Source organism: Streptomyces reniochalinae, assembly GCF_003323735.1.
GTDB lineage: Bacteria > Actinomycetota > Actinomycetes > Streptomycetales > Streptomycetaceae > Streptomyces > Streptomyces reniochalinae.
This window is the reverse complement of sequence record NZ_QOIM01000017.1, coordinates 55748-112998: the sequence shown is the minus strand read 5'-3', so window position 1 is coordinate 112998 and position 57251 is coordinate 55748. Positions and strand designations below refer to the sequence as shown.

Genomic DNA, 57251 nt, shown 5'->3' with positions numbered 1-57251 from the left:
TTCTTGGTCTGCTGGTAGTGCTCCAGCATCATCTTGTGGTTCTCCCGGCCGATGCCCGACTGCTTGTAGCCGCCGAAGGCGGCGTGCGCCGGGTACTGGTGGTAGCAGTTGGTCCACACCCGCCCGGCCTGGATGGCGCGCCCCGCTCGGTAGGCGCGGGAGCCGTCGCGGGTCCACACGCCCGCGCCGAGCCCGTAGAGGGTGTCGTTGGCGATGCGGATGGCGTCGTCGAAGTCGTCGAAGCCGGTGACGGAGACGACCGGGCCGAAGATCTCCTCCTGGAAGACCCGCATGTCGTTGCTGCCCTCCAGGACGGTGGGCCGCACGTAGTAGCCGCCCTCCAACTCGCCGCCCAGCTCGGCGCGCCCGCCGCCGGTCAGCACGCGTGCGCCCTCCTGCCGGCCGATGTCGAGATAGGAGAGGATCTTCTCCAACTGGTCGTTGGAGGCCTGCGCGCCCACCATGGTCTCGGTGTCCAGCGGGTGCCCCTGCACCAGGGCCTGGGTGCGCTGGACGCCCGCGTCGAGGAAGGCACGGTAGTGACTGCGCTGGATGAGGGCGCGGGAGGGGCAGGTGCACACCTCGCCCTGGTTGAGGGCGAACATGGCGAAGCCTTCGAGGGCCTTGTCGTAGAAGTCGTCTCCGTCGTCGGAGACGTCCTCGAAGAAGATGTTGGGGCTCTTGCCGCCCAGCTCCAAAGTGACGGGCCTGAGGTTCTCCGAGGCGTACTGCATGATCAGCCGCCCCGTGGTCGTCTCTCCCGTGAAGGCGACCTTGGCCACCCGCGCGTTGCTCGCCAGCGGCTTGCCCGCCTCGGCGCCGAAGCCGTTGACGATGTTGACGACACCGGGCGGAAGCAGGTCCGCCACCAGGCTCATCCAGTAGTGGACGGACGCCGGGGTCTGCTCGGCGGGCTTGAGCACGACGGTGTTGCCCGCGGCCAGTGCGGGCGCCAGCTTCCAGGTCGCCATCAGGATCGGGAAGTTCCACGGGATGATCTGCGCGACGACGCCGAGCGGCTCGTGGAAGTGGTAGGCGACGGTGTCCTCGTCGATCTGGGAGAGCGACCCCTCCTGGGAGCGGATCGCCGCGGCGAAGTACCGGAAGTGGTCGATGGCCAGCGGGATGTCGGCGGCCAGCGTCTCGCGGACGGGCTTGCCGTTCTCCCAGCTCTCGGCGACCGCCAGTTCCTCCAGGTGCGCCTCCATGCGCTGCGCGATCTGGTTGAGCACCTGCGCGCGCTCGGCGGGTGAGGTGCGCGACCAGGCCGGGGCGGCCTCGTGGGCGGCGTCGATGGCACGCTCGACGTCCTCGGCGGTGCCGCGGGCGATCTCCGTGAAGGGCGCTCCGGTGACCGGGGTGGGGTTCTCGAAGTAGCCGCCCTGCTTGGGGGCGACATAGCTGCCGCCGATCCAGTGGTCGTAGCGCGACTGGTAGCTCATCAGCGCATCGTCGGTTCCGGGTGCGGCGTAGCGGCTCATGCTCTGCCTCCCTGTGCTGGCCGGCTCCTGTGCCGGCCGACTCGTACGGGCCCGCCCGGAGGTCGGCTCACGCGGGCCGGCGCGGCCGACCGGCGGGTGGTGCCGGGAGGCTAGTACCCGCAACGTTGCGGATACGTTGCGAGCGTAGACCGCGCCCGGCGTACCGCTCCCGCCCCGGCACACGCCGATGCCCCCGCTCCCCTGTCACCCGGGCGTCACGCTCGGCGTCCTGGCACTGGTCACGCTCTACGGGCGGTCCGTGCCGCGTCCGGGGACAGCCCGTAGAGCGCGCTCAGTTCGCGCACCCGGGCCGCCGTACGCGCGGACGGGCGCAGGCCGTGCAGCGCCTCCCACGCCTCCAGGTCGTCCTCCGCGCCCGCGGTGCACAGCCACCTCTCCAGCAGCGCGGGTTCGGCGCCGGACAGCAGGTGGCGCCGCAGGCGGTTCTCCAGCAGCCGGCGGAGCCGCACCACGCCGGGGGCCTCGGAGGCGGGCAGCAGCGGTCCCGTGTAGGCGTCGAGCGCCGCGGCGGGATCGTCCGCGGCCAGCGCCTCGCCCACGGTGTCGTAGTCGGTGTAGGGGCGGTGCCGTAACCGGTAGGGACGGGAGGCCAGCAGCGGTCCGAGCAGGTGCCGCAGCCGCGAGAGTTCGGCACGCAGGGTGACGGGGTTGACGTCGCGTTCCCCGTACAGCTCGCGGACGAGCGCCTCACCCGTCAGCCCGTCGGGGTGCGCGGCGAGCAGCAGCAGGATCTCGCTGTGCCGCCGGCCGAGCCGCAGGCTTCCCGCCCCCGGACGGTGGAGCCGGGCCTCGTCGCGGCCGAGAACGGCGAGCAGGCCGCCGTCGGGTGCCGTGCCGTCTCCAGGGCCCGGGCCCAGCGCGGCGAGGCGGGCCTCGGCGGCCCGCGCCGTGGCCTGGACGAGGGCGAGGCTGTGCGGAGAGGCGAGATGGTCGCCGCCCGTCAGATCGACGGCGCCGACGACGCGCCCGGTGCGCGGATCGTGCACAGGTGCTGCCGCGCAGGTCCATGCCTGTACGGGGCGGCAGTAGTGCTCGGCGGCGAAGATCTGCACGGCGTGGCCGACCGCGAGCGCCGTGCCGGGCGCGTTGGTGCCGCTGGCGTGCTCGGCCCACTGGGAGCCGGGGACGAAGTTCATCCGCTCGGCCCGGCGCAGCACTTGGGGGTGGCCCTCGACCCAGAGCATGGTGCCGCGCTCGTCGCAGACGGACAGCAGGTGGGCGCCGTCGTCGGCGATGGTGCCCAGCAGCTCGCGGAAGAGCGGCATCGCGCGGGCCAGGGGGTGCCGTGCGCGGCGCAGCGCGAGGCCCGCGTCGTCCACCTCGACACCGGCCATGCTCTCCGGGGCCAGCCGCGCCCCGGCGCAGCGCCGCCACGAGTCGGCCACCACCTCGCGTACGGGCGCGTCGACGGTACCGCCGGTCAGGAACGTCTCGTGGGCGCGGCGCAGGGCTCCGGCCCGCTGGGCCGCGTCCGCTCCCGCCTCGAGCGCCAGCCATGGATTGCGCACCCCGTCATCGTGCAGCGGGCGGAGGCGGCGGGCAACGCCCAGGACGAGTCGGGCCGGCACCCACAGGCGCGGTGCGCGTCCGGGGTGTCGTACGGGATGAGGGGGGCGCGCGGGGTGTCGGATCCGCCCCGGCCTGGTACCCATCCGGCATGCCGGAACACGAGCCCCTCACCGAGCGTGAGGCCGACGGGCTGGACGCGCACTGGCGCGCCCTGAACTACCTTTCGGCCTGCCAGCTCTACCTGCGCGCCAACCCACTGCTGAGCGAGCCGCTGCGCCCCGAGCACATCAAGCCCAGGCTGCTGGGCCACTGGGGCACCTGCCCGGGGCTGACCCTGCTCTACACCCACCTCAACCGGCTGATCCGCACCAGGGGCCGGCGCACGCTGGGGGTGTGGGGCCCGGGGCACGGGGCCGCGGCGGTGCTCTCGGGTGCCTGGCTGGAGGGCACCTACTCGCAGCTGCGCCCCGACGTCCCCCGCGACGAGGAGGGCATGCGCCGGCTGTTCGCGGAGTTCTCACAGCCGGGCGGCGTCCCCAGCCACACGGCGCCGAGCGTGCCCGGGTCGATCCAGGAGGGCGGGGAGCTCGGATACGCGCTGGCGCACGCCTTCGGCGCGGCGTTCGACGATCCCGGCCTGCTGGTGTGCGCGGTCGTGGGAGACGGCGAGGCGGAGACGGGCCCGCTGGCCGGCTCATGGCACGCGAACAAGTTCCTGGACCCGGTGCACGACGGCGCCGTGCTCCCCGTCCTGCATCTGAACGGGTACAAGATCGCCAACCCGACGGTGCTGGCCCGGCTGCCCGAGGACGAGCTGGCAGCCCTGATGCGCGGCTACGGCTACGACCCGCTGTTCGTCACCGCGGACCAGGACACCCCGCCTGTGGAGGCGCACCGCGCGCTGGCCGGCGCGCTCGACGTGGCCATGGAGCGGATCGACGCGATCCAGCGTGCGGCCCGCGAGGGCGGTGACGGCGCGCGGGCCAGGCCGCACTGGCCGATGCTGGTGCTGCGCACCCCCAAGGGCTGGACGGGGCCGCGGGAGCTGGACGGGGTCCCGGTGGAGGACACCTGGCGTGCGCACCAGGTGCCGCTGTCCGGGGTGCGGGACGACCCGGACCGGCTGCGCCAGCTGGAGCAGTGGCTCCGCTCCTACCGGCCCGAAGAACTGTTCGACGAGGCGGGCAGGCCGCACCCGCGTGTGCTGGAGTGGGTGCCCGAGGGCGACCTGCGCCTGGGTTCCGTCCCCGAGGCCAACGGCGGACGGCTGCTGCGTGAGCTTCCGCTGCCCGGCCTGGAGTCCTGCGCGGTGGCCGTCGAGCGCCCCGGCGCCTCCTCCCACGAGCCGACCCGTGAGCTGGGCTCCTTCCTGCGCGAGCTGCTGCGCCGCACCGAGGAGCGGCGCGACTTCCGCCTGTTCGGGCCCGACGAGACGGACTCCAACCACCTGAGCGCCGTCTTCGACGCCACCGACCGCGACTGGCAGGCGGAGCTGCTCCCCACCGACCAGCACCTGGGCCGCCACGGCCGCGTACTGGAGGTCCTCTCCGAACACCTGTGCCAGGGCTGGCTCGAGGGGTACGTACTCACCGGCAGGAACGGCGTGTTCGCCTCCTACGAGGCGTTCACCAACCTCGTCTCCAGCATGGCCTCGCAGCACGTGAAGTGGGTCCACAGCGCCCGCGAGGTCCCCTGGCGCCGCCCCGTCGCCTCCCTCAACTACCTGCTCACCTCGCACGCCTGGCGCCAGGACCACAACGGCTTCTCCCACCAGGACCCGGGCTTCATCGACCACGTGCTCAACAAGAGCCCCGACGTGGTGCGCGTCTACCTGCCGCCGGACACCAACACCCTGCTGTGCGTCACCGACCACGCGCTGCGCACCCGCGACACCGTCAACGTGATCGTCGCGGGCAAGCACCCCTGCTTCGACTGGCTCGACCTCGACTCGGCCCGCGACCACTGCGCGCGCGGCGTCGGCGTGTGGGAGTGGGCGGGGACCGAACACGGCGGCAACGGGCCCGACGTGGTCCTCGCCTGCGCCGGTGACATCCCCACCCAGGAGACGCTGGCGGCCGCCTCACTGCTGCGCGAGTGGCTGCCCGAGGTGGCCGTGCGGGTGGTCAACGTGGTGGACATGGCGCGGCTCATGCGCCACCGCGACCATCCGCACGGCATGGCCGACACCGAGTTCGACGCCCTCTTCACCCGGGACAGGCCGGTCATCTTCGCCTACCACGGCTACCCCTGGCTGGTGCACCGCCTGGTCTACGGGCGCACTGTCCACCCGCAGCTCGCCGTGCGCGGCTACCGCGAATCGGGGTCCACGACGACGCCGTTCGACATGGTGGTGCGCAACGAGATGGACCGCTACCACCTGGTCATGGACGTGATCGACCGGACGGAGGGGCTGGGCGCGCGGGCCGCGACCGTACGGCAGCGCGCGGCCGGCCTGCGCGAGCGGCACCACCGCTACATCCTCGAGCACGGTGAGGACATGCCCGAGGTCACCGAATGGCGCTGGCCGGGCCGGTGACCCGACGTCCTGCCGGGGGGCGGCCCGGCGCGGCCGGCCGCCCCCCGGACCCGGTGTTCAGACCTCGACGTCCTCCAGGATGCCGAGCGCGTCGGGAACCAGCACGGCGGCGGAGAAGTAGGCACTGACAAGGTAGGAGACCAGGGCCCGCTCGTCGACGCCCATGAAGCGGACGTTGAGCGAGGGCTGGATCTCGTCCGGCAGACCCGTCTGATGCAGGCCGATGACCCCCTGGTCCTCCAGCCCCGTGCGCATGGCCAGCACCGAGGTGGTGCCGTCCTCGCGCACCGGGATCTTGTCGCAGGGCAGGATCGGGATGCCCCTCCAGGCGCGCGTCTTGACGCCCTCCACCTCGACCTGGTCGGGATAGAGCCCGTGCCTGCTGCACTCGCGCCCGATCGCGGCGATCGCCTTGGGGTGCGCCAGGATGTAGCGGGTCTTGCGGCGGCGGGAGATCAGCTCGTCCATGTCGGCGGGCGTCGGCGGACCGCCGCGGGTGTGGATGCGCTGCGTCAGGTCGGCGTTGTGCAGCAGACCGAACTCCCGGCTGTTGACCAGCTCGTGCTCCTGGCGCTCGCGCAGCGCCTCCACGGTCAGCCGCAGCTGCTCTTGGACCTGGTTCATCGGGTCGTTGTAGACGTCGGCGACCCTGCTGTGCACCTTCAGCACCGTCTGCGCGACCGACAGCTCGTACTCGCGGGGGTTCAGCTCGTAGTCGACGAAGGTGCCGGGCAGCTCTGCTTCGCCCGCGTGGCCCGAGGAGAGGGCGATGTCGGCCTCTCCGCGCCGGTTCTGTGCGGGAACGGCGCGGGAGAGCACGGAGTCGAGGTGGCTTCGCAGCGGCGGGGAGTTGTCCGCGGTCCGCCGGAAGGTGTCGCGGGGCAGCGCGAGCACGATGCAGCGCGTCCGCGCCCGCAGCGTGTACTCCCAGGTGCCCGGGTCCGCGGTGAGGATCTGGCCGCCGGCGTGGTCACCGTCGGCGAGCACGCCCAGGTCGACCTCGTCGTCGTAGCGCCCCGCCGCGTGCTTGCCGACCCGGCCGTGCGCGATCAGCAGCAGTTCACCGGCAGGCTCGCCACGGGTGGTGAGCGTGTCGCCCGCCGCGTACTCGCGCTGGGTGAAGCCGTCGGCGAGGGCCCGCAGGGTCGCTTCGTCATCGAGCCCGCGCAGCAGGGGGATCTCCCGCAGCTCCGAGGGGATGACCTGGACGTCGGCGCCGGTGGTCACGAACTCGATACGCCCGTCGCCCAGGGTGTGGGTGAGGCGCCGGTTGACGCGATAGCTGCCGCCCGTGGTCTCGGTCCAGGGCAGGACGCGCAACAGCCAGCGCGGGGAGATCCCCTGCATCTGCGGGGGCGTCTTGGTGGTGCCGGCGAGATTGCGTGCCGCCGCCGTGGCGAGGCTGGAGGGGGTCCGCTGCCGGGTCTCTTCGGGGTGCGTGGTCATCTGTCCCCAGTTTCTGATGCTTCCTGGTGCCTGTTTCCGGATTTCCTGGCGGCTGTGTCAGCCGCCCGCCTCAGTGCCCGATTTCCACGTCCTCCAGCATTCCGAGCGCGTCGGGAACCAGCACGGCGGCGGAGTAGTAGGCGCTCACCAGATACGACATGACGGCCTTGTCGTTGATACCCATGAACCGAACCGAAAGGCTCGGGCTGTACTCGTCGGGAATTCCGGTCTGGTGGAGTCCCACGACGCCCTGGGCCTTTTCCCCGGTGCGCATGGCCAGGACGGAGGTGGTGCCCTGCGGGCTGACCGGGATCTTGTTGCAGGGCAGGATCGGCACGCCGCGCCAGGCGGGCACCGAGTGGCCCTCGTAGTCGATGGACTGGGGATAGACGCCGCGGGCGCTGGCCTCGCGGCCGATGGCGGCGATGGCCTTCGGGTGCGCCAGGATGACGCTGGGGTCCTTCCAGACGGTGGCCAGCAGTTCGTCGAGGTCGTCGGGGGTGGGCGGGCCCGAGCGGGTGTGGACGCGCTGCTTCATGTCCACGTTGTGCAGGAGGCCGACCCCGCTGTTGTTGACCAGCTCGTGCTCCTGACGCTCGCGCAGCGCCTCCACCGTCAGCCGCAGCTGCTCCTCGAGCTGGTTCATCGGGTGGTTGTACAGGTCGGCGACGCGGGTGTGGACCCGCAGCACGGTCTGGGCGACCTCCAGGTCGTACTCACGGGGCTTGAGCTCGTAGTCGACGAAGGTGCCGGGCAGTGCGTGCTCGCCGACGTGCCCGGAGGCCAGCGCGATCGCGGACTCGCCGTTCTCCGTGCGCTGGGAGGGGATCAGCGACCTGGAGGCGGTCAGGTGGGCGCGGAGCGAGTCGGAGTCGGCGAGGACGGAGTCGAAGGCGCCGCGCTCCAGGGTGAGCACCGTGCCGCTGGTCAGCGACGTCAGGGTGTGGTCCCAGGTGCCCGCCTCGCCGGTCAGCCGCTCGTCGCCGTCGAACTCGCCGTCGGCCAGGACACCCTGGGTGCTCTCCCCGTCGTACCGCCCGCGGGTGGACTTGCGCAGCTTGCCGTGGGCGATCAGCACCAGCCGGTCGGCGGGCTCGCCCTCGCGTACGATCACTTCGCCCGGGCCGAAGTCCCGCTGCTCGCAGCGGGCGGCGAGGGCTTCGAGGGTCGGCAGGTCGTCGTAGCCGCGCAGCATGGGCAGCTCGGACAGCTCCAGGGGGATCACCCGCACGTCGGACCCGGTGGAGACGAACTCCACGCGGCCGTCGCCCAGGGTGTGGCTGAGCCGCCTGTTGACCCGGAAGGTGCCGCCGGTGACCTGGACCCAGGGCAGGACCCGCAGCAGCCACCGGGAGCTGATGCCCTGCATCTGCGGGGGTGTCTTCGTGGTGGTCGCGAGATTCCGTGCCGCCGCCGTGGCAAGGCTCTGCTGCGCCGCTTCCGCGCTCTCGCTTCCGGAATTACGCTCCGCCGCAGTCGTCATCCGACACCGCCAATCTCAGTGATCATCTGGTAATTCACGCGCTGCGGCCATGAAGCTAAGTGAGGCGCGTGAGATGCGGCAATCACTCAAAAGATGCGCGAGCGCGTCGAATGTCACGACAACGACGGGGTATGACGGGCCGTCGGCGCGTAACCTTATTCACCGATTGTGACGAAAGTGCCACTGTGATCACTCTGCGCAATACGCGTGCCGGTGTCCGCCGCCCGCCCCGCCCCGCAAACTCACCAGGACGTGCGGGGGCGCCCAGGGGCGCGCGGACGGCGGATTCGCGCCCGCCGTCCGTCCGCGGCGGATCGCTCAGTAAACTCGGCGGATCACGAGGGGATCCGAGGGACTCACGGACCTCGGGCGAAGCGCGCCCCGGTCCGTCCCGGTGCGGCCGTCTCGACCAGGCGGCTGAGCGGACAAGCGGCCCCGGGATGTGCGGCCGCCCGGCCGCCGTACCCCGGCGCACGGGCGCGGACCGGCCGCGCGGAGCCCCGCGGTCCCTCTCGTGCGGGTACCGCGCCCGTCGAGAGGGCTGACGGACGGCGAGAAGGGGGTGTGCGGCGGTGCTGACGATCATCGGTCTGTGGCGCTGGCGTGGAAACGCACTGGCCCGCCGCAGCGACCGCCGCGAAGCCTGGCTGTCCCTGTGGGCGGCGGTGCTGATGGTCGTGGGGGTTCCGCTGGTGGGCTGGGCCGCGCAGGAGGCCGCCCACGACGCGATGCTGCGTACGGCGCACGAGCAGCAGCGCGACCGTCAGCGCACGTGGGCGACGGCCCAGCACGTCGTCGTCCGCCCTCCGTTGGACTCTGAGACGGAGACGGCGGCCGGTCAGCAGCCGAACCGCAACCAGGTCACCGCCCGCTGGGCGGGGCCCGACGGCTCCTCCCACACGGGCACCCTCGTGCTGCGCAGTCCGGTCAGGCCCGGCGGCCGCTTCCTGGTGTGGACCGACCGGCACGGCCGGCTCACCTCCCGCCCGATGAGCCCGCGCGGCGCCGCCTCGCACGCGCTCCTCGCGGGGCTGGGCGCCGCCGCGCTCACCGCTGCCGTACTGGAGGTCGGGCGGCGGGCCGCGATCCGGCTGGCGCTGCGACGCCGGTACGCGCGCTGGGACGAGGAGTGGGGCCGCATCGGTCCCGACTGGGGACGTACCGGCAACAGCAGTTGAGGCCCGCGCGCACCACGCGAGCGGCTCGCCGCAGGCGAGGGAACCGTCCGCACGAGTCACTCCCCCGTACCCGTCAACCCGGACCACCGGCGCACGCTACGGTGGTGCGACCAGCACGGACGGCGCACCGCGCGATCCGTGCAAGGGACAACGCATCTTGTATCGCACGAGGTTGGGGCACAGCACTCCATGGCACAGGGCTCGGTCCAGGTGACGCACGGCGGCACGTCGCGTTGGCGGCGGCGCACGGGCGAGTACGCGTCGTTGTCGGCGGCGCTGGAGGCCGCGGGTGACGGTGACGTGCTCACCGTGGCGCCCGGCACCTACCGGGAGAACCTGGTCATCGAGCGCACGGTGACCCTGCGCGGGCCCGAGAGGTCGGGCGGCGGCCCGGTCCGCATCGCGCCCGCCGACGGGGTGGCGCTGACCCTCCGCTCCGCCGCCCTCGTCCAGGACCTCCAGGTCGAGGGCCAGGACTCCGCCGTTCCTGCCGTACTGGTCGAGGACGCGGCGCCCGAGCTTGCAGGGCTGCGGGTGATGACCCGTTCGGCGGCCGGCATCGAGGTGCGCGGCGGCGCCCGTCCCACCGTGCGGCGCTGCACGGTGGACAATCCGGCGGGGCTCGGGCTCAGCATCATGGGCGGCGCGAGCGGCAGTTACGAGGAGTGCGAGGTGGTGGCGGCCGGGCAGTCCGGCGTACTCGTGCGCGACGGCGCGCGCCCGCGGCTGGCGCATTGCAGGGTGCACCTGGCGTCAGGCGCCGGCATCACGCTCCAGGGCGAGGGCAGCACGCTGGAGGCGGTCGGCTGCGAGGTGTACGAGATCAAGGGCAGCGGTGTGCGGGTGGCGGGACGCGCCAGCGGCCACTTCACCGACTGCCGGGTGCACCGCACCTCGGCGGACGGCGTCACCCTGGACACCGATGCCGTGGTCACCCTCGCCGACTGCGACATCCACGACATCCCCGAGAACGCCGTCGATCTGCGGTCCCGTTCGGTGCTGACGCTGACGCGTTCGACCGTGCGACGCTTCGGCCGCAACGGTCTGTCGGTGTGGGATCCGGGGACCCGCGTGGACGCCAACGGCTGCGAGATACACGAGAGCACCGGCGACTATCCGGCCGTGTGGGTCAGCGACGGCGCCACCGCCGTCCTGGACACCTGCCGGGTGCACACGGTGCCCGACGCGCTGTTCGTCCTCGACCGCGGCTCGCGCGCCGACGTGCTCGACAGCGATCTGTCCCAGGTACGCGGCACCGCCGTCTCGGTCAGCGACGGGGCCGTCGTCCAGCTGGACGACTCGCGCATCAGCAAGGCGGGCACCGGCGCCTGGTTCCGCGACCACGGCAGCGGCGGGGTGCTCAGCGGCTGCACGGTCGACGAGACCGCGACCGGCGTCATCGTCACCAAGGGCGCCGATCCGACGGTGGAGCGCTGCACGGTGAGCGGAGCGGCGGAAGCCGGTTTCTACGTCTCGGCGGAAGGGCGGGGCACCTTCCACAACTGCCGGGTGACCGGCTCGCGGGGCTACGGCTTCCACGTCATCGACGGCTGCCGCACGACGCTGCGGCGCTGCCGCACGGAGCGGTGCGCGCGCGGCGGTTACGAGTTCGCGGAGGAGGGCCCGACCGTCGAGGACTGCACCAGCGACGAAAGCGCGGCGCCCGTCGCACCGCTTGCCGCACCGGCCATCGGTGCCGCCTCCCCCTCCCCCGCGGAGGGCACACCGGGGCTGCTGACCGCCACGGCCACCGTGCCGCGGCAGCGCACGGCGAGCCCGCGGCCCGACACCGCAGCGGCCGGTGACCAGGCCCCCGCGGCCGAGGAGCCCGAGGGGGAGGCGCGCGCTCCCAAGGAGGTGCTGGGCGAACTCGACGCGCTGGTCGGCCTGGAGGGCGTCAAGCGCGAGGTCCGCGCGCTGACCGACATGATCGAGGTCGGCCGCAGGCGGCAGGCGGCGGGTCTGAAGGCGGCCTCCGCGCGGCGCCACCTGGTCTTCACCGGCTCGCCCGGCACCGGCAAGACGACGGTGGCCCGGCTCTACGGCGAGATCCTGCGCTCCCTCGGTGTGCTGCGGCGCGGCCATCTCAGGGAGGTCTCGCGCGTCGATCTGGTGGGCGAGCACATCGGTTCCACGGCGATCCGCACCCAGGAGGCGTTCGAGAAGGCCAAGGGCGGCGTGCTGTTCATCGACGAGGCATACGCTCTGGCGCCCCAGGACGCGGGCCGCGACTTCGGCAGGGAGGCCATCGACACGCTCGTGAAGCTGATGGAGGACCACCGGGACGACGTGGTGGTGATCGTCGCGGGCTACACCGCCGAGATGGAGCACTTCCTGGCCTCCAACCCGGGCGTGGCCTCCCGTTTCTCGCGCACGATCTCCTTCGGTGACTACACGCCCGAGGAGCTGTTGCTGATCGTCGAACAGCAGGCGGACGAGCACGAGTACGACCTGAGCGAGGGGGCACGCCAGTCGCTGCTGCGCTACTTCGCGCGGCTGCCCAAGGGGCCCTCGTTCGGCAACGGGCGCACCGCTCGGCAGACGTTCGAGGCGATGGTCGAGCGGCACGCGGGCCGGGTCGCGCAGCTGCCGGACCCGACCACCGAGGACCTGACTCTCCTCTACCCGGAGGACCTGCCCCGCTCCGCGTGAGCGCGCGGCCGCTCCGGCTCCGGGTCCGCCGCGGGATCGGGCTGGCGCGGTATGCCCGTACCGCGGGCGTATCCGGCGCCGTCGCTCGCCGTGCTCTTCGGCTCCTCGGCGGTGTGCCCGGAGCGCTCCTTGAGGCGGGCGAGCAGCCCGGCGCGCTCCTGTTCGAAGGCCGGGTCGGCCTGGTAGTCGCTGTGGGCCAGGATCGGCTCGGGAAGCGGCAGTGCGGGGGTGCGGCCGTAGGCGAGCGGGTCCAGCAGCGGGCCGCGGTCGACGCCCCGGCACCGCGCGGGCGGCCCGGACTCGGGGGTGCCGGCCCGCTCGGGCCGTACCGGGCCGCCGATCGGGTCGGTGAGCCGCCACAGGTTGCGCCAGCACTCCAGGTCGTCGTGGAGCGCACCGAGCCGCCCGGGTCCGAAGTAGGCGGGGAACCAGCGCCCGTAGAGGCGTTCGAGGGGGGAGCCGTAGGTGAGCAGGGCGATCTGGCGGCGCGTGCCCGGATCGAGTTGCCAGACAGCGGCCGCCGCCAGCACGCTGCCCTGCGAGTGGCCTGAGATCACCAGGCGCCGGGTGGGCTGCCGGTCCGTCCACAGCGCCATCCGCCAGGCCAGGTCGGGCACCGCGCGCTCCGCGTAGCACGGAGGCGCGAAGGGGTGGGCGCAGCGCGGCCAGAAGGTGCCCACGTCCCACAGGATGCCGACGGTGCGGCGCGCCGAGGGGTCCTTGTAGGCGCGGCGCCCCCAGGTGAGCAGGAGGACGAAGCCGAAGCCGATCAGCCAGGAGCCGAGCGCCTGGACGGTGTCGGCGAAACCGGCGACGACGGCGGGGGCGCCCTCGGTCGCCTCGCCCGGTACCTGGCCGGTCGCCAGCGTGCCGAGCACGGCGACGCCGCCGAGGACGAGGGTGGCCACGGCGACGGTCGCGGCGAGCCAGGCCGCCTCGTCGGTGAGGCCGGCCCGCGCGATGGCGGCGGCGATCCTGCCCGAGCGCGTCCGGTCGGGCACGCAGTCGGGGTAGCCGGCCGTGACGTCGTCGGTGAGCCGCCGCGCGTCGCGCCAGACGCGGAAGGCGAACCAGCAGACCAGCAGCAGCACGAGCGCGAGCAGCACGGGGATGACGGAGGCCTGCCAGGTGAGGATCGTGGGCGGGCCGCCGATGTGACCGTCGCCCTCACCGGGCGTGCCGGGCCCGTCCAGCCAGTCGCCGACCCGCTGGGAGACTCCGCCGGACAGCAGCCCGCCGAGCGCGCAGGCCAGCATGGCGACGGCCGCAGAGGCCAGTCCGGCCAGCGCGGTGCGCGGCAGCCGGGTGGTGCGGTGCAGCCGCAGGCTCAGCGCGCCGAGGGCGAGGACGAGCGTGCCCTGGAGCACCGCGAGGACGCTGAAGGTCTCGTCGCCCGGGAGGGTGCCGTCCGAGGTCCAGCCCGGGCGGCTCCAGCCGCTGTACACGACGGCGAGCAGCAGCACGCCCGCGGAGGCGCCGGGCAGCACGCGCACGGCGAGGCTGTCGATACGGTCGTCCGGCTCGCTCTCCTTGCGTCCCCTGCGGCTGACGACGAAGAGCACGCACAGGCCGCCTGCCACCACCAGGCTCTCCAGCGCCCAGCCCACCGCGTCCAGCGCCGCGCTGCCGCCCGGCCTGCGGTCGTACCGGGTGGCGGCGGCGGTCAGCGCGGCGGCGACGGTGAGGAAACCGGCCGCGGTGTGTGCGGCGCGCAGCCGGGCGACGAGCCGCTTGCCGTACCAGAATCCGGGCAAAGACAGCGGCGGGCGGCCGTCGGCGGCGGGGTCGTCCTCGGGCACCGGGCGCTCCAGCGGGGGCTGGGACTCGTACGCGCTCCACGTGCGGTGCGAGAGCCACCACAGCAGCACGGTGAGTCCCGCGGGCAGCACCGCGGCGAGAGCGAGCCGGCGTCCCGGCTGGCTCCACCAGCCGCCGTGGCCCGCGGACGCGTCGGGCGCCATGAAGGCGAGCCAGGAGCGGTCGCGGGCGCACGCGCTGCTTCCCGCGCACTGCCAGGCGATCAGGTCCAGCGCGACCTCGCAGGCGGCGGCGACCAGCAGCACGGTCAGCGAGAGCGCGGTCAGCCGCACCAGGAGTGCGTGGGCGCGCTCGGTGGTGCGGCGGCCCCGGGAGGCCGGCCTGGTCCAGTGTGCGAGGTTGACGACCATGAAGGGCAGCAGCATCAGCCACAGGGCCCGGGCTCCGTTGCCCGAGGTGAGGTTGGACCAGCAGTACGCCTCGCGGACCGGTTCGTCCGCGTAGTCCTCGGGGTGTGCTTCGGCGTCCTCGTCCTCGGCGCGGCGGTGGACGGCCGCCGTGCGGTCCCCGGTGACGCGTACGGTGCGTGGGTCGCCGAGCATCTCGGACGGCGTCGTTCCCCCGACGCCGTGGACCAGCAGTTCCAGCGAGAGGCCCGCCTGGTCAGCGGGCGGGTCTGTGTGGTGTGACGGCACTGTGCTTCTTCCCCCGGATCCCCCGAACGGTGTGTCAGCTGTGTGGACGTCCGCGCACAGGACAGCATCACCGCCGGGCGGCCCCTGTGCCACCCCCTCACGGGTGAAGGTGGCGTGCGGGGTGCCGCTTCCCGGCATGAGCGTGCCTGTCACGCACGTGGGAGGATGGCCCCCACCAGCGCTCCCCACAGCCTCGACGGTGCGGTCACACCAGGCGGGAAAGGAACGGAGAAGGGCAGTGAGCGACAACCAGAACCTCCTCGCCGAGCAGCGGCGTGCGCTGATCCTGGAGGAGGTACGGCGCAGGGGTGGGGCGCGGGTCAACGAGTTGACCAGAAAGCTGTCCGTCTCGGACATGACGGTGCGGCGGGATTTGGACGCGCTGGCACGGCAGGGCGCGCTGGAGAAGGTGCACGGGGGCGCGGTGCCGGTCGCCGAGGCGAGCACGCACGAGCCGGGGTTCGAGGCGAAGTCCTCGCTGGAGTTGAGCGCCAAGGAGGACATCGCCCGCGCGGCGGCCACCATGGCGCAGCCCGGCAGCGCGATCGCCCTGTCCGGGGGGACGACGACGTTCGCGCTGGCGCGGCACCTGCTGGACGTGCCGAATCTGACGGTCGTGACGAACTCGGTGCGGGTCGCCGATGTCTTCCACGCCGCGCAGCGCTCCGGCGGCCAGGGTCCGGGGAACCGTGCCGGCGCCGCCACGGTGGTGCTGACGGGCGGGGTGCGCACGCCATCCGACTCGCTGGTGGGGTCGGTGGCGGACGCGGCGATCCGCTCGCTCCACTTCGACGCGCTGTTCCTGGGCGTGCACGGGATATCGGCGGAGGCGGGGCTCTCGACGCCGAACCTGGCGGAGGCCGAGACCAACCGGCACTTCGTGGGCTCGGCGCGCCGGGTGATCGTCGTCGCCGACCACACCAAGTGGGGCACGGTGGGTTTGAGTTCGTTCGCCTCACTGGACCAGGTGGACACGCTGGTGACGGACGGCGGGCTGCCGTCCGAGGCGCGCGCGGAGATGCAGGAGCGGTTGCCCGAGTTGGTGGTGGCCGGCGAGCAGGAGGCGGGCGCGGAGGAGTCCGAGGAACTCTAGGGCTTTCCCCGCGGCCCTCGGGGGCGCCGCGGACCGTCCCCGTGGGCGGGTGGGGCCCACCGGGTGGGCGAAGGCCGCGGCTACGCTGGGGGTTCCGTACACCCGTTCGTGCATCGCTGGGGGTCCGCCCGTATGGCTCGTCGACTGCGCTTCGTCGAACTCGACTTCGCCGACACCGCGCCGCTGCGGCTCTCCTTCGTCGCCGACGTGGCGGCACCGGCCGAGACGGTGTACGCGGCGCTGGCCGAGGACGTGACGGAGTGGCCGTGCTGGTTCACGGCGGTCACCGAGGTACGCCCGACGCAGGACGGCTCCGGGCGCGCTGTCCGGCTGAAGGGCGGCGGCTTCTTCGACGAGACGATCGTGGCGGCCCACCCCGCCGAGCGCTACGCCTACCGCATCGACCGCACCAACGCACCCGGTATGCGGGCGATGATGGAGGACTGGGAGTTGCGGCTCTCCCCCGCGGGCAGCACGCGGGTGCGCTGGACGATGGCCGTGGACGGTACGCCGGTGCTGCACGCGGCGCTGCGCCTGGGCAGGCCGGGCATCAGGGCCTCGTTCAGGGACGCGATGCGGAAGCTGGAGGAACGGCTGCGCGCCTGAGGGAGGGATACGGTGCGCATTGGCCCGGGTGCGGGGGCGGACGTGCGGTTCGCCTGAAGTGGCGATCATGTCTCGGTCAAAGGTCTTCCCGCACCTCGCTTCCCGTCGGGCCCGTCGGCCGACGAGCCGCTGCACTCGGGGGGGCAGACGCAGTCCATGCCCAAGCACCACTTCCGCTATGACGTGCCGGGCAGGTCCGCGAAGTGGAAGGTCCTCGACAAGGGCACGGCCCCCTCCTACACGGGGAAGGACGGCAGGTGAGCGAGGCCGAGCCCTACAAGCACGGCGGCATCGAGGGCTGCACCGCGACCGCCGAGGTCACCGTCGCCCACCGGCCGAGTTCGTGCGTCCCGCCGAAGGCCGTCGTGCGTCAGATCCACTCACCCCTAATCAGATCCACTCCCCCGTGGTCAAGAAGCGCTCCAGGGTGCGGGTGTAGGGGGTGATGTCCAGCCCCTGCCCGGCCAGCCAGGCGTCGGAGTAGTACTTGTCGAGGTAGCGCTCGCCCGGATCGCACAACAGTGTGACCACGCTGCCGGTTTCGCCGCGGGCCAGCATCTCGGCCACGATGAGCAGGCTGCTCCACAGCCCGGTGCCGGTCGAGCCGCCCGCCTTGCGGCCCAGCGCCCTCTCCAGCATCCGCACGGCGGCCACGCTGGCGGCGTCCGGGACCTTCATCATCCGGTCGATGGCGCCGGGCACGAAGCTCGGCTCCATCCGGGGGCGGCCGATGCCCTCGATGCGGGAGCCCGCCTCGGTGGTGACGTCGGGGTCGCGGTGGGTCCAGCCGTCGAAGAAGCAGGAGTTCTCCGGGTCGGGGACGCACACCCGGGTGTCGTACTGCATGTAACGGATGTAGCGGGCGAAGGTGGCGGAGGTGCCTCCGGTGCCCGCCGTGGTCACGATCCAGGCGGGTTCGGGGTGCCGCTCCGTGCACAGTTGCTGGTAGACGGACATGGCGATGTTGTTGTTGCCGCGCCAGTCGGTGGCCCGTTCGGCGTAGGTGAACTGGTCCATGAAGTGGCCGCCGCTGTCGGCGGCGAGCCGGGCGGAGACCTCGTACACCGTCCGCGGGTCGTCCACCAGGTGGCACGTGCCGCCCTGGAACTCGATCAGCCGGGTCTTCTCGCGGCTGGTCGTGCGGGGCATCACCGCGATGAACGGCACCCCGATCAGCTTGGCGAAGTAGGCCTCGCTCACCGCCGTGGAGCCGCTGGAGGCCTCGATGACGGGCCGTCCGGGGCGGATCCAGCCGTTGCAGAGCGCGTAGAGGAACAGGGAGCGTGCCAGCCGGTGTTTGAGGCTGCCCGTGGGGTGGGTCGACTCGTCCTTGAGGTAGAGGTCGATGCCCCACTCCTCGGGGAGCGGGAAGGAGAGCAGGTGCGTGTCGGCGCTGCGGCCGCTCTCGGCCCGCACCTTGCGCACCGCTTCCTTGAGCCACGCGCGGTGGCCGGCGTCGCTGCGGTCCACGTCCTGGGTGGGGAGTCCGGGAACGGGAGGGGCGGGTTCGGTGGCGCTCACGGAGTCGATCATAGAGGCGGGCTGATAGACGGAGGCGGACCTGGGCATGCTCCTGGCAAGGGGCGGGCCTTCCGGGGGTGTGTGCGCACTGTTCGGGGGTACCTCCGCGGGATGGACCGGTGGGAGGCGGTGTGTCGTGGTGGAGCCGGAGTTCGACGCGACCGGCGTGGGGATACGCCGGATGCTTCGCTCACTCACCCGGGCCGGCCACGTGCTGGTGCGGGACGGTGAGCTGGTGCTGATGACCAGCTACGGGAGTGAGATCGACAGCGCCCCGGTGGACGAGGTACGCATCAGCGGCTACGGACTGCGCGATCAGGCGCTGGCGACGCTGCGCGGACGCGGCTATGTCCTGCGGCTGGGCCTCGGACACCGCGAGGGCCTGCTGACGGCGGTGCGGACGGCCCGGGCGAAGTCCGCCGCCGAGCGCGGCGTACTCGGCACCTGACGCGGCTCACCACCTGACGCGTACGGTAGTCGCTCCGTCGCTCCGCGTTGCGACACTGCTTTCGGGGCCGCATGCTGACCGTGTAACGCACGTCAACGCACGTCACATGTGGTGATCCGGCCTCGCCCCCTTCCGGGGCAGGTCTCAGCAGGCAGGGAGTCGCGTCGTGATCAGTCCACCGAGCAGCACGACCGAGCACGCCACCCCGGCCCCGGGGCGGCACTGCGCCGTGGAGTTCCAGGCGTTGCCCTCACGCATCGGCGAGGTGCGCGGCATCGTCTCCGCACAGCTGTGCCACTGGGGTCTGGACGCCCTCGTCGACACCGCGGGCCTCGGCCTGACCGAGTTGCTGACCAACGTCCTGAAACATGCGGCGGGCGGCGAGGCGGTGGGCGAGAACCCCGCACCGGCCGGCAAACACTGCACGGTCGAACTCTCCTTCGTCTGGAACCGCCTGACGGTCTCGGTGCGCGACCACGACCCGCGGCTGCCGCACGCCGCCCGCGGCGCCAGGGCGCGGCGGGAAGAGCTGTCCACGCACGGGCGGGGGCTCGCGCTGGTCGCGGCGATCAGCGAGAGCTGGGGCGTGCGCACCCAGCACGACGGCTCGGGGAAGACGGTCTGGTTCGCGCTGCCCGCACCCTCGCGGAAGGCGGCTGCCCGCCGCCGCTCGGGCGCGGGGTCGGAGGGGGCGGGCGAGTCCTCGGAGTCAGGGCCTCACGCGGCGCGGGCCGCCGCCCGGGTGGAGCGGCGGGCCCGCACCTCCCCCGCGCCGGCCGTGCCGCCCCCTGTGGAGGCGGAGACGGCCCCCATGGGGTGAGTCCCACAGGGTCGCGGGCCCCCCGGGCGGGGGCAGCGGCACCGTTCATCGCTTGCCGCCCCGGCCCTCACCGTTCCCCTCGCTGAGGCTCGCCCTGAGCACGGAGGTGCGGCGCCAGTACTCGTCCTCGTCGATCTCTCCTCGGGCGAAGCGCCGGCCGAGCAGTTCGAGCGGGGTCTCCTGGCCGTGCGGGGCTTGATGGCCGTGCGCTGTCCGCGGCTGCCAGAACACGCGGCGACCGCTCCATGCGGTGCGGCGCAGCAGGGTGATGCCGCCGGCGACGACGGCCGCCCAGAGCAGCGGGAAGAACAGGATCCAGGGGCCGGGGCCCCCGCCGTCGTGCCAGTGCGCCAGCAGGTCCATCTCTCTCAGCTCCTCGGTAGCGGGCCGTGGTGTGTTCTCGCTACCGAGGGTGCGCGCCGGAGGGGGGCTTGGTCGTCGTACGGCCGGCGGCAGCGGAGGTACCCCGCGGGGAGTACGGGCTCCCGGCCGGCGCGGGGTGCGCCGGGCTGCTCGTCTCGCGGCGCATGCAGACGCGGGGCCAGCGGTCGAGGCCCGCAGCGGCCTCGTCGGCGCGGATCTGCCGCAGTCCGGGGGTGAGTTCGCCTGCGGCGAGTGAGCGGAAGCCCAGGCGCGCGTAGTAGGGCGCGTTCCAGGGCACCTCGGCGAAGGTGGTGAGGGTGAGGGCGGGTACCCCATCGGCGGCTGCCCTGGCCGACAGCTCGTCGAGGAGGGCGCGGCCGACGCCGCGGCGCGCGCTGTCGGGGTGCACGGAGATCTGCTCGACGTGCAGGCAGCCGTCGACGGGTTCGGTCAGCGCGTAGGCGACGGGCTCGCTCCCGTGCTCGGGGGTGACGACCCACAGCCCGCCGGAGTGCGCGTAGCTCTCCAGCGACTCCAGCGTGGGCGGCTCGTCGTCGGCGATCTCGTCCATGCCGATGTCGCCAAACCAGCGCCCCGCCGCCCGTTCGATCTCCTGGAGTACGCCGAGTCCGCGGGCGCGTCCCGCTTCGATCCGCATGGGTTCATCCTCCCAGCGCACCGATCGGATCGTCGAGGACGGGCTGCCAGGCCAGTTCGGCGGCGCCGACCAGCGAGCTGTGCTCCAGCGCGCTGGGCAGTACGGGCACGCTGCCGCTGCGGCCCCACAGGCTGCGGTCGGCGACGACGCCGCGCAGCCGCTCCCCGTCGGCTTCCACGAGGGCGCGGTGCAGTCCGGCCAGCACGATGCGGTCGGGGTTGAGGATGTTGACCAGCCCCGCGAGGCCGAGGCCGAGCCGGTCCACGAGCCGCCCTGTCGCCGCGCGGACGCGGGCGTCGGTGGCGTACTCGGAGCGGATCAGCTCACCTGCCTGTGCCAGCAGTGAGTCGCGGTCGGACGGGGTGCGTCCGGCGGCGGAGAAGAGGGCGGCCGGGTCGGTCTCCACGTCCAGACAGCCGCGGCTGCCGCAGTGGCACGGGCGGCCGCCGGGGTCCACGGTCAGGTGGCCGACCTCCAGGGCGAGGCCCGAACTGCCGGTGTGCAGGCGGCCGTCGAGCACCAGGGCGCCGCCCACCCCGTGGTGTCCTGTGCCGACGACGAGCAGGTGTCCGGCTCCGCGTCCCGCGCCGTGCCGGTACTCGGCGAGGGCCGCCACGTTGAGGTCGTTGGCGGCGAAGCCGGTGACCGGCGAGCCGCCCGCCGCGTGGGTGATGCCCGCCTCGGCGAGGCAGGCGCGGAAGGTGTCGCGCACGGGGGCGCCTGCCTGCCAGGCGAGGTGCAGGGGGTTGAGCGCGGTCCCCTCGGGTTCGGCGACGGCGGAGGGAACCGCGAGTCCGGCGCCGACGCACCGGCGCCCGGTGTCCTTCAGCAACTGGGCTCCCGTCCGGACGACTTCGCTGATGACCTGCGCCGGGTCGGCGTCCACGGTGCCGCAGCCGGGCGCGGTGGCCACCAGGTGTCCGCCGAGGCCGACGAGGGCGGCGCGGTAGCCGTCCGCGTGGATCTGGGCGGCCAGCGCCACGGGGCCCCGCGGGTCGACGGCCAGCCGGTGGGAGGGGCGGCCCTGGGTGCCGACCGGTGCCGTCGGGTGGGGGTCGACGGTGATGAGCCCGAGGGTTTCGAGTTCGTTCGCGACGGCCCCCGCTGTCGCCCTGGTCACGCCGAGTTCGGCGGTGAGCACCGCGCGGGTGGGTGCCTGCCCCGTGTGGACCAGTTCCAGCGCGGGTCCGAGTGCCGAACGCCCTCGCTCCAGCCTTGTTGTACGCGTCTGGGTCACGCCTCTATTCTCTCTTTGTGCCGACACTGAACAAAATACGGTCGGCGCTCGCCGGTGCAACGGGGCACCGCGGTCGTCCACCCGCCGCCTCCCCTCGCCCGGACCTGCGCCGCTTCCGCATCACCCTGACAGTCTTCTTCGCCCTCGACGGCTTCCTCTTCGCCGGCTGGGTCGTCCGCATCCCCGCCGTCAAGGCACAGACCGGCGCGTCGTCCAGCGCGCTCGGCCTCGCCCTGCTCGGCGTCTCAGCGGGCGCCGTGGCCACCATGATGCTCACAGGAAGACTCTGCTCACGTCTGGGCAGCCAACCGGTCGTGCTGACCTGCGGGCTGCTGCTGCCGCTGAGCGTCGCCCTCCCGCCCCTCACCCGCTCGGCGCTCGCCCTCGGCCTGGTGCTGCTCGTCTTCGGCGCCGCGTACGGAGGTATGAGCGTCGCCCTCAACAGCGCGGCCGTCGACCTGATCGCCGCGCTGCGCCGCCCCGTGATGCCCGGCTTCCACGCCGCGTTCAGCCTCGGCGGCATGCTCGGCGCAGGTCTTGGCGGCCTGGTCGCGGGACGGCTGAGCCCGACCCGGCACCTGCTGCTGCTCGCCGCCGCGGGGCTGCTGCTCGCCCTCCTCTTCGCCCGGCCGCTGCTGCGCTTCCCCCTTGAGCCCGCACGGCGCGAGCGGGACGGCGCCGAGGCGTCGGGCGGCACCGCACGGGCCCCCGGGCGCGCGCGGTGGCTGGTCGCCGTACTGGGTCTGATCGCCCTGTGCACGGCGTACGGTGAGGGCGCTCTGGCCGACTGGAGCGCCCTCCACCTGGCCGACGACCTGGGAGCGGGCGCCGGGTCGGCCGCCGCCGGGTACTCGGTGTTCGCCGCGGCGATGACGCTGGGACGGCTGTCGGGGACGACCCTGGTCGAACGGCTCGGCCCCGACCGGGTGTTGATCGCGGGCGGCGCACTGGGCTGCTGCGGCATGCTGCTGGGCTCCCTGGCACCTTCGGTGTGGCTCGCCCTGGCCGGCTTCGTGCTGACCGGCCTCGGTCTCGCGAACGTCTTCCCCATCGCCATCGGGCGCGCCGGGGACCTCGCGGGCCCCGGCGGTGTCGCCGCCGCCTCCACCTTCGGCTACGGCGGAATCCTCGTCGGCCCCGTGGCCATCGGCTTCCTGGCGGACTGGTTCTCGCTCCCGACCGCGCTGCTGACGGTGGCCGTGCTGGCCGCGTTCGCCTCCCTCACGGCGTGGGCGACGCGGCGGGCGGTGCTCCCGCACGGCTGACCGACCGCCGCGCCCTCGCGACGACCACAGCAGGAGTGGCCAGATTCTTGCACTTGTCGTCCGTCCGGCCAGTGTTGTGCGGACTCACCGGCCAGCACAGTGATCCCCATGAACGAGACCTGGACACTGGATCGCACCTACGAGAGCCCCGCCGGCACCGTGCGCTGGACCGCGCTCGGCGACCCCGCCCTGCCACCCGTCGTCCTGCTGCACGGCACCCCGTGGTCCTCCTTCGTGTGGCGGAACACCGCCCGCGCGCTGGCGGAAGACCATCACGTGTTCGTGTGGGACATGCCCGGTTACGGCACCTCTGCCAAGTACGAGGGCCAGGACGTGTCACTGGGTGCGCAGGGCCGGCTGTTCGCCGCACTGCTGGAGCACTGGGGGCTGGAGCGGCCCGCCGTGGTGGGGCACGACTTCGGAGGCGCCGTCGCCCTGCGGGCCCACCTGCTGCACGGCGCGCGGTTCGCACGGCTCGCGCTGGTCGACGTGGTCGCGCTCGCACCCTGGGGTTCGGGCGCCTACCGGCTGCTGGGCGAGCACGCCGCAGTGTTCGCCCACCTCCCGCCCGCCCTGCACGGCGCGCTGGTGCGGGAGTACGTGGCCTCCGTCGGCGGCCCCGGGCTGCGCCAGGAGGTGATCGAGCGGCTGGCCGAGCCCTGGACGGGCGAGGAAGGGCAGCCGGCGCTCTACCGGCAGATGGCGCAGAACGGGCAGCGCTGGACCGACGAGATCGAGAAGCGCTACGGCGGCCTCGCGCTCCCCGTCCTCGTCTGCTGGGGCACCGAGGACGCCTGGATCCCCGCCGCGCGCGGACGGGCGCTGGCGGAGGCGATCCCCGGGGCCAGGCTGCACCTGCTGGAGGGCGCCGGGCACCTGGTCCAGGAGGACGCGCCCGCCGGACTGGCCGCGGCGCTGGGTGCCTTCCTGCGGGAGGAGCACACGGGAACCGCCGGGAACCGCACCGCCATTACTCGTGGGTAACGCGCGTGGTAGCTTCGCCGCCATGGCAAACGTGCTCCGCACACCCAGCGGCCTGCGGCGGGCCCTGAACTGGTATCCGCCCTACCGGTTCACCGGCGTCCGCGTACTGGAGGTCGCCGACGACTGGAGCAGGGCCCGGGTGCGGCTGCGCCTGACCCGGTTCAACCGCAACTACTTCGGCACCCAGTTCGGCGGCACTCTCTACTCGATGAGCGACCCCTTCTGGTGCCTGCTGGCGGTCAACAGGCTGGGGCGGGAGTACGTGGTGTGGGACAAGGCCGCCGAGATCGAGTTCGTCTCCCCCGGACGGGGCGACGTCTACGCCGACTTCGAGCTGACCGAGGACCGCGTGGAGGAGATCCGGGCGGCCACCGCGGACGGCTCCAAGGCACTGCCGTGGTTCGAGTCCACCGTCACGGCGGCGGACGGCACCGTTGTCGCACGCGTCCGCAAACAGCTCTACGTGCGCCGCAAACGGGACGCGTGACCGCCCGCCCGCCGGGCGGGGCTCAGCCCAGCCAGCCCGGGCGCACCAGGCCCGACTCGTAGGCGAGAACGACCAGTTGCGCGCGGTCGCGGGCGCCCAGCTTGACCATCGTGCGGCTCACGTGGGTCTTGGCCGTCAGCGGGGAGACGACCAGCCGGCGGGCGATCTCCTCGTTGGACAGCCCCAGGCCCACCAGCGCCATCACCTCCCGCTCCCGCTCGGTCAGCCGGGCCAGTTCCCCGGCCGCGGCGGGCTGCTTGGAGCGGGCGGCGAACTCCTCGATCAGGCGCCGGGTCACACCGGGCGAGAGCAGCGCGTCCCCGTCGACGACCGCGCGCACCGCCCGTACCAGTTCTTCGGGTTCGGTGTCCTTGACCAGGAACCCGGAGGCCCCCGAGCGCAGCGCCTCGAAGACGTACTCGTCCAGTTCGAACGTGGTCAGCATGACGACCTTCACCGCCGCGAGCCGCGGGTCGCCGGTGAGGCGGCGGGTCGCGGCCAGGCCGTCGAGCACGGGCATGCGGATGTCCATCAGCACCAGGTCAGGGGAGGTTTCCCGGACCAGCGCGACCGCCTCCTGGCCGTCGGCCGCCTCACCCGTGACCTCGATGCCGGGCTGTGCGTCCAGCAGCGCCCGGAACCCGGCGCGGACGAGGACCTGGTCGTCGGCGAGAAGGACGCGGATCACGGTGTCTCCCTGTGTTCTGCGGTGCGGAACGGCGGTCACTGTAGCGGCGCGCCGCCCTCGCCCGGCGGCAGCGGGATCGTCGCCAGGACGCGGAAGCCGCCGCCGGGGCGCGGGCCCGCCTCGAGCGTGCCCCCGAACGCCGCCGCCCGCTCACGCATGCCCACCAGCCCGTTGCCGCCGCCGGTCGGCCCCGTGCCGGTCGCCGGCCCCTCGTCGTCGACGAGCAGTTCCATGGCGGTGCTGCCGTAGCGGATCCGCACGAGCGCGGTACGGGATCCCGAGTGGCGCACCACGTTGGTGAGAGCCTCCTGCACGACGCGGAAAGCCGCCAGATCGGCGCCCGGTGGCAGCGGTACGGGCGCCCCCTCGGTCTCGGTGGTGACCCGGAGCCCGGCGCTCGCGGCCTGCTCGGCCAGTTCGGCGAGCCGGTCGAGCCCGGGCGCGGGGGCGCGGGGCGCGTCACCCGGCGCACGCAGCGTGTCCAGGACCTGGCGCACCTCGCCCAGCGCCTCCTTGCTCGCGGCCTTGATGGTGGTCAGCGCGGTCCGCGCCTGCGCCGGTTCCGAGTCGAGGAGGGCGAGGCCGACCCCTGCCTGGATGTTGATGACGGAGATGCTGTGGGCCAGCACGTCGTGCAGCTCGCGGGCGATGCGCAGCCGCTCCTCGTCCGCCCGCCGCTTCTCGGCCTCCTCCGCCTCGCGCTGCCTGCGCTCCCGCTCGGCGTGGCGCACCCGTGCCAGCTCACCCGCCGTGCACAGCGCCACCATCCACACCAGCATGAACAGGTCCGCGCCCCAGGACCCGGGCGGATCGTCACCGGGCGGCAGCAGGCGGTGGAAGGTGTGGGCCACCAGCAGGTTGCCCAGCCAGAGCATGCCGAGGGCGGACCAGGTCGCGTAGCGGTATCCCGCCACGAGCGCGGCGAAGCCCGCGACGACGACGCTGAGCAGGACAGGCCCGTAGGGATAGCCGGCCGCCAGGTACGCCAGCGTCACCGCCGACGTTCCGAACACCGCACAGCGCGGGTAGCGGTACCTGGCCGGCAGCAGGAGCGGCCCCAGCGTCAGCAGGAGGCGGGCGGTCCCGTCGAGACCGACGGAGTCGGCGGCCCGCTGGTCGTGCGCGGCGAACCCCGTGCCGACCTGCTGGAGGACGAAGACGGCGGCCGACGTCGCCCAGGGGACGCGCCGCCGCGCCCAGGACGGCGGAGCCGGGAGCCGGCCCGGCGGACGCCGCCACCGGGGACGCCGCGCCGGTCCCGCGCCGGCGCCGTCACCAGAGGCAGGAGCGCCGCCGTCAGCAGGGGCGGGCGTCGCGGCCCCGTGGGCATGCGCGGCGCCGTCCCCGGAAGCGGCGGAGGAGGAAGGAGTGCTGACCACGCCTCTCACGCTAGACGTGCCTCGTACGGTGCGTCGTCAGCCCGGTGCGGTGCTCGCGGCTACTTCCCCGGGAGTACGGAGCGCCGGGCGGCCGCGCGGGGGCGTCCCCCTCCGGGACGTGCGGGCGAGTCAGGCCGGGGGCGGGCGTCGCGTCAGGCCGAGCGGCGCCGCGTCGGCTCGCCACCCGGCTCGTCACGCCCCTGGGCAGACCGCTCACCGGCGCCGTCCGCACGCTCGTCCCGCTCCGCGTCGTCCCCCCGAACGTCACCGTCCGCGCCCTCCTGCGATTCCTCGACCGGGTCGGAACCGTCGCGTACGGCCTCCCCGCGGTCGAACGTGTCGAGAACGCGGCGGGCGAGGGGGTGCACCCTGACGACCTCGGCGAGCGAGGTGGCGCCGCGGGTGAAGCGCGCGAAGACGTTCCAGGCGGGCCGGAAGCCGGTGAGGGCCGCGTGGAAGAGACCGGGGCGGCGGGCGAAGATCCGCAGCAGCCGCCGCCCGACGCCCATCTCGACGCCGAGTCCCGCCTTGACAGCGAAGGCGTAGTTGAGGGCCTGCCGGCGCGCGTCCACCGCGTCGTGCGCCTCGGCGATGCGGACCGCCCACTCCCCCGCCAGCCGTCCGGAGCGCAGCGCGAAGGAGATGCCCTCGCGGGTCCAGGGCTCCAGGAGCCCGGCCGCGTCTCCGGCGACGAGAACCCTGCCGCGGGAGAGCGGTGAGTCGTCGGCGCGGCAGCGGGTCAGATGTCCTGAAGAGACGCGGGGTTCGAACCCGGCGAGGCCGAGGCGGCCGACGAAGTCGTCCAGATAGCGCTTGGTGGCCGCGCCGTCGCCGCGCGCGGAGATGACGCCGACGGTGAGGGTGTCGCCCTTGGGGAAGACCCAGCCGTAACTGCCGGGGAGCGGGCCCCAGTCCACCAGCACCCGCCCGGCCCAGTCCTCCGCGACGCTGTCGGGGACGGGAATCTCCGCTTCCAGCCCGAGGTCGACCTGCTCCATCTTGACGCCGACGTGGGCCCCTATCCGGCTCGCGCTGCCGTCCGCGCCGATCACCGCTCTGGCCAGGACCGGTTCTTCCTCGCCCGCCAGTACGACGGCGACCGTGCGGCGGTCGGGCACGGCGGGCCCGTGCTGCTCGACGCGGGAGACGGCGACACCGGTGCGCACCTCGGCGCCGGCCTTGACGGCCGCCTCCACCAGGGCGTTGTCGAACTCCGGCCGGTTGACCAGGCCGAAGAGCATGCTGCGGGCGCGCCGGGTACGGGCGAGCTTGCCGTTCAGGGTGAAGGTCACCGCGTGCACGCGGTCGCGCAACGGGAGGTCGAAGCCGGGCGGGAGCGAGTCCCTGGAGGGGCCGATGATGCCGCCGCCGCACGTCTTGTAGCGCGGCAGCTCGGCCTTCTCCACGAGCAGCACCTTGCGGCCTGCGACGGCCGCCGCGTACGCGGCCGAGGCGCCGGCGGGCCCGGCGCCGACCACGACGACGTCCCAGACGGGGCGGTCCTCCCACCGGTCCCCCGCGGGCTCGACGTCCTCGTTCCCGGCTGCGTTCTCGCTGCTCACGATGTGCTGTGCTCCCGGTCGACCTCTGTTGACGGTATGGCCCACCGCATCCTACGGGGCGGGTCACGTGCGATACACATGTGTCCGTACACGTGTGCCAACGTCGCGCCCACAAGGAGCGTTCCCATGCCGCAGCCCCCGTCAGAACCGACGGCCTCGCCCGCAGCAGCCCCCACGTCCACCGCGGCCGGCCCGGCCGCCTCCAGCACAGCCGCCTCCACCGCGGGCGTCGCGGCCACCGTCGCCTCGCTGATGCCCCGCGCCAAGTCGGAGCTGGGCGAACTGGTGGCGTTCCGCTCGGTCGCGGACCCGGAGCAGTTCCCGGTGAGCGAGTGCGAGGGGGCCGCCGGGTGGATCGCCGACGCGCTGCGCGCGGAGGGCTTCTTGGACGTCGCGGCGCTGGACACACCGGACGGCACCCAGTCGGTCTACGGCTACCTGCCGGGCCCGGCGGGTGCGCCGACGGTGCTGCTGTACGCGCACTACGACGTCCAGCCGCCGCTGGACGAGGCGGCCTGGCGCACCCCGCCGTTCGAGCTGACCGACGGCGCGGACGGCCGGTGGTACGGCAGGGGCGCGGCCGACTGCAAGGGCGGCTTCATCATGCACCTGCTCGCGCTGCGGGCCGTGCGCGAGAACGGTGGGCTGCCCGTCTCGGTGAAGATGATCGCGGAGGGCTCCGAGGAGCAGGGCACCGGCGGTCTGGAGCAGTACGCGCGTGCGCACCCCGAGCTGCTGGCCGCTGATGCCGTCGTCATCGGGGACACGGGCAACTTCCGCTGCGGGGTGCCCACCGTCACCGCGACGCTGCGCGGCATGACGCTGCTGCGGGTCCAGGTCGACACGCTCGAAGGCAACCTGCACTCGGGCCTGTTCGGCGGCGCGGCACCGGACGCGCTGGCCGCGCTGCTGCGCACGCTCGACTCCCTGCGGGACGCCGAGGGCAACACCGTCGTCGACGGCCTCGACTCGGATGCGCGCTGGGAGGGCATGCCGTACCCGGAGGAGGACTTCCGGCGGGACGCCAAGGTGCTGGACGGGGTCGGTCTGCTCGGCGGCGGCACGGTCGCCGACCGGCTGTGGGCACGTCCGGCCGTGACCGTACTGGGCATCGACTGCCCGCCCGTCGTGGGCGCCACCCCCTCGGTGCACGCGTCCGCGCGCGCCCTGGTCTCGCTGCGGATCCCGCCGGGCACCGACGTCGAGAAGGCCATCGAGCTGCTGGTCGCGCACGTGGAGTCGCACGTGCCGTGGCAGGCGCGGGTGACGACCGAAGTGATCGGCCAGGGCCAGCCGTTCAGCGCCGACACCTCCAGCCCGGCCTACACCGCGATGGCCACGGCGCTGTGTGAGGCGTACGACGGGCTTGAGATGCAGGTCTCCGGGATGGGCGGCTCGATCCCGCTGTGCAACGCGCTGGACGCCCTCTACCCGGACGCCGAGATCCTCCTGATCGGTCTGAGCGAGCCGGAGGCGCAGATCCACGCGGTGAACGAGAGCGTGGACCCGCGCGAGCTGGAGCGGATGGCGGTGGCCGAGGCGCTCTTCCTGCACGGATACGCGCGGCAGAAGAACGCCTGACCCCGCAGGACCCGGGGCCCCGGGTTCGTCAGCGCAGCAGGTTGCCGCAGCGGGGCGGGACACCGCCCTCCAGGTAGAGGGGGTGTCCCGCCCTGCGGGCGCGCAGGGCGCAGCGCAGCCGCTCCAGGCGGTTGGGTGGCAGGAGCCGGGCGGCCTCCTCCTCGGTCACGAAGCGCCAGTCGCGGAGTTCGGCGCCGGGCAGCAGGAGCGCGGCCTCGTCCTCGGGCGCGAGCCGTCCCCCGTCGAAGAGCAGCCGCATCCCGCCGAACGCGGGCGGGCGCGGCGGCTCCCAGTCGGCGACGAGCAGCGCCGGCTGCTCCGGCAGCCGCAGTCCCAGCTCCTCGAAGACCTCGCGGACGCCCGCGGTGCTGGGCGCCTCGCCGCGCTCGACCACACCACCGGGGAACTCCCAGCCCGGCTTGTAGGTGGGGTCGACGAGGAGCACCCGGTCGCGGTCGTCGAACAGCAGCACCCCCGAGGCGACCGTCTCGGCCGTCGGCTCGGGGGTCTGCACGATGCCCGTGGTGCCCGCTCCCGCGCCGATCGCCTCGGCGAGACGCTCGGCCGTGCGCCGGGGCGTGAGGTGGCTGGTGTCGAGCGCGTGCGCCTCGGCGGTGATCCACGGCAGGGCCGCCCGGTACGAGGACAGGTGTGCCAGGCACCAGGCGCGGGTGGAGCCGCCGTCATCGGCGGCGCGGGTGTCGATGCGCTCGCGCAGTACCGGTTCGTCGGCGTGCAGCAGCAGGTGCTGTACGGGGACGCGGCGGGCGGCGAGCGCGCCGAAGATCTCGTCGCGGTACTCGCGCCGCAGCAGTGTCATCGGGGTGATCAGAGGTCCTTCGACCTCTGTCAGCAAAGCGGCGGCCGTGTCCACCACGAGCCGCCGCCATGAGTGCAGGTCCTGGAAGTCGGCTATCTGTCCGAGGCGTTCCTTGGGCAGCATCCGGCGCAGTGAGGCGCCGATGACTTCGGGCTCGTAGAGCGTGCTGCCCGGAAGCAGGTCGAGCAGTTCGTTCGCCGCGGTGGTCTTGCCCGCGCCGAACGCGCCGTTCAGCCAGACGATCACGGTGTTCCCCCCTCATCCGTCGTCCCCGTTCAGTTGCCCGCATCACCCGGTGGGGGAAACGCGCCGGGGCGGCTCTCCCGGCGCCCGAAGAGGCACGGCGCCTGCGCCCCGGCGCGTACGGCGGGGCGCGCGCGGCCCGCCGGGAGAGCGGAAACGACGGACGGGCGGAGGAACGGCCGACCGGCGGCCCCGGAAGCCGGCCGGGCGGGCGGGGCGAGGATCAGCCGGTGTTCAGTGGGGGTTCAGCTGGGGGACCAGCGCGGGTCGCGGCCGGTGAGGGCGAGCATCTTCTCGAAGGGCGTGGCGTCGGACGGTACGGAGACCTCCTCGCCGTAGGCGCCCGCCTCCCGCGCCATCGGTGCCATGTCTTCGGTGGCGGGCCGCACCTCGTCCAGGACCGCCTGGTCGGGCCGGTAGTCCTGGCCGGTGGCGCGTGCCAGGTCCCAGCCGTGGACGAGCAGATCGCCGAGCACCATGTGCGCCACGGTGCGCTGCGGCAGGCCCATGCCCGGAGAGACGCCCTCCAGCGCGTCGGGCGCCGCCCACGCCGTGACCAGCTTGCCGGTCTCCGCACCGAAGCGGGCACGCCAGTCGCCCTGGAGGTAGTCGGGGGTGGTGGAGAAGTCGGCGGCCTCCCGGGCGGCGAGCGCCTGGAAACCGACGACGACGTGGAAGAGGTGGTTGAGCAGCGCCCGCACGTCGTACTCGGCGCAGGGGGTGGGCTGCGTGAGCTGCTTGTCGGTGATGCCACGCACGACGGGGTCCGCGGCGCGGGCGGCACCGTCGATGAGAGGCGAAAGGTCGTTGGCCATGCCGTCACGCTAGGTCCAGGCCGCGGCCCGTGGCTTGAAGAAACGCGACAGTGACCGGCATAGGATCGCCGTCATGGCAGGTGAGGGCAGTGCCAAAGCGTCGGACCGGGACCGGACGCCCGCTGCCCGCGCGCACACCGGACAACCGCGCAGGGACACGCGGGGCATCGTGCAGGCGCCGTCGCTGATGGCGCGGGTCCACTTCCGCCGCAGACCGGCGGCCGAGCCGCTGCGCCGCTGGGTGGAGCACTACTGGCTGATCGACTGGGATCTGGAGGAGCCGTACGTCTCCCAGGTCGTCCCGCACCCGTGCGTCAACCTCGTCTTCGAACGGCGCGGTCCTGCCCAGGTCGCCGTCGCGAGCGGGCTGGTGGCGGGGGTCGCCACGGACCTGTTCACCACCAAGCTGGCGGACTCCGGGCGTGTGTGCGGCGTCCAGTTCCGCCCTGGCGGCTTCCGCCCCTTCCTCTCGCCGCCCCGCCCCCTCACCGCCCTGAGAGGCAGACAGCTGACGCTGCGCGAAGCGTTCGGCGACGGAGGAGCGCCCGCCCGTGTCCTGGGGCCGGACGCGGAGGACCGGAGGGTGGCCGCACTCGATGCCTTTCTGCTCTCCCTCTCCCCCCGCACCGACCCGGCCGCCGAGCAGGCCATGGCACTGGCCGACCGGATCCGCGAGGACCGCTCCGTCCTGCGCGTCGAGCGCCTGGCCGCGGACGAGGGCGTGTCCGTGCGCACCCTGCAACGGCTCTTCGCCACGTACGTCGGCGTCAGTCCGAAGTGGGCGATCCTGCGCTACCGCGTCCACGAGGCGATGGAGCGCGCCACCGCCCAGCCCGGGACGGACTGGGCCCGGCTGGCCGGAGAGCTGGGCTACAGCGACCAGGCCCACCTGGTCCGGGACTTCACCGCCGCCGTGGGGGTCACACCGACCGCGTACGCCCGGGCCGTGGAGACCCCGCCCCGCCCGGCCTCCGCCGCCGAAGCGTGACGGCACCAGGCGTGCGGGGCACCGCCGTCTCCGAACGGTCCTGACGTGTGCCGGGCGCCCGCACCGAGGTGTTGACCGGACTACCGCACGACACGCCGGACGTGAGCGCATCCCCCGTGTGGCCTAGTCGGTAGACGTTACGCATCCGAACGACGAAGGAGCGCAACGAAGTTGGACGCAGCATCTCGTGACATCCAGTTGATCCGCCTGCCGCGATGGGGGCGGGTAGCCGTGGGAGCTGGGGCGGTGCCCTGGCTGGTCTTGGACGAGGAGGGAGGAGCGGTGGAGCCGATTCGCAGGTTCCTGATCGACTTCGTCGCTCGGGACAACCGGCCGGGTAGCGTCCGCAGCTACGCCTTCGATCTCCTGCGCTGGTGGCGATGGCTTCGGGTGGTCCAGGTCGAATGGGACCGGGCCACGTCCGCCGAGGTGCGCGACTTCGTGCTGTGGCTGCGGGTCACGACGAAACCTCGGTCGTCGGCGCGGACGCTCTCGGCGGCGACCGCGGGGACGACCAACACGATCACGAAGAAGCCGTACCTGGACGACCTCTACAAGCCGCGCACGATCCGGCACAGCAACGCCGTACTCCGCAGCTTCTACGAATTCTGGATCGAGTCTGGCAGCGGCCCGCTGGTCAACCCGGTGCCACTGGCCCGGAGCGCGAGGCGCCGCCCGCACGCACATCACAACCCGCTGGATTCCTACGGCGGCGAGGGCCGACTGCGCTACAACCCCAAGGTCCCGCGCCGGCGCCCTCGGCAGATGCCGGACGAGCGGTGGAACGAACTGTTCGCGGCCCTGCGGTCCAACCGGGACCGGGCGATCCTCGCGCTCGGCATCAGCAACGCCGCCCGGGCCTCCGAGCTCCTCGGGGTCCGCGGCGTCGACGTCGACTGGGGCGACCAGCTGGTACGCGTCGAACGCAAGGGCTCCCAGGCTGAGCAGTGGCTTCCCTCCAGCCCGGAGTCGTTTATCTGGCTGCGGCTCTACCAGAGCGAAGGCCCGCCCCTGGACCCGCAGGCCCCGCTGTGGTGGACACTCCGGCGTCGTGACCACGGCGCCGGGCTGGCCTACCAGCCGATGAACTACGAGGCCCTGCGCGCGGTGTTCCGCCGGGCCAACGCCCTGCTGGGCACGAACTGGTCGATGCACGACCTGCGGCACACCGCCGCGCTGCGGATGTCCCGGGACAAGCGGCTGTCGCTGCGGGACGTGCAGACCATCCTTGGGCACGCCAACTTGAGCACCACCGCCGACGTGTATCTCGTCGAGGAAGTAGAGCAGGTCATCGCCCGGGTTCAGGAGTACCTCGCCGACCGTGAGGAACGCGCGAAGCACCCCGTGCCGACCGCCGTCGCGACCGGTTACGAGGCAAGCGACCTGGCCGTGCTGTTCGGAGGTGGCCAGGCGTGACACGACAAGGAAGCCGCCGAGTCAACTCCGTCCGCCGGGCCGGAACCGGCCCCGCGCCGGCGAAACCGTTGTTCATCGAGCACGACCTCAAAGCGGACAAGGAACGCGTCGGCCCGCACGACCACCTCACCCGAGACGAGGTCCTGGCCCTGCTACCGACCTCGCCGCTCTGGCCGCAGAGAACGTACAGCCGCGGCATGTGGCCCGGAACTATCCGGCTCGCGGGGGCAGCCAAGATCCTCGACTGGCTGCTGACCTTCCCCGAAGACGGGTGGCAGGGACGGTGGCTCGCGGCCGGGGCGGACCAGGGCAAAGAGCTGATCCTGGCCCTCAACGAGGACGATCCGCGCTGCGAGGAGTCCAGGCGCAACGAGCTCATGATGGGCCTCAACACCCTGCTAATCAGCCGGGTGGTTCTCCCGCGCTACGTCTTCCTGCGCGGCTACAAGGCGATGCGGCTCTTCAAGGACGTCCAGCAGATGTTCCCCGCCGGGCAGCTGGACCGAATGCGCGACTTCGGCGCCAAGATCGGCATGACGCCCCGCCACATCGACGAGGGCCTGCGCGTCATCTCCTCGATCATCCTGCACACGGGCCGGGACCTCGCTCAGCTCACCGCTGAGGACGTCTTCTACCTGCGGGCCGTCGGACGACGGGAGACCGGTGAGGCATACGTGGGTACCCACAGCGCCTGGGACCTGCTGCGGGGCGCCGGTGTCATCGACTCGAAGGACACCCTCAAGGACGCGCTGCGGCACGGGCAGCGGCCCACCGCCGAGCTGGTCGACTCCTACAACATCCAGTCCACGCAGGTCCGCAACCTGCTCGTCCGCTACCTCGAAGAACGCCGCCCCGGGATCGACTACGGCACCTTCCGAGGACTGGTACGCGAACTGGCTGGCGTGTTCTGGGCGGACATCGAGGCACACCACCCCGGCATCGACACCCTCCGTCTGCCCGACGAGGTCGTCGACGGCTGGAAACAACGCCTGGTCACCTACGTCAACAAGAGCGGAGAGGTCAAAGAGCGCCGCTCACGCATCGACGTCATGATGCGGGTGCGCGGCTTCTACCTCGACATCCAGGAGTGGGCCCACGACGACCCGTTCTGGGTCCAGTGGGCAGTGCCAAGCCCGATCACCCGGGGCGACGGCGCCGGGAACCACAAGATCATCAAACAGGCCACCTCCCGGATGCACCAGCGAGTCCGCGAGCGGCTGCCCCATCTCCCCGTGCTGCTGGAGACAGCCGAGCGAGTGCACCGAGAGGCCCTCGCTCTCCTGGAGGCCGCCCGCGCCACCCCGTTCAACGAGACCTTCGAGCACGGCGAGACGCGATACCTGCGGGTCCTTCCCAAGGTGAACGAGGTGCCCAGCCGCCTCGACCACGGCTCGCCGCATATCTACATCAAGGAAGTCGACAGCGCCGAACGAAGGATCAACCAGAGCCTCGTGGAGGATGACGCCTTCTGGGCCTGGGCGATTATCGAGACGCTACGGCACACCGGAGTTCGTGCCGAAGAACTGACCGAGCTCACCCACCTCGCGCTGGTCTCCTACAAACTGCCCGACACCAACGAGGTCGTCCCGCTCCTCCAGATCGTTCCCTCCAAGAGCAACGAGGAACGGCTACTGCTGGTTAGCCCCGAACTGGCCAGCGTCCTGGCCACGATCATCAAGCGCCTGCGCGACGCCAACGGCGGGCAAGTCCCGCTGATCTCCCGCTACGACTCACACGAGCGCGTCACGGGCCCCCAGCTGCCGCACCTGTTCCAGCGCCGCCCCTACTGGCAGCCGCAGGTCATGAGTGAGGCTGGCATCAAGCGCGCCCTGGACCGGACCCTGGAGGCCACCGGACTACGCGATCAGGCCGGCGAGCCACTGCGCTACACGCCGCACGACTTTCGAAGGATGTTCGCGACCGAGGCCGTCACCGGCGGACTGCCCGTTCACATCGCAGCCCGCATCCTCGGTCACAAGACACTGACCACCACCCAGGCATACCTCGCCGTCTTCCAGGACGACCTGGTACGCACCTACCGAGGCTTCCTCGACCGGCGCCGGGCCGAGCGCCCCCAAGAGGAATATCGCGAGCCGACCGCGGCGGAATGGCACGACTTCCAGCAGCACTTCGAGCTCCGCAAGGTCTCCCTCGGCACCTGCGGGCGCCCCTATGGCACCCCCTGCAAGCACGAACACGCCTGCATTCGCTGCCCCGTTCTCCAGGTGGACCCCCGCCAGCGGCCCCGCCTCATCGAGATCATCCAGAACCTCCGCGAGCGCATCACCGAAGCCCGCGGGAACGGCTGGCTCGGCGAGGTCGAAGGACTCCAGGTCAGTTTCGACGCCGCGATGGCCAAGCTCAACAGCCTCAAGCGGGCCCCGACTGATGGCCGGCCGCAGCTGGTCGACCTCGGCATGCCCGTCTTCACCGACGACGCAGTGCCACCTCAACCGGATGCAGGGGAATCCGGGCCGTAAGGCTGATCGCCCTGCATGACCGAAGCGACCCACTGGCCCCGCCCCACGCGGAGCCACTCTGATCAGCCCTGGACAGCCCGCGGGCCCCGACCGAGAAGCCTGGACAGCCGGGCGGCTTGCCGCTCGGCTGTTCCCGGCGGGTTGCGCGGACGCTGAGGGTCGTCGAAGGACAGGAGGAACAACCACACGAGGGCCAGTAGCCGACGACACTCCAGCAGTCGCACTCGCTCCGTGGCGCCCAGATCGAACTGATCCAGGAACATCTCGACATCTAGTGGCTGGTCAACCCAGCTGGCCACGTGTTCCGTGATCTCTGCCAGTTCAAAGGGCCGGTCGCTGAGTCCGGACTCCTCGAAATCGACGATCCGTACGCGAGAGCCGTCCCACAGGTAGTTAGCGAGGTTCCCGTCACCTGGCCCAAAGACCTGCGGAACGTCCGGCGGGGCGGCATGTTCGAAGCCTGCGCGAGCCAACCAGTCCAGGCCACGATCCATGGCTTCCCCCACCTCAGCGCTGACACGAGGGCGAGCCCGTGGTGTCCAAGCCCGGATCTTGGCGATGAGCTCATGCTGCTGGCCGGGCCGGACCGGGATCTTCGCCAGTGCATCCGCCGGCACCGCCGCGTACATCTCGCTTGTTGCAACTGCCAGCGCCTTGAGCTGCTGCTTGCTGAGCAACTGACCCCGAAGCGGCTCACCCGGCAGCCGTGACATCACCACCACCGGCTCCTCGGCGGCAAGGTCTGCGCTCTGGGGAGCGGGCGCCAAGCCCGGTGCATACGCGGAGAGCAGGGTCAGGGCCCGCCATTCCCGTTCGCACTCCTCGCGGCTCCCACGTCGAAACCTCTTGATCACGCTGTGGGGCTTGAGATCGATGGCGTGAGTACTCCAAGCGGCGGAAGTCATGAAACACGATCTTCCCCGCAGCCCCACAGACGCCAAAGCCTTAGTCCGGAAAAGCCCCAGGTGACGGCCCGGACGTGTGCCGGGCGCGCTCGGTGGTTACCCGCCGAGCTGTGGTGCTCGCCGCGGGGCGGCGCCACACCGTGAACAGGCGGCGCCCGCTCCTGCGACGAGCGGACGCCGGACCACCGGAATCCGTCGCGCCCGAGGAGGCCGGAACCCATGTCAGCACACCAGTCCGACGCTCTGCCGCTGCCCGACTACGACCAGCTGCCGGCGGGGACCGTGGAGCACAGGATCAGGTCGCTGGGAAGCGACGACGTGCGGCGGCTCGCGGAGTACGAGCGGGCACACGCCGACCGGCCGCAGGTGAAGGAGATCCTGGCCGCGCGCCTGGAGCAGCTCGACGCGGGCGCGGAGCCCTCGCCGGGTGACGCCCGTGCCGGGGGCCCCGACATCCCCGCCGGCACCTCGGGCGGTTCCCCGGTCTCCCCTGCCGGCGCGGCCGAGCCGGAGGAGCCACTGCGCCACGGCAAGCACGAGATGTGAGCACCACGGCACCAAGAGCACTCTCGCCGGCCCGACTCGTGCTCAGGGGCACGGTCGGGCGATGGCACCGCGCCACCCGGCCGGCACAGCTCAGAAGTTGTACGGCTTCTCGGTGTTCCAGTTCAGCACGTCGGCCTCGTTCCAGCTGAACTGCGGCTTCTCACCCTTCGAGTCGACGGAGTAGAAGGGGCCGACCTCCCCGTCCGCGCCGCGCAGCGCGATGGCGAACGCGTCCGCCGTGTGGCTCTTGGAGCCGTAGTCGAACAGGTTCACCGCGCTGTATGCCTTGTCTCCGGGCTGGAGCGTGACGCGCTCGCCGCCGGACGGGTCGTCCTTCTTCGCGTGCGGCAGCGCGGCGCTGTCGACGTCCCCGCCGAGCTTCACGGCCGGGTACGAGGTGATCCAGCACGGCTTGCCGCCCTCGTTCGACGCGGTGAGCAGCAGGTGGTCGCCCTCCTGGCCCGCGAACCTGTGCACCGCGGTGACCAGCATCTCGTCCCCGCGGCACTGCTGGGTGCCGGAGGTCGTGCCCTGGCCTTCGGACGTGTCCGTTCCACCCGAGGAGGTCGCTGGGCGCTCCCCCTTCCCGGTGCCGTCACCGCTGTCGGACTCCGCGCTGTCCCCGCCGCTGGACGCGGGCCCGTTCTGCGCCGTATCGGCGGCGCGGTCGGCACTCGCCGCCTTCGAGCCGTCATCGGCACCGTCGCAGGCGGTCACGCCCAGCGCCAGCGCCGCGGTGACGGCGGCCAGGGTGGCGGCACGGGCGGTACGGCGGGCACGGTGCGTGGTCACGATGAAGCTCCCCAAGGTCTGTCAGGACGCGGCGCCTCCACCTGACCCCGCGCGGGGCGAGCGGCCGCATCGGCTGTTTCGCTGTACCCGGTGAGATGGCGCCGGGGCGGACGTTGTTCTCCCGGGTCCGTCCGGATTCGGTAACAACGAAACGGGGGCGCACACCTCGGGTGTTCACGCCGTGCCGGCCGGCAGCCGCGGTCGGCAGCCTGCCGGGCCCCCTTGTCCGGGCCTCAGCCCGGTACCTGGCATGCGTGGCGTACGCCTGAAGGAGGCGGACCTGGCCGGGGCATGGCCGGCCGGAGCGTCCCTGTCATGACGCCGCCCGGCGCAGCGCCCGTCCGCCCGGCGCGGGCGGGCGGGCGGGCCGGGTTCACGCGGCTCCCGCGCCGATCAGTTTCCGCGCTTCGGCGGCCGCGCCCACGAGGCCGGCGTCCGTGCCTGTGGTGGCGGGGGCGATCTCCAGGCCGCGCACGTAGGGCAGGGTCGCGTACCGCTGGAGTTCCTGGCGGAGCGGGGTGAACAGGACGTCGCCCGCGTGGGCGACGCCTCCGCCGATGACCGCGATCTCGATCTCGACGAGGGTGGCGGTGGCGGCGATCGCCGCGGCGAGGGCCCGTGCGGCGCGGTCGTAGGCGGCGCGGGCCGCCGCGTCGCCCGCGCGGGCCGCAGCAGCGACTCCGGCGGCGGTGGCGTCCTGGTCGGGTCCAGGTTGCCAGCCCGAGGTCAGCGCGTGGCGTGCGATGTTGGTGCCGCTCGCGATGGTTTCGACGCAGCCGTGCGACCCGCAGGGGCACAGCTCGCCGTCCACGTCGACACTGATGTGGCCGATGTGCCCGGCGTTGCCTGTGGGGCCGGGGTGGAGGGCACCGTCGAGGATGAGCCCGCCCCCGACGCCCGTGGAGACGACCATGCACAGGGCATCGGCCCGCCCCCGCGCGGCGCCCTGCCAGTGCTCGGCCGCCGCGATGGCCGGGCCGTCGCCGATCAGGGAGAGCGGGAGCCCGCCGGTGCGTTCGCGGACGTCGGCGACGAGGGGGTGCTCGCGCCAGACGGGGATGTTGACCGGGCTGACGGTGCCCGCCTTCGCGTCCACGGGCCCGGCGCTGCCGATGCCGACGGCACCGACGCGCTCCCACGCGTCGGTGGCGGTCAGCTCGCGCAGAACGTCGTCCACGGCCGCGCTCATCGCTTCGGCGCTCTCCTTGGCGGGGGTGGGCCGCTGCGTGCGCGCCAGCAGTCTGCCGCCGCTGTCCACCAGGGCACCGGCGATCTTGGTACCACCGATGTCGAGCGCGGCGACGAGGTCGTTGAGCATGAGCAGCTGACTCCAGCGCGTGCGGGGGACGAGCCCGCGGCGGAGCACGGGCGGACCGCACAAGTCTTGCCACTTCTGACAACGTTGTCCAGTCCCCACCCGCCGCGGGGCTATCCTGCTCGGTACGCGATCACCGCCCCACCCCGCAGGGCGGCACCACCCGACAGGCGACACCCACCCCGACAAGGACAGTCCCCCGTGGCCGACGCCCCCGACGCCTCCGGCACCGCCGACCCCGCGTCCCCCGCCGACGAGACCGGCCCGGCGGTCTCCCCCGCCGCGTCGAAGGCCCCCGGCGCACGGACCGGGGCCCGCGCCGCCGTCCCACACGCGGCACGGCACGGCGGGCGCCCGCACGCGGGCAGGCCGACCATGAAGGACGTGGCGGCGCGCGCCGGTGTCGGCCTCAAGACCGTCTCGCGGGTCGTCAACGGCGAGGCCGGGGTCTCCAGCGACACCGAGCGCCGGGTGCAGGAGGCCATCACCTCGCTCGGGTTCCGGCGCAACGACAGCGCCCGCGTGCTGCGCAAGGGCACGACGGCCAGCATCGGTCTCGTCGTCGAGGACCTGGCCGACCCGTTCTACTCACCGCTCAGCCGGGCGGTCGAGGAGGTGGCCCGTGCGCACGGAGCGCTGCTGATCAACGGGTCGAGCGCCGAGGACCCTGAGCGGGAGCGCGAGCTGGCACTGGCCCTGTGCGCCCGCCGCGTCGACGGGCTGGTGATCGTCCCGGCCGGCGACGACCACCGGTATCTCGCCCCGGAGATCACCGCCGGCGTCGCCACCGTCTTCCTCGACCGGCCGCCGGGCCGCATCGAGGCCGACATGGTGCTCTCCGACAGCTTCGAGGGCGCCCGCTCCGGAGTGGCCCACCTGATCGCGCACGGCCACCGCCGGATCGGTTTCATCGGCGACAGGCCCGGCATCCACACCGCCAAGGAGCGCCTGCGCGGCTACCGGGCGGCGATGGCGGAGGCGGGGCTGCCGGTGAGCGAGCCGTGGGTCGCGCTCGGCCCGACCGGCTCGGACAGAGTGCGGGCCGACGCGGCCCGGATGCTCGACGGCAGCGCGGGCACCGCGCCGGTCACGGCCGTCTTCTCGGGGAACAACCGGGTGACTGTCACCCTGGTGCGGGTGCTGGCCGAGCCCGAGCGGCGCGGGCGCCCTGTGGCGCTGGTCGGCTTCGACGACTTCGAGCTGGCCGACCTGCTTTCCCCGCCGGTCACGGTCATCGCGCAGGACCCCGCCGACCTGGGCCGCAGCGCCGCGGAGCTGCTCTTCAGGCGGCTGGACGGCGCCGACGACCCGCCGCGTGCCCTCTCCCGCCCGACGAAGCTGATCGCCCGCGGCTCGGGCGAGATACCACCTCTGGACTGACGCGCGGACGGCAGCGGGGCGGCCGGCGACGCCCCGCGCGCCACCCCGGGCCACTCCCCGCCCCCTGGCCCACCTGCCCGACAGGCGGCAGATGAGGCAGGCCCCGGCAGACCCGGCACCTCAAGGCGCCCCGGGTCTCGTCGCGGCCGGTCACAGCGCCGGTGCCCGCACCGGACCGACCCTGCTGACCTCGGCCGCCGCACTGACGGTGACGCGGGCACCGCGCGGGCAGTCCACCAGCCTGTCCCCCAGCCCCCGGTCCTCCAGCGCGGAGACGAAGTCGTCGAGCGGCGACTTGAACACCGTGTAGTCGTCGTAGTGCACCGGCAGGGCCAGGCGAGGCTGCAACAGCTGTACCAGCTCGGCCCCCTGCCCGCCGTCCATCGTGACGACCTTCCCGCCCGGCAGCGTCGTCCCGCCCAGGTGGAGGACCGCCAGGTTGAGGCCGGGACAGCGGGCCTTGATTTCGCGCAGCCCCTCGAAGACGAGGGTGTCGCCGCTGAGGTAGATCCGCAGTCGCGCGGGCCCGGTGGCGGGCCCGCACTCCAGGACGCTGCCCATCACCGGCGGGAGCAGCTTCTCCAGCGGACCGAAGGCGTGGCGCCCCGGCACCGCGGTGACCCGCACCCGGCTCTGGCCGCGCACCAGCGTGTGGCTCTCCCAGGTGCGCAGCCCCATGGCGCGGCGGAAGCCCTGGGCGCCCTGGAGGACGCGGGAGGCGTGCGGGGTGGTCAGGACGGGCAGCCCACGGTCCAGGCCGCGGCGTGCGGTCCGGTCCCAGTGGTCGCCGTGCAGGTGCGAGAGCACGACGGCGTCCAGATCGGGCGGCAGGTCCTCCAGGCCCACGGCGGGCTCGGTCAGCCGCCGGGAGAGCAGCCCGTAACCGAGGTGGGCGTGCTCCCCCTGGTGCAGGAAGTTGGGATCGGTGAGCAGTGTGAGCTCGCCGTAGCGGATGAGCAGCGTGGCGTTGCCGATGAACAGGATCTCGGCGCTGTCGTCGTCCATGGTCCACCTCCGCTCCGCGCGGTACCCACGGTGCGGCCGTGATGCGCACGAGAGGGGGAGATCATTCCCCCGGGCTCTGCGCGCGGTGACCCGCGGTGAGAGTCCGGACACGGGACCGTACACGGGCGGAGCTTTCCCAGCGTGCCGGCCAGGGGTCCCGTACGCCGCCTCCGGCGGAATGCGGCGGTCCGCCCCGCGCTTCCTGACCTGTCCAACTGCCGTGCTTAAGTGGCTCTATGGCTGACAAGACCCCGACTCCTGCGGATTCCGCGGCTCCGGCCGCGCCCGCGTCGCCGCCTGCCGCTCCCGAGCGGCTCACGACCGCGCCGGGCTATCAGGTCAGACGCCTGCACCAGGCGTATCTGGCGGCTTGGGTGCGTGCCGTGGACCGGACACTGACCGGACCGCAGTTCGCCGTGCTGACCACGGTGCACGTCTACCCCGGCAGCGACCAGAGCTCCCTGGCCTCGGCCGTCGCACTGGACACCTCGACCATGGCGGACCTGGCGCAACGGCTGGAGAAGCGTGGGCTGCTGGAACGCAGGACGACGGCGGCCGACGGCCGCCGCAAGCTGCTGTACCTCACACAGGAGGGGGAGCGCACCCTGGAGGCGGCCGAGGCACGGGTGCGGGAGTTGGACGAGCAGCTGCTCGCCGGGTACGACCCGGCCGGCCGCGAACGGCTCCTGGGGGAGCTGACGTCGCTCGCCGACCGGTGGGAGCGGCTGGGGTCCGGCGGCTGACCGCGGCTCGGCGCCCTCCCCCAGTGGCACGCGGCGGAGTTGGACGGCCCCGCCTGTCCGGCCTGCGGGGCCGCGCGCTCCGGCCCACAGGCGGCAGCACATCGGCTCGCGGGCGACAGCGCCCCGGTACGCGGGACGGCACAGCACGCACCGGCTCGCGGTACGCAAGAGCCGGGCGGCCGCGCGAGACCAGGGCGGCCGCCCGGGGACTGGGCGGGGCTCAGCGCCCCGCGAGGCGGTCGAGCTCGGCCCGGTCGAGACCGGAGGCCTCCTTGACCTCCGCGGTGTCGAGCGCGCCGCAGTCCAGGCCGCGGAGCAGGTACCCGCTCAGCGCGCGGGCACTCGCGGGCTCGTCGGCGACCTCGCCGGCCGTCTGCGCCACGTAGGCCGCCAGGCGTTCACCCGCACGCCGCAGGCCCTCGCGGTAGAAGGCGTAGACGGCGGCGTAGCGGGTGGGCAGGTGGCCGGGGTGCATGTCCCAGCCCTGGTAGTAGGCGCGGGCCAGCGAACGGCGCACCAGCTGGTGGTGGAGCCGCCAGGCGTCGTGGACCTGGGCCCGGTCGCCCACCGGGAGGACGTTGGTGGAGCCGTCCGAGAGGCGGACGCCGGTACCGGCGGCGGCGACCTGCATGACGGCCTTGGCGTGGTCCGCGGCCGGGTGGTCCATCGCCTGGTAGGCGGCGGAGACGCCGCACGAGGCGCTGTAGTCGAACGTGCCGTAGTGCAGCGAGGTCGCCCTGCCCTGAGCGGCGTCGATCATCCGGGCCACCGTCGCCCGGCCGTCGGCGCCCAGGATCGACTGGGTGGTCTCGATCTGGATCTCGAACCCGATGCGGCCGTGCTGGAGACCGCGGGCCTTCTCGAACTCCTCGCAGAGCCGGACCATCGCGGTGACCTGCTCGGCGTAGGTCACCTTGGGCAGCGTCAGCACCAGCCCGTCCGGCAGGCCGCCGGCCTCCATCAGCCCGGTGAGGAAGAGATCGAGGGTGCGGATGCCGCGGTCGCGGACGGCGGCCTCCATGCACTTCATGCGGATGCCGGCGTACGACGGGACGGGCCCTTCGGCTCCGCCGGCGAAGGCGTCGGCGACCAGCTTGGCGGCACGGACCGCCGCGGCGTCCTCCTCCTCGTCGGACCTGACCCCGTAGCCGTCCTCGAAGTCGATGCGCAGGTCCTCGACGGGCTCGCGGCGCAGCTTGTCGCGTATGCGGTCGTAGACGGGGCCGGCCAGCGACTCGTCCATGTCCAGGACGCGGGCGAGCGCGCCCGCGTCCGGGGCGTGCGCGTCGAGCAGCGCGAGGGCCGCCTCGCCCCACTCGCCGGCCGTGCCGGACGAGACGGCGTCGGCGGGCACGTACACGGTGTGCACCGGTTGCCGCGTGCCCGGGTCTCCCGGGTACCGCCGCGCGAGTTCGGCGTCCACCGGCGCCAGCGCCTCGGCCACCTCCCCCACGACGCCGGCGCCCAAGCTGGTCCCGGCCGTCCCACCCTGCGACATCTACGCTCCTTCTCGCTGACGACAACGTGCCGATGACACCCGGAATCAACAAAACGTTGAAGCCCCGGATGCCGCGACGTTATGGCCCCCTGACCAGCCAGTCAAGGGTTCACCTGAGCCGGCGGGGGCGCCGCTTCGCCGCGCGTTCGGCGGGGGCCATGACACACGGCGCGGGATCATGACCCGCAATTCGGCCAATGCGGAGGGGCGGCTTTCGGCCGACGGGGCCGAACCGGAGGCGAACAACGGGAGATCACCGCAGGCGGACACGGCGGGCGTGCGTCACTTTGCGCCACTGATTCAATGCAAAACGTTACCGAAACGCGTGGTGCCGATGTGCTTCACCCCTGCGGACTCGGCAGACTCGAGCTCGCCGGTCCGGCACAACCCTCAAAAAGCGGAAGGAAGCACACAATGCGGAAGACCGCGTCCCGGAGCGCCGCCCTCACTCTGGCGGCCGCTGTGACGGGGACCGTCAGCGCGTTCGCCCTCGCGGCCGCGCCCGCCCAGGCCGCGCCCGCCCAGGCCACCTCGCTCTACGCCCCCTCGGCCCTGGTCCTCACCGTCACCGACGGGGACAGCGCCGCCGCGGCGGCGAAGCGTGCCGTCACCCTCAGCTGCGCGCCCACCCCTTCCGGCACCCACCCCGCCGCCGACACGGCGTGCGCCCAGCTCCGCGCGGCCAAGGGGGACTTCACGGCGCTGGCCGGCGAAGAGGACCGGCTGTGCACCCGGGAGTGGCGGCCGGTCACGGTCACCGCGCAGGGCGTGTGGCAGGGCGAGCGCGTCGACTTCGAACGCACCTGGGCCAACCCCTGCGTGAAGAGCGCCGAGGGCGCTGCCGTCTTCTCCTTCTGAGCGGCCGCCTGCCGCCCCGGGAACGAAAGGGGACGCTGGCGCGCACACCGAGGGGCCCCGCACCGGACCGGTGCGGGGCCCCTCGGTCGCGGTGGTCAGCCCTTGCGGGTCTTGACCTCCTCGGTCAGCTGGGGGACGACCTCGAAGAGGTCGCCGACGATGCCGTAGTCGACCAGGTCGAAGATCGGGGCCTCGGAGTCCTTGTTGATGGCCACGATCGTCTTGGAGGTCTGCATGCCGGCGCGGTGCTGGATCGCACCGGAGATGCCGGTCGCCACGTACAGCTGGGGCGAGACGGTCTTGCCGGTCTGGCCGACCTGGTGGGAGTGCGGGTACCAGCCGGCGTCGACCGCGGCGCGCGAGGCGCCGACGGCGGCGCCCAGCGCGTCGGCCAGGCCCTCGATCAGCGGGAAGTTCTCCGCGCCGTTGACGCCGCGGCCGCCGGAGACGACGATCGCGGCCTCGGTCAGCTCCGGGCGTCCGGTGGACTCGCGCGGGGTGCGCGAGGTGACCTTGGTGCCGGTGGCGGCCTCGCCGAAGCCGACCGACAGCTCCTCGAGAGCACCGGCGGCGGAAGCGGCCTCGGGGCTCGTGGAGTTGGGCTTGACGGTGATGACCGGCGCGCCCTTGGAGACGCGGGACCTGGTGGTGAACGCCGCGGCGAACACCGACTGGGTGGCCACCGGGCCCTCGTCCGAGGTCTCCAGGTCCACGGCGTCGGTGATGATGCCCGAGCCGATGCGCACGGCGAGGCGGGCGGCGATCTCCTTGCCCTCCGCGGAGGAGGGCACCAGCACGGCGGCGGGCGAGACGGAGTCGTAGGCGGCCTGGAGCGCGTCCACCTTCGGTACGACGAGGTAGTCGGCGAACTCGGCGGCGTCCGCGGCCAGCACGCGGGTGGCGCCGTACTCGCCGAGCGTCTTGGCGGCCTCTTCGGCGTTCGGGCCCAGGTGCACGGCCACCGGGTCACCCAGCTTCCTGGCCAGGGTCAGCAGTTCGAGGGTGGGCTTGCGGACGGCGCCGTCCACGTGGTCGACGTAGACAAGGACTTCAGCCATGGGATTGCTCTCCTGCGCGGATCGGGAAGGGAGTCGGGGAAGGCGGGGAAGGGCGGCCGTTCAGATGAACTTCTGGCCCGCCAGGTACTCGGCCAGCTGCTTGCCGCCGTCGCCCTCGTCCTTGACGACGGTGCCGGCGGAGCGCGGCGGGCGTTCGGCCGCGTCCTCGACCTTGGTCCAGGCGCCGTCCAGGCCGACCTCGTCGGCGTCGATGTCCAGGTCGTCGAGGTCCAGCGACTCGACGGGCTTCTTCTTGGCCGCCATGATCCCCTTGAAGGAGGGGTAGCGCGCCTCGCCCGACTGGTCGGTGACCGAGACGAGCGCGGGGAGCTGGGCCGACAGCTGCTCGGTGGCGGCGTCGCCGTCGCGCCGTCCTGTGACCGTCCCGTCCTCGACCGAGACCTCGGACAGCAGCGTCGCCTGCGGCACGCCGAGCCGCTCGGCGAGCATCGCGGGCAGCACGCCCATCGTGCCGTCGGTGGAGGCCATACCGCACACCACCAGGTCGTAGCCGGTCTTCTCGATGGCCTTGGCCAGCACGTAGGAGGTGCCCAGCGCGTCGGTGCCGTGCAGGTCGTCGTCCTCGACGTGGACGGCCTTGTCGGCACCCATGGACAGCGCCTTGCGCAGCGCGTCCTTGGCGTCCTCGGGGCCCACGGTCAGCACGGTGATCTCCGCGTCGTCGGCCTCGTCGGCGATCTGGAGCGCCTGCTCGACGGCGTACTCGTCCAGCTCGGAGAGCAGGCCGTCGACCGACTCGCGATCGGTGGTCAGATCCTCCGCGAAGTGCCGGTCACCGGTGGCGTCGGGCACGTACTTCACACAGACAACGATCCTCAAGCTCACGCCGGCTCTCCTACTGCTTCGACTTACGGGTTCCGGCCCCTGCGGGACCGGCGGGTCCGTCCACAATATTACTCGTCAGTACACCCAGCACGTTCCCCGTTCTCAAGACCGCCGAACTGTGACGTTGCCAACGGGGAGAGTGACGAGCCAACTCCATCACGCGGGGCGACGCGAAGCGAGTGCCACTGAACGGGATCTGGGTCACGCCCGCGCACGCCGGCCGCGCACCGGCGGCGAGCGGCTCACCTCGTCCGATTCAGGCAAGGGCGGCGCCCAGCGCGGCGATCACGTCGGCCTTGCGCGGCTGGCCCGCCGCCCGCTTGACGATCCACCCGTCCGGGTCGAGGACGAGCACCGTGGGCGTGGCCTCGATCCCGAGCGCGCGCACCAGCGACAGGTGCTCCTCTGCGTCGATCTCGATGTGCGCGACGCCCGGCACCATGGCGGTCACGTCCGCGAGGACGCGGCGGGTCGCGTGGCAGGGCCGGCAGAAGGCGCTGGAGAACTGCAGGAGCGTCGCCCGCTCCCCCAGGTACTGCCCGCCGAGCTGTTCGACGCTCACCCGCTGCGTCACGAAAGCCTCCATTCCCTGGCTGAGTACGGGATACCCGCGTGCTTACGGACAAGTCTGCCGTGAGGGTAGCCAGGAGGAATGCTTTGGGGAACGATCTGCCGGAGCCGGAAGTTACGCACCCGTAAGTACGGACCGTGGGTTTCCGGTGCACGGAACCACCCGTTCCGTCACCGCAGGCCTGCCGGAGACCGCTTGCAGGCACCGACGAAAGGGTCCCCCCGAGATGGCCGATCTCCTCTACCCGCCCGTAATCGGCGCGGCGCGCGCCTGGTTCAAGGCGCTCGACCTGCGCTTCGACGTACGCGGCAGCGAGCACGTGCCGGCCCACGGGGGCGCCGTCCTGGTGAGCAACCACATCAGCTACCTGGACTTCATCTTCACCGGCCTGGCCGCCCGGCCCGCCAAACGGCTGGTGCGGTTCATGGCCAAGGACTCGGTCTTCCGGCACAAGGTCTCCGGGCCCCTGATGCGCGCCATGAAACACATACCGGTCGACCGCTCGCGCGGCGAGCACGCCTACTCGCACGCACTGGACGCCCTGCGCGCGGGCGAGGTCATCGGGGTCTTCCCCGAGGCGACGATCTCCCGTTCCTTCACCCTCAAGGACTTCAAGTCCGGCGCCGCCCGGCTCGCGCAGGAGGCCCGCGTACCGCTCGTCCCGATGGCACTGTGGGGCACGCAGCGCCTGTGGACGAAGGGGCACAAGCGGGACTTCGGGCGCAACCACCTGCCCATCACCATCCGCGTCGGTCCCCCGGTGAGCCCCGATCCCGACGAGACGGCCCTGAGCCTCACCGACCGGCTCCGCGAACGCATGCACGAACTGCTGGAGACCGCCCAGCGGGCGTACCCGGCCTCTCCCGGGGGCGCCGCCGACTCCTGGTGGCAGCCCGCCCACCTGGGCGGTACGGCACCGACACCGGCACAGGCCCGCGCCCTGTAGCCAGGCAGAGCCCCGGCAGGCCCGCTGCCGGTGCACGGACAGCGCCCGGCTGCGGGCCCACGGCCTCCCCCGCGCCCCGCCTCACTACCCTGCCTCGGCGAGCCGCCGCAGCAGCGGCGCCACCGCGAGGAGACGGGCCGCCTCGTCGTCGGACAGCGAGCCGAGGCGCCGCAACAGCTCCTCGGCCTCGCCGTGCGCCACGCCCCGCAGTGCGCCGGTCCCCTCCTCGGTGACGGCCACGCGCGTGGCACGGCCGTCGGTCGGATCGGGTTCCCGGCGCACCAGGCCGAGCGTCTCCAGTTCCGCCACGACGGCGGTGGCGGTCGGCTGGGAGCAGGGGACCCGCTCCGCGATCATGCCGACCCGGCCGGGTCCCGCCTCGGTCAGCATGGACAGCACGATCAGCTGGGTGGGTTGCAGCCCGCCCGTGGGGCTGGTCCTGCGCAGTGAGCGCAACAGCCGGTGCAGGGCGATCACCGTGTCGAATGCCGCGTCCCGGGTCCCCATCGCTCCCCTCACGGGCTCGTCCTGATCAGGTCAGGAGAGTGTAAGCGTGGGGGCGTACATGTCCATCCACAGCGCCAGGTCGAGGACGCGTTCGAGGCCGCGCCGGGAGGCCTGGGTGATCTGCGGGGTCTCGACCTTGACGGCCCCCTCCAGCCAGTCCCTGCTGACCAGGTCGAAGACCTGGTGGGACGGTTTGGCGAGCAGGTCCTTGACGTTCTCCTGCAACGCCGTGTGGTACTTGGGGTCCTGCGTGGAGGGGTAGGGGCTCTTGACCCGGTCGTAGACCGAGCGCGGCAGCACGTCCGCGGTCGCCTCACGCAGCAGGCTCTTCTCGCGCCCGTCGAACGACTTGAGGGACCAGGGGGTGTTGTAGACGTACTCGACCAGCCGGTGGTCGCAGAAGGGGACGCGCACCTCCAGCCCGACGGCCATGCTGGCGCGGTCCTTGCGGTCCAGCAGGATGCGCACGAACCGGGTGAGGTGGAGGTAGCAGATCACCCGCATCCGGTACTCGAAGTCGCTCTCCCCCTCCAGGCGCCGGATGCCCGAGGTGGCCGTGGCGTAGCTGTCCCGGGTGTAGCCGGGCAGGTCCAGGGCGCGGCTCACCGAGCCGTTGAGGACGTTGTCGTCCTCGCCCAGGGTCTGGGCGAACTGCACCAGCCAGGGGAAGGTCTGCCCCTTGCGGGCGTCCTCGTCGAAGAAGTGCTTGTAGCCGCCGAAGACCTCGTCGGCCGACTCCCCGGACAGCGCGACCGTCGAGTGTTGGCGGATGGCCTTGAAGAGCAGGTAGAGGGAGGCGTCCATGTCGCCGAGTCCCGCGGGGATGTCGCGGGCCCTGATGACGCGCGAGCGCACCTCGGGGTCGGCCAGGTCGTCGGAGCTGAGGACGATGTCCTGGTGGTCGGTGGCCGAGGCGCGCGCCACGTCGTGGACGAACGGGGTGTCCGGGGTGCCGCGCAGTTCGTCGGCGACGAAGTTCTCGGCTTGGCCGACGAAGTCGACGGCGAAGCTGCGGACGGTCTCCCCGGGGCCTTCCCGCAGCTGGTTGGCCGCCAGCGCGGTCATGGCGGACGAGTCGAGCCCTCCGGAGAGCAGGGTGCAGCGCGGCACGTCGGAGACGAGCTGGCGGCGCACGATGTCGTCCATGAGCTCGCGCACGTGCGCGATGGTCTCGTCCTTGCTGTCGGTGTGCGCCCGGGTCTCCAGCGTCCAGTAGACGTGGGTGCGAATGCCGCTCGCGTCCACCGTCACGACGGTGCCGGGCTCGACCTCGCGCATCCCCTCCCACACGGCGTGGCCGGGGGTCTTGACGAAGGCGAACAGCTCGCGGAGCCCGTCGAGGGTGACCTCGCGGCGCGCCAGCGGGTTGGCCAGGATCGCCTTGGGTTCGGAGCCGAACAGGACGCCGTCGGCCGTCTCGGCGTAGTAGAAGGGCTTGATGCCCATGCGGTCGCGCACCATGACGAGCTGCTTGGTGCGGCTGTCCCAGATGGCGAAGGCGTACATGCCGTTCAGCCGCTCGGCCAGCGCCGCGCCCCACTCCAGGTAGGCGTGGAGGACGACCTCGGTGTCGGAGTCGGTGGTGAACCTGTGGCCGCGGCCGGTCAGTTCACGGCGCAGCTCGGTGTAGTTGTAGGTCTCCCCCGAGTAGACCATCGCGACGCTCCCCTCGGGGGTCTCGACGGTCATCGGCTGCCTGCCGCCCGGCAGGTCGATGATCGCGAGCCTGCGGTGACCGAGCGCGGCGGGTCCTTCCGCCCAGATGCCGGCGTCGTCCGGACCGCGGCAGGACATGGTCTCCGTCATCGCGTCGACGGTCGCCCGCTCGGACACCAGGTTCCTGTCGTAGGACACCCACCCGGTTATTCCGCACATGTGCTTCCTCCGGCTTCCGACCTTCGGTGCGCGGCCGAGGTGCAACAACCCCCCGTAGTAAAGGTTTCACCAAAGGTCATGTGTATCGGCCACCTATGTATCTGGCACTGTTTCACACAACAGCCGCCTTCAAACAGGGGGAGCCGGTCGGCACACACGAATCACGCCACATCCCGAGCGCCACCCGCACGAGGGGGACGCGCCACAGCCGGCGCGACGGCGACCCGGCGCCGGTCTCCCGCCCCGCCCTCCCGTCGGCCGGCTACAGCGCCACGTCCAGCAACCGCCACAGGTGGGCGCGGTCGGTGGCCTGGCGCAGAGCGCGCAGCACGACGGGGTGGGGCTCGGCATAGAGGAGCGGATAGTCGCACTCCCCCTTCTCGGGCCAGGCGGCGAACGCGAGCTGCTCGCGATCGAGGCTGAACCGGGCATCGACTCCGGGCTTGTTGCCCCGCGCGTCCTGCCGCACCCAGCGCGACGAGCCCGGAAGCCGCAGGGCGACCAGCCCGTGGAGGACGTCCAGCTTCTGGTAGCAGAACCCGGCGGGCACACCCTCCGCGCGCAACAGGGCCACCAGCGCGTGCGACTTGGAGTGGCAGATACCGATCCGCCGGGTCAGCACGTCGGAGGCTTGCCAGGTGAGGCGCCAGTCGTCGACGTCGGCCGAGTGCGGAACCGTGTCGCGGACGAACTCGTAGGCGCTGCGCGCGTAAGCGGCCAGATCCCCCTCGGCTCCGGCCATCAGGCCGGCCGCCGTCTCGCGGACCCGGGGATGGGTGTGATCGACGGCCTCGTCCGCGGCGAGGTAGGCGGACTCGTCTGCGGTGACCTGTGTGAGCCTCATGCCGCGTCAGCGTACGAAGCCCCGCACCGCAATTCAATGGAATTACGTCACACTGCATAATTATACCTCCACGGTTCCGGGGGCGGGAGGACTCCGCCGGGTACCGGCGCACATCGCCAACGGCCCTCCGCGAAGAGCGGGATGCCCCCGTGGTCGTGTCTTCAAAGTCCCGCCTGCCTGGCGGCGCCTGGCACGCACGCTCGCGGCGTTGTCGTCGGTCGCCGCTTCCCCCAGGGCTCGGCTTCGCTCGCCCCGGGAGGTGCCCCCACGCAGGGACTCCCTCCTCCGCCTTGCGAGCGCACGCACCAGACACCGCCAGGCCCGCCCTCCGGGCGGACGCCGCTACTTTGAAGACACTCCCGTGGGCCCGCACGCGCCTTGGCTAATCTGCACGGGTGACCACCGACCTGACCCTGCTGCCGCGCGTCGCCTATCGCGGGCAGGAGATCACCGCACCCCGGCTCCGCGGCCTGCTCGCCCTCCTCGCGGGCGACCTGCGCGCGGGATGCAGCACCGGGCGGCTGGTGGCCGGGCTGTGGCCCGGCACGCTGCCGGAGCGGCCGGGAAAGGCGGTACAGGTCCTGGTGTCCAGGGCGCGGGCACAGCTGGGCGCCGACGTCATCGTCAGTACGCCGACCGGATACCGCCTCGCACTGGCCGAGGAACAGGTCGACAGCTGTGCACTGGCGGCGCACGCCGCCGCGAGCGCGGAGCGGGCCGGAGCCGGGAACCACGCCGGATCGCTGGCCGCTGCCGAGGCCGGACTCGCGCTGTGGGAGGGCACCGAGGCCGGCACGGGACCCACGGACGACCCGGTGGCCGCGCTCCGCGGCGAACTGGCCCGGGCGCACGGCACGCTCCTCCGTGCCAGGGCGCTCGCACTCGCCCGGCTGGGCCGCCACGCCGAGGCCGCCGGGCCGCTGGCCGAGGCCGCGGCGGCGCACCCGCACGACGAGGAGGTGCTCGCCGAGCTGCTGCGCACCGAGGCGCGGACAGCGGGCCCGTCCGCGGCGCTGACACGGTACGAGATCTACCGCCGCCGCCTGCGCGAGCGTCTGGGCACGGATCCCGGGGCCGGGCTCATGGCCGTACAGCGGCAGCTCCTGAACGGTGTAGAGCCCGTGGTCAGGCACGGCGTGCCGCACGAACCGAATCCGCTGCTCGGCCGGGACGAGGACATCGCGGCGGTGGAAGCGCTCTCGCGCGTCTCCCGCGCCGTCACCGTCGTCGGCCCCGGCGGCCTCGGCAAGACCCGGCTCGCACACGCCGTCAGCCGCCGGGCCGCACAGGCGGTGGTGTTCTTCGTGCCGCTCGCCGGCGTGACCGTCGACGAGGACGTGGCCGGGGAGGTGGCCTCCGCGCTCGGCGCGGGAGAGGGGCGGCACGGCGCCATGAGCGGCCCTCTGGCGGCCGACCCGGTCTCCGGCATCCTCGGTGTGCTCGGCTCGGGGCCCGCGCTGCTCGTGCTCGACAACTGCGAGCAGGTCGTGCGCGGTGCCGCAGCGCTCGTACGGGCCCTGGTCTCCTCCTCGCAGGAGCTGCGGGTGCTCGCCACCAGCCGGGCCCCGCTCGGCCTCACCTCCGAGGCGGTGTACGCGCTGCCAAAGCTCGGCCTGGACACCTGCGTGGAACTGTTCACCCAGCGGGCCAGGGCCGCGCGCCCCGGCGTGGAGCTGCCGCCGGAGACGGTGGCGGGCCTGTGCCGCCACCTCGACGGGCTGCCGCTCGCCGTGGAGTTGGCGGCGGCGCGGGTGCGGGTGCTGTCCGTGCCGCAGATCGCCCGCCGCCTCGGCGACCGGTTCGCGCTGCTGCGCGGCGGGGCGCGGGACGCCCCGGAGCGCCACCGCACGCTGCACGCGGTCGTGGAGTGGAGCTGGAACCTGCTCGCGCACGACGCCCGGGCGGCGTTGCGTACGCTCTCCGTCTTCCCCGGCGGGTTCCTTGGCGAAGCCGCGGACAAGGTGCTCGGCGAGGACGCGCTTCCCCTTCTGGAACAGCTGGCCGACCAGTCGCTGCTGACCGTCGCCGACACCCCGGCCGGCGCGCGGTTCGGCATGCTGGAGACGGTACGGGAGTTCAGCGCGGCCCGGCGCGCCGAGGCGGGCGAGGACGAGGAGGCCGTCGACCTGTTCCTCGCCTGGGCGCGGGACTTCGGGGTCGCCCACCACGACGTGCTCTTCGGCTCAGGGCCGGTTCCCAGCCCCCGGCCGTCCCTCGGACCGGCCGGGGGAAGCCCCCCTCGCGGGAAGGATCCGATCGCCGCCTGGGAGCGGATCAAGGCCGAGCAGGACAACCTCGTAGCGGCCCTGCGACACGCCCTGGCCCGTACGGACGGTCCCACCCTCGCCGCGCTCACCGCCGTCCTCGCCAGTCTGTGGTCCACCGACACCAACTTCCCCCGCCTCGCCGCGCTCGCCGCGGACACCGGGCCGCCGCTGTCGCACTACCGGCCCGCACCCGAGTACGTCGAAGTCGCCCGTGCGGCCGCGGTGTTGTGCACCGCGAGTCTGTTCATGGCCTACGGGCCGCCCCCCACGCGGCAGCTCGTCGCACTGCGGCGGCTGCCCTCGGCGGCGCCGGACACGCTGCTGCGGGCAGCCGGAGCGGTGCTGAGCGCGGTCCCCGAGATGCGCCCTCCCCACTACGAGGTGCTGCGGGAACTGTGCGCCAGCGAGCAGCCCCTGGTGGCCGGCGTCGCCGAGTGCATCGCCTCCTACGCCTGGGAGTTCGAGCACCAGGTCGAGCGCGCGCTCACCTCGGCCCGCCGGATGATCACCACGCTGGCACCGTTGGACAACCCGTCCGTGCTGCTCACCGGGCACGCCAGGCTGAGCGAGCTGTGCCTGCGCACCGGGCAGGGCGAGGCGGCGTACGAGCACCTCAAGGCGGTGCTCGAGGTACTGCCGCGGCTCAACGACGGGCGCGACTACCTCTTCATCCGCTCGTCCCTCGTCCTGGCCTGCCTCCAGCGCGGCGACCCCGACGAGGCCGAGTACTGGCTGCGCCAGGCGGCCGGCGAGGACCCCCAGCAGCAGGACGCCTTCTACATGCCCGACTTCGGCGGGCGCGCCGAGATCGCGCTGGCCCGCGGGCAGACGGAGGCCGGACTCGGCCTGTGGCGCGGCGCGGTGGAGCGGCTGGGCACGGCGGGCTCGGCGCACAGCGGTGACTTCTGGCTCGACCCGTGGGCGTTCCAGGTCCAGTCGGCGGCGGTGGCGGCGCACGCCTACGCCGGCCGGCTCGAACTGGTCGCGGGGCCCCTCGAGCGGCTGTGGCAGGGGCTGCGGACCCTGCTCTCCCGCCCGTCCGGCTCGCCCATGGAACTCCTCGTGTGGGGGACGGTGCTGCACGCCCTGGGCCTGGCGGAGCTCGCCTCCGGCGGAACCGCCACAGGTGCCGGTGCCGTACGGATGATCGCGCTGGCGGAACGGGTGGGGGTGGCGCGCGAGTTCGGGCCGACGATGTCGGCGGACCGCGCCAGGAAGGCGGCCGGGGACGCCCACAGGGCGGCGTACGCCGACGCGGTGTCGGAGTACGCCGCCCTGGAGCGGGACGCACTGCGGCAAGCGGTCCGCGCGCTCATCCCCGTTCGCGGTTGAACAACGCCGTCGACCAGAGGTAGCCGAGCCCGGCCAGGCCGACGCACCACAGGACCGCGAGCCACCCGTCGTCGCCGATCCCGGTGCCCAGCAGCAGCCCGCGGAGCGTCTCGATGGCGGGCGTGAAGGGCTGGTACTCGGCGATCGGCTGGAACCAGCCCGGCATCGTGTCGGCCGGGATGAACGCACTCGAGATGAGAGGGAGGAGGACCAGCGGCATGGCCATGTTGCTGGCGGCCTCGGCGTTCGGACTGGCCAGTCCCATACCGACGGCGATCCAGGTGAGCGCCGTGGCGAAGAGCACCAGCAGCCCGGCCGCGGCCAGCCACTCCAGGGCCGAGGCGTCCGCGGACCGGAAACCGATGGCCACGGCGAGGGCACCCACGAGGACGACGCTCAGGACGGACTGGAGCACGCTGCCGACGACGTGCCCGATGAGCACCGAGCCGCGGTGGATCGCCAGCGTGCGGAAGCGGGCGACGATGCCCTCGGTCATGTCGGTCGCGACGGACACCGCGGCCCCGACGACGGTGCCGCCGATGGTCATCAGCAAAATGCCCGGGACGATGTAGGCGATGTACGCGGAGCGGTCCGCGCCCCCGCCTCCGAGGCCCGCGCTCATCACGTCGCCGAAGATGTAGACGAACAGCAGGAGCAGCATGATCGGCGTGAGGAGGAGGTTGAGGGTGAGGGAGGGGTAGCGGCGGGCGTGCAGCAGGTTGCGGCGCAGCATCGTGTACGCGTCGCGTGCGGCCAGGGAGAGAGCGCTCATCGGGCCGCCTCCGTGTGCCGGCCCTGGCGGGTGGGCTGGTCCGGTTGTGCGGGCGGAGTGGGTGGCGCGGGTGGGGTGCTGTCGCCGGTGAGGGCGAAGAAGACGTCGTCGAGGTCGGGGGTGTGCACGGTCAGCTCGTCCGCCTCGACACCGGCCGAGTCCAGCCGGGCCAGCAGCGAGCGCAGCGCGCGCTGGCTGCCGTCGCTGGGAATCCGCAGCGACAGCGCCTCGCTGTCGGCGGCGACCTCGCCCAGCGCCACGGCCGCACCCCGGCAGGCGTCCTGATCGGTGAACCGCAGCCGGACGTACCCGCCGGGAACCAGCCGCTTGAGCTCCTCGGCACTCCCCTCCGCCGCGATCCGCCCCCCGTGCAACACCGCGATACGGTCGGCCAACTCGTCGGCCTCGCCCAGGTACTGGGTGGTCAGGAAGACCGTGGCCCCCTCGAAGACCAGGTCCCTGACGATGTCCCACACGGTCTGCCGGGAACGCGGGTCAAGACCCGTGGTCGGCTCGTCGAGGAAGATGACCTGCGGCCTGCCCACCAGCGTCATCGCCAGATCCAGCCGCCGCCGCATACCGCCCGAATAGGTCGCCGCCGGCTTCTTCGCCGCCTCCGCCAGAGCGAACCGCTCCAGCAACTCCCCAGCGATCCGCCGCCCCTCGCGGCGCGAGAGATGGTGCAGATCCGCCATCAGCAGCATGTTCTCCTCACCCGTGATCAACCCGTCCACGGCCGAGAACTGCCCCGTCACCCCGATCGCTCCGCGCACCGCCTGCGCCTCCGCCACCACGTCACGACCCGCCACCCTGGCCCGCCCACCGTCCGCGGCCACCAGAGTGGAAAGAATCCTCACCGCGGTCGTCTTGCCCGCACCGTTGGGACCGAGCAGGGAGAAGACCGTGCCCTGGGGCACGGTCAGGTCGATGCCGTCGAGGACCTTCTTCTCACCGAAGGACTTGCGCAGCCCGGCGGCT

At 72.8% G+C, this 57251-nt stretch carries 47 protein-coding genes (2 of these 47 running past the window's edge); 20 read left to right on the top strand and 27 right to left on the bottom strand.

What is annotated here, in order from left to right; translation table 11 throughout:
* Together exaC and DQ392_RS00595 are read right to left on the bottom strand one after the other, a co-directional pair.
* Positions 1-1481, bottom strand: the 5' portion of a protein-coding gene (gene exaC, locus DQ392_RS00600) for an acetaldehyde dehydrogenase ExaC (RefSeq protein WP_114013445.1). Its footprint begins 43 nt before the window's first position; only the first 1481 of its 1524 coding nucleotides appear in the window; it begins with the start codon at positions 1479-1481; the stop codon falls past the left edge of the window.
* A 239-nt stretch (positions 1482-1720) separates the two neighbouring features.
* Complete coding sequence (locus DQ392_RS00595; protein WP_114013444.1) at positions 1721-3010, bottom strand: helix-turn-helix domain-containing protein; 1290 nt, start codon at positions 3008-3010, stop codon at positions 1721-1723.
* A 149-nt stretch (positions 3011-3159) separates the two neighbouring features.
* Here DQ392_RS00595 and DQ392_RS00590 point away from each other — a divergent pair, with 149 nt between their 5' ends.
* Positions 3160-5547: a phosphoketolase family protein gene (locus tag DQ392_RS00590; RefSeq protein ID WP_114013443.1), complete on the top strand. Its 2388-nt coding sequence runs from the start codon at positions 3160-3162 to the stop codon at positions 5545-5547.
* 57 nt (positions 5548-5604) lie between these two features.
* Here the strand turns inward: DQ392_RS00590 and DQ392_RS00585 are convergent, their stop codons facing one another.
* Both DQ392_RS00585 and DQ392_RS00580 read right to left on the bottom strand, forming a co-directional pair.
* The gene (locus tag DQ392_RS00585; protein WP_114013442.1) at positions 5605-6993 is read right to left on the bottom strand and encodes a family 2B encapsulin nanocompartment shell protein; all 1389 of its coding nucleotides are present in this window, start codon (positions 6991-6993) and stop codon (positions 5605-5607) included.
* Positions 6994-7063: 70 nt separating this feature from the next.
* Positions 7064-8476, bottom strand: coding sequence for a family 2B encapsulin nanocompartment shell protein (locus tag DQ392_RS00580; RefSeq protein ID WP_114013441.1), 1413 nt, complete (start codon positions 8474-8476; stop codon positions 7064-7066).
* Between the two features lie 572 nt (positions 8477-9048).
* On the opposite strand from DQ392_RS00580, the gene DQ392_RS00575 reads away from it, so the two are divergent.
* Together DQ392_RS00575 and DQ392_RS00570 are read left to right on the top strand one after the other, a co-directional pair.
* On the top strand, positions 9049-9654 hold the full coding sequence (locus DQ392_RS00575) for an Rv1733c family protein (protein ID WP_114013440.1): 606 nt from the start codon (positions 9049-9051) through the stop codon (positions 9652-9654).
* Positions 9655-9843: 189 nt separating this feature from the next.
* On the top strand, positions 9844-12306 hold the full coding sequence (locus DQ392_RS00570) for a right-handed parallel beta-helix repeat-containing protein (RefSeq protein ID WP_114013439.1): 2463 nt from the start codon (positions 9844-9846) through the stop codon (positions 12304-12306).
* Here DQ392_RS00570 and DQ392_RS00565 read toward each other — a convergent pair.
* Complete coding sequence (locus tag DQ392_RS00565) at positions 12276-14759, bottom strand: hypothetical protein (RefSeq protein WP_425470444.1); 2484 nt, start codon at positions 14757-14759, stop codon at positions 12276-12278. The two genes, DQ392_RS00570 and DQ392_RS00565, sit on opposite strands and share 31 nt — an antisense overlap.
* A 238-nt stretch (positions 14760-14997) precedes the next feature.
* On the opposite strand from DQ392_RS00565, the gene DQ392_RS00560 reads away from it, so the two are divergent.
* A complete protein-coding gene (locus DQ392_RS00560; protein WP_114013438.1) occupies positions 14998-15852 on the top strand; it encodes a DeoR/GlpR family DNA-binding transcription regulator in 855 nt (284 codons plus the stop codon).
* Positions 15853-15984: 132 nt separating this feature from the next.
* Positions 15985-16458 carry an SRPBCC family protein gene (locus DQ392_RS00555; RefSeq protein ID WP_114013437.1) on the top strand — a complete coding sequence of 158 codons (474 nt, stop codon included), beginning with the start codon at positions 15985-15987 and terminating at the stop codon, positions 16456-16458.
* Between the two features lie 390 nt (positions 16459-16848).
* On the opposite strand, the gene DQ392_RS00545 is transcribed toward DQ392_RS00555, so the two are convergent.
* Entirely contained in the window at positions 16849-17991 is a 1143-nt protein-coding gene (locus tag DQ392_RS00545; protein ID WP_114013436.1) for a PLP-dependent cysteine synthase family protein, read from the bottom strand.
* A 124-nt stretch (positions 17992-18115) separates the two neighbouring features.
* On the opposite strand from DQ392_RS00545, the gene DQ392_RS00540 reads away from it, so the two are divergent.
* Together DQ392_RS00540 and DQ392_RS00535 are read left to right on the top strand one after the other, a co-directional pair.
* A complete protein-coding gene (locus DQ392_RS00540) occupies positions 18116-18427 on the top strand; it encodes a hypothetical protein (protein ID WP_114013435.1) in 312 nt (103 codons plus the stop codon).
* 166 nt (positions 18428-18593) lie between these two features.
* The gene (locus tag DQ392_RS00535) at positions 18594-19247 is read left to right on the top strand and encodes an ATP-binding protein (protein ID WP_114013434.1); all 654 of its coding nucleotides are present in this window, start codon (positions 18594-18596) and stop codon (positions 19245-19247) included.
* 45 nt (positions 19248-19292) lie between these two features.
* On the opposite strand, the gene DQ392_RS00530 is transcribed toward DQ392_RS00535, so the two are convergent.
* Genes DQ392_RS00530 through DQ392_RS00520 form a run of 3 tightly spaced genes read right to left on the bottom strand, consistent with a single transcriptional unit; the run spans position 19293 to position 21505 of the window.
* Entirely contained in the window at positions 19293-19610 is a 318-nt protein-coding gene (locus DQ392_RS00530; RefSeq protein WP_114013433.1) for an SHOCT domain-containing protein, read from the bottom strand.
* A 40-nt stretch (positions 19611-19650) separates the two neighbouring features.
* The gene (locus DQ392_RS00525; protein WP_114013432.1) at positions 19651-20268 is read right to left on the bottom strand and encodes a GNAT family N-acetyltransferase; all 618 of its coding nucleotides are present in this window, start codon (positions 20266-20268) and stop codon (positions 19651-19653) included.
* A 4-nt stretch (positions 20269-20272) separates the two neighbouring features.
* On the bottom strand, positions 20273-21505 hold the full coding sequence (locus DQ392_RS00520) for an ROK family protein (protein WP_114013431.1): 1233 nt from the start codon (positions 21503-21505) through the stop codon (positions 20273-20275).
* A gap of 17 nt (positions 21506-21522) precedes the next feature.
* Here DQ392_RS00520 and DQ392_RS00515 point away from each other — a divergent pair, with 17 nt between their 5' ends.
* From DQ392_RS00515 to DQ392_RS00505, 3 genes are all read left to right on the top strand, one after another.
* The gene (locus DQ392_RS00515; RefSeq protein ID WP_114013430.1) at positions 21523-22770 is read left to right on the top strand and encodes an MFS transporter; all 1248 of its coding nucleotides are present in this window, start codon (positions 21523-21525) and stop codon (positions 22768-22770) included.
* 108 nt (positions 22771-22878) lie between these two features.
* The gene (locus tag DQ392_RS00510; RefSeq protein WP_114013429.1) at positions 22879-23754 is read left to right on the top strand and encodes an alpha/beta fold hydrolase; all 876 of its coding nucleotides are present in this window, start codon (positions 22879-22881) and stop codon (positions 23752-23754) included.
* 22 nt (positions 23755-23776) lie between these two features.
* Positions 23777-24241 carry a DUF4442 domain-containing protein gene (locus DQ392_RS00505; protein ID WP_114013428.1) on the top strand — a complete coding sequence of 155 codons (465 nt, stop codon included), beginning with the start codon at positions 23777-23779 and terminating at the stop codon, positions 24239-24241.
* A gap of 22 nt (positions 24242-24263) precedes the next feature.
* On the opposite strand, the gene DQ392_RS00500 is transcribed toward DQ392_RS00505, so the two are convergent.
* The 3 genes from DQ392_RS00500 to DQ392_RS00490 all read right to left on the bottom strand — a co-directional run bounded on the left by DQ392_RS00500 (position 24264) and on the right by DQ392_RS00490 (position 27870).
* On the bottom strand, positions 24264-24929 hold the full coding sequence (locus DQ392_RS00500) for a response regulator transcription factor (protein WP_114013427.1): 666 nt from the start codon (positions 24927-24929) through the stop codon (positions 24264-24266).
* Positions 24930-24964: 35 nt separating this feature from the next.
* On the bottom strand, positions 24965-26308 hold the full coding sequence (locus DQ392_RS00495; RefSeq protein WP_181856214.1) for a sensor histidine kinase: 1344 nt from the start codon (positions 26306-26308) through the stop codon (positions 24965-24967).
* Between the two features lie 152 nt (positions 26309-26460).
* Positions 26461-27870 (bottom strand): geranylgeranyl reductase family protein, encoded by a 1410-nt coding sequence (locus tag DQ392_RS00490; RefSeq protein WP_425470443.1) that lies wholly within the window; start codon positions 27868-27870, stop codon positions 26461-26463.
* Positions 27871-27996: 126 nt separating this feature from the next.
* On the opposite strand from DQ392_RS00490, the gene DQ392_RS00485 reads away from it, so the two are divergent.
* On the top strand, positions 27997-29451 hold the full coding sequence (locus tag DQ392_RS00485; protein WP_114013424.1) for a dipeptidase: 1455 nt from the start codon (positions 27997-27999) through the stop codon (positions 29449-29451).
* Positions 29452-29479: 28 nt separating this feature from the next.
* Here the strand turns inward: DQ392_RS00485 and DQ392_RS00480 are convergent, their stop codons facing one another.
* Positions 29480-30517, bottom strand: coding sequence for an NUDIX hydrolase (locus DQ392_RS00480; protein WP_114013423.1), 1038 nt, complete (start codon positions 30515-30517; stop codon positions 29480-29482).
* 242 nt (positions 30518-30759) lie between these two features.
* Positions 30760-31329 carry a TIGR03086 family metal-binding protein gene (locus DQ392_RS00475; RefSeq protein WP_114013422.1) on the bottom strand — a complete coding sequence of 190 codons (570 nt, stop codon included), beginning with the start codon at positions 31327-31329 and terminating at the stop codon, positions 30760-30762.
* A 187-nt stretch (positions 31330-31516) separates the two neighbouring features.
* On the opposite strand from DQ392_RS00475, the gene DQ392_RS00470 reads away from it, so the two are divergent.
* The 3 genes from DQ392_RS00470 to DQ392_RS00460 all read left to right on the top strand — a co-directional run bounded on the left by DQ392_RS00470 (position 31517) and on the right by DQ392_RS00460 (position 36213).
* Positions 31517-32317, top strand: a complete 801-nt coding sequence (locus tag DQ392_RS00470; protein WP_245981006.1) for a helix-turn-helix domain-containing protein — start codon at positions 31517-31519, stop codon at positions 32315-32317.
* Positions 32318-32488: 171 nt separating this feature from the next.
* A complete protein-coding gene (locus tag DQ392_RS00465; RefSeq protein ID WP_245980999.1) occupies positions 32489-33733 on the top strand; it encodes a tyrosine-type recombinase/integrase in 1245 nt (414 codons plus the stop codon).
* Positions 33730-36213: a tyrosine-type recombinase/integrase gene (locus tag DQ392_RS00460; RefSeq protein WP_245980998.1), complete on the top strand. Its 2484-nt coding sequence runs from the start codon at positions 33730-33732 to the stop codon at positions 36211-36213. Before DQ392_RS00465 ends, DQ392_RS00460 begins: the two co-directional genes overlap by 4 nt.
* Before the next feature lie 62 nt (positions 36214-36275).
* On the opposite strand, the gene DQ392_RS00455 is transcribed toward DQ392_RS00460, so the two are convergent.
* A complete protein-coding gene (locus DQ392_RS00455) occupies positions 36276-37118 on the bottom strand; it encodes a phosphotransferase family protein (RefSeq protein WP_114013418.1) in 843 nt (280 codons plus the stop codon).
* Positions 37119-37337: 219 nt separating this feature from the next.
* On the opposite strand from DQ392_RS00455, the gene DQ392_RS00450 reads away from it, so the two are divergent.
* Complete coding sequence (locus DQ392_RS00450) at positions 37338-37664, top strand: DUF8129 domain-containing protein (protein WP_114013417.1); 327 nt, start codon at positions 37338-37340, stop codon at positions 37662-37664.
* Positions 37665-37754: 90 nt separating this feature from the next.
* Here DQ392_RS00450 and DQ392_RS00445 read toward each other — a convergent pair whose 3' ends face one another.
* Both DQ392_RS00445 and DQ392_RS00440 read right to left on the bottom strand, forming a co-directional pair.
* Entirely contained in the window at positions 37755-38456 is a 702-nt protein-coding gene (locus tag DQ392_RS00445) for a DUF4232 domain-containing protein (protein WP_114013416.1), read from the bottom strand.
* A gap of 373 nt (positions 38457-38829) precedes the next feature.
* Positions 38830-39774 carry an ROK family protein gene (locus tag DQ392_RS00440; protein WP_114013415.1) on the bottom strand — a complete coding sequence of 315 codons (945 nt, stop codon included), beginning with the start codon at positions 39772-39774 and terminating at the stop codon, positions 38830-38832.
* 372 nt (positions 39775-40146) lie between these two features.
* On the opposite strand from DQ392_RS00440, the gene DQ392_RS00435 reads away from it, so the two are divergent.
* Positions 40147-41151: a LacI family DNA-binding transcriptional regulator gene (locus tag DQ392_RS00435; RefSeq protein ID WP_114013488.1), complete on the top strand. Its 1005-nt coding sequence runs from the start codon at positions 40147-40149 to the stop codon at positions 41149-41151.
* Between the two features lie 150 nt (positions 41152-41301).
* Here the strand turns inward: DQ392_RS00435 and DQ392_RS00430 are convergent, their stop codons facing one another.
* Positions 41302-42156 (bottom strand): MBL fold metallo-hydrolase, encoded by an 855-nt coding sequence (locus DQ392_RS00430; RefSeq protein ID WP_114013414.1) that lies wholly within the window; start codon positions 42154-42156, stop codon positions 41302-41304.
* Between the two features lie 236 nt (positions 42157-42392).
* Between DQ392_RS00430 and DQ392_RS00425 the strand changes: the two genes are divergently transcribed.
* Positions 42393-42899, top strand: coding sequence for a MarR family winged helix-turn-helix transcriptional regulator (locus DQ392_RS00425; RefSeq protein WP_114013413.1), 507 nt, complete (start codon positions 42393-42395; stop codon positions 42897-42899).
* A gap of 220 nt (positions 42900-43119) precedes the next feature.
* Here DQ392_RS00425 and DQ392_RS00420 read toward each other — a convergent pair whose 3' ends face one another.
* Positions 43120-44397 (bottom strand): DUF6986 family protein, encoded by a 1278-nt coding sequence (locus tag DQ392_RS00420; protein WP_114013412.1) that lies wholly within the window; start codon positions 44395-44397, stop codon positions 43120-43122.
* A gap of 414 nt (positions 44398-44811) precedes the next feature.
* Between DQ392_RS00420 and DQ392_RS00415 the strand changes: the two genes are divergently transcribed.
* Complete coding sequence (locus tag DQ392_RS00415; protein WP_114013411.1) at positions 44812-45255, top strand: subtilase-type protease inhibitor; 444 nt, start codon at positions 44812-44814, stop codon at positions 45253-45255.
* Positions 45256-45350: 95 nt separating this feature from the next.
* Here DQ392_RS00415 and DQ392_RS00410 read toward each other — a convergent pair whose 3' ends face one another.
* The 3 genes from DQ392_RS00410 to DQ392_RS00400 all read right to left on the bottom strand — a co-directional run bounded on the left by DQ392_RS00410 (position 45351) and on the right by DQ392_RS00400 (position 47745).
* A complete protein-coding gene (locus DQ392_RS00410) occupies positions 45351-46313 on the bottom strand; it encodes an electron transfer flavoprotein subunit alpha/FixB family protein (RefSeq protein WP_114013410.1) in 963 nt (320 codons plus the stop codon).
* 60 nt (positions 46314-46373) lie between these two features.
* Positions 46374-47159 (bottom strand): electron transfer flavoprotein subunit beta/FixA family protein, encoded by a 786-nt coding sequence (locus DQ392_RS00405; protein WP_114013409.1) that lies wholly within the window; start codon positions 47157-47159, stop codon positions 46374-46376.
* A 256-nt stretch (positions 47160-47415) separates the two neighbouring features.
* Complete coding sequence (locus tag DQ392_RS00400; RefSeq protein WP_114013408.1) at positions 47416-47745, bottom strand: TlpA family protein disulfide reductase; 330 nt, start codon at positions 47743-47745, stop codon at positions 47416-47418.
* Positions 47746-47956: 211 nt separating this feature from the next.
* Here DQ392_RS00400 and DQ392_RS00395 point away from each other — a divergent pair, with 211 nt between their 5' ends.
* Positions 47957-48676 (top strand): lysophospholipid acyltransferase family protein, encoded by a 720-nt coding sequence (locus DQ392_RS00395; RefSeq protein ID WP_114013407.1) that lies wholly within the window; start codon positions 47957-47959, stop codon positions 48674-48676.
* Between the two features lie 84 nt (positions 48677-48760).
* Here the strand turns inward: DQ392_RS00395 and DQ392_RS00390 are convergent, their stop codons facing one another.
* From DQ392_RS00390 to DQ392_RS00380, 3 genes are all read right to left on the bottom strand, one after another.
* The gene (locus DQ392_RS00390; RefSeq protein ID WP_114013406.1) at positions 48761-49183 is read right to left on the bottom strand and encodes a MarR family winged helix-turn-helix transcriptional regulator; all 423 of its coding nucleotides are present in this window, start codon (positions 49181-49183) and stop codon (positions 48761-48763) included.
* A 30-nt stretch (positions 49184-49213) separates the two neighbouring features.
* The gene (gene asnB, locus DQ392_RS00385) at positions 49214-51058 is read right to left on the bottom strand and encodes an asparagine synthase (glutamine-hydrolyzing) (protein ID WP_114013405.1); all 1845 of its coding nucleotides are present in this window, start codon (positions 51056-51058) and stop codon (positions 49214-49216) included.
* Between the two features lie 262 nt (positions 51059-51320).
* Entirely contained in the window at positions 51321-51902 is a 582-nt protein-coding gene (locus DQ392_RS00380) for a transglutaminase-like domain-containing protein (protein WP_114013404.1), read from the bottom strand.
* 395 nt (positions 51903-52297) lie between these two features.
* Here DQ392_RS00380 and DQ392_RS00370 point away from each other — a divergent pair, with 395 nt between their 5' ends.
* Complete coding sequence (locus DQ392_RS00370; RefSeq protein WP_114013402.1) at positions 52298-55501, top strand: ATP-binding protein; 3204 nt, start codon at positions 52298-52300, stop codon at positions 55499-55501.
* On the opposite strand, the gene DQ392_RS00365 is transcribed toward DQ392_RS00370, so the two are convergent.
* On the bottom strand, positions 55482-56273 hold the full coding sequence (locus DQ392_RS00365; RefSeq protein WP_114013401.1) for an ABC transporter permease: 792 nt from the start codon (positions 56271-56273) through the stop codon (positions 55482-55484). The two genes, DQ392_RS00370 and DQ392_RS00365, sit on opposite strands and share 20 nt — an antisense overlap.
* Positions 56270-57251, bottom strand: the 3' portion of a protein-coding gene (locus tag DQ392_RS00360; protein WP_114013400.1) for an ATP-binding cassette domain-containing protein. Its footprint extends 32 nt past the window's final position; 982 of the gene's 1014 nt are visible here — the last part of the coding sequence; its start codon lies off the right edge, out of view; the stop codon is at positions 56270-56272. The genes DQ392_RS00365 and DQ392_RS00360 overlap by 4 nt, the downstream gene beginning before the upstream one ends.

Bases quoted from the DNA above. Each gene is read 5' to 3' on its own strand.
- DQ392_RS00450 (WP_114013417.1), top strand. From the start codon at position 37,338: ATGTCAGCACACCAGTCCGACGCTCTGCCGCTGCCCGACTACGACCAG.
- DQ392_RS00585 (WP_114013442.1), bottom strand. From the start codon at position 6,993: ATGACCACGCACCCCGAAGAGACCCGGCAGCGGACCCCCTCCAGCCTC.
- DQ392_RS00440 (WP_114013415.1), bottom strand. From the start codon at position 39,774: ATGCTCAACGACCTCGTCGCCGCGCTCGACATCGGTGGTACCAAGATC.
- DQ392_RS00425 (WP_114013413.1), top strand. From the start codon at position 42,393: ATGGCTGACAAGACCCCGACTCCTGCGGATTCCGCGGCTCCGGCCGCG.
- DQ392_RS00395 (WP_114013407.1), top strand. From the start codon at position 47,957: ATGGCCGATCTCCTCTACCCGCCCGTAATCGGCGCGGCGCGCGCCTGG.
- asnB (WP_114013405.1), bottom strand. From the start codon at position 51,058: ATGTGCGGAATAACCGGGTGGGTGTCCTACGACAGGAACCTGGTGTCC.
- DQ392_RS00390 (WP_114013406.1), bottom strand. From the start codon at position 49,183: ATGGGGACCCGGGACGCGGCATTCGACACGGTGATCGCCCTGCACCGG.
- DQ392_RS00380 (WP_114013404.1), bottom strand. From the start codon at position 51,902: ATGAGGCTCACACAGGTCACCGCAGACGAGTCCGCCTACCTCGCCGCG.
- DQ392_RS00455 (WP_114013418.1), bottom strand. From the start codon at position 37,118: ATGACTTCCGCCGCTTGGAGTACTCACGCCATCGATCTCAAGCCCCAC.
- DQ392_RS00430 (WP_114013414.1), bottom strand. From the start codon at position 42,156: ATGGACGACGACAGCGCCGAGATCCTGTTCATCGGCAACGCCACGCTG.
- DQ392_RS00510 (WP_114013429.1), top strand. From the start codon at position 22,879: ATGAACGAGACCTGGACACTGGATCGCACCTACGAGAGCCCCGCCGGC.
- DQ392_RS00485 (WP_114013424.1), top strand. From the start codon at position 27,997: ATGCCGCAGCCCCCGTCAGAACCGACGGCCTCGCCCGCAGCAGCCCCC.
- DQ392_RS00555 (WP_114013437.1), top strand. From the start codon at position 15,985: ATGGCTCGTCGACTGCGCTTCGTCGAACTCGACTTCGCCGACACCGCG.
- DQ392_RS00475 (WP_114013422.1), bottom strand. From the start codon at position 31,329: ATGGCCAACGACCTTTCGCCTCTCATCGACGGTGCCGCCCGCGCCGCG.
- DQ392_RS00525 (WP_114013432.1), bottom strand. From the start codon at position 20,268: ATGCGGATCGAAGCGGGACGCGCCCGCGGACTCGGCGTACTCCAGGAG.
- DQ392_RS00570 (WP_114013439.1), top strand. From the start codon at position 9,844: ATGGCACAGGGCTCGGTCCAGGTGACGCACGGCGGCACGTCGCGTTGG.
- DQ392_RS00420 (WP_114013412.1), bottom strand. From the start codon at position 44,397: ATGTCGCAGGGTGGGACGGCCGGGACCAGCTTGGGCGCCGGCGTCGTG.
- DQ392_RS00400 (WP_114013408.1), bottom strand. From the start codon at position 47,745: ATGGAGGCTTTCGTGACGCAGCGGGTGAGCGTCGAACAGCTCGGCGGG.
- DQ392_RS00415 (WP_114013411.1), top strand. From the start codon at position 44,812: ATGCGGAAGACCGCGTCCCGGAGCGCCGCCCTCACTCTGGCGGCCGCT.
- DQ392_RS00435 (WP_114013488.1), top strand. From the start codon at position 40,147: ATGAAGGACGTGGCGGCGCGCGCCGGTGTCGGCCTCAAGACCGTCTCG.
- DQ392_RS00590 (WP_114013443.1), top strand. From the start codon at position 3,160: ATGCCGGAACACGAGCCCCTCACCGAGCGTGAGGCCGACGGGCTGGAC.
- DQ392_RS00530 (WP_114013433.1), bottom strand. From the start codon at position 19,610: ATGGACCTGCTGGCGCACTGGCACGACGGCGGGGGCCCCGGCCCCTGG.
- DQ392_RS00410 (WP_114013410.1), bottom strand. From the start codon at position 46,313: ATGGCTGAAGTCCTTGTCTACGTCGACCACGTGGACGGCGCCGTCCGC.
- DQ392_RS00365 (WP_114013401.1), bottom strand. From the start codon at position 56,273: ATGAGCGCTCTCTCCCTGGCCGCACGCGACGCGTACACGATGCTGCGC.
- DQ392_RS00545 (WP_114013436.1), bottom strand. From the start codon at position 17,991: ATGATCGACTCCGTGAGCGCCACCGAACCCGCCCCTCCCGTTCCCGGA.
- DQ392_RS00505 (WP_114013428.1), top strand. From the start codon at position 23,777: ATGGCAAACGTGCTCCGCACACCCAGCGGCCTGCGGCGGGCCCTGAAC.
- DQ392_RS00470 (WP_245981006.1), top strand. From the start codon at position 31,517: ATGGCGCGGGTCCACTTCCGCCGCAGACCGGCGGCCGAGCCGCTGCGC.
- DQ392_RS00580 (WP_114013441.1), bottom strand. From the start codon at position 8,476: ATGACGACTGCGGCGGAGCGTAATTCCGGAAGCGAGAGCGCGGAAGCG.